The organism is Planctomyces sp. SH-PL62 (assembly GCF_001610895.1).
Taxonomy (GTDB): domain Bacteria; phylum Planctomycetota; class Planctomycetia; order Isosphaerales; family Isosphaeraceae; genus Paludisphaera.
The window spans coordinates 3803100-3860770 of the sequence record NZ_CP011273.1 but is presented as its reverse complement, the minus strand read 5'-3'; the positions used below and the strand labels follow the sequence as shown (position 1 = coordinate 3860770).

General features: G+C 69.8%; 40 protein-coding genes, 4 tRNA genes and 2 pseudogenes (2 of these 46 cut by a window edge). 29 read left to right on the top strand and 17 right to left on the bottom strand.

The genetic code is table 11. The features are described 5' to 3' along the window. The 4 genes from VT85_RS15025 to VT85_RS15010 form a co-directional block, all read left to right on the top strand. Positions 1-232: the 3' end of an alkaline phosphatase family protein gene (locus tag VT85_RS15025; protein WP_197490733.1), read on the top strand. The gene continues 1643 nt to the left of window position 1, outside the view; only the last 232 of its 1875 coding nucleotides appear in the window; the start codon falls outside the window, past its left edge; the stop codon is at positions 230-232. Further along, positions 229-1626, top strand: coding sequence for an alkaline phosphatase family protein (locus tag VT85_RS15020; protein ID WP_068416769.1), 1398 nt, complete (start codon positions 229-231; stop codon positions 1624-1626). The genes VT85_RS15025 and VT85_RS15020 overlap by 4 nt, the downstream gene beginning before the upstream one ends. A 563-nt stretch (positions 1627-2189) precedes the next feature. Next, entirely contained in the window at positions 2190-4277 is a 2088-nt protein-coding gene (locus tag VT85_RS15015) for a molybdopterin-dependent oxidoreductase (RefSeq protein WP_068416766.1), read from the top strand. Between the two features lie 110 nt (positions 4278-4387). Beyond that, positions 4388-4460 (top strand) — tRNA-Phe (locus VT85_RS15010). 340 nt (positions 4461-4800) lie between these two features. Here the strand turns inward: VT85_RS15010 and VT85_RS30030 are convergent. Continuing rightward, positions 4801-5190: pseudogene (locus VT85_RS30030) on the bottom strand (tyrosine-type recombinase/integrase); the annotation flags it as partial. Here VT85_RS30030 and VT85_RS29245 point away from each other — a divergent pair. Continuing rightward, on the top strand, positions 5114-5377 hold the full coding sequence (locus VT85_RS29245; protein ID WP_068416763.1) for a hypothetical protein: 264 nt from the start codon (positions 5114-5116) through the stop codon (positions 5375-5377). The pseudogene VT85_RS30030 and the gene VT85_RS29245 overlap by 77 nt on opposite strands. Positions 5378-5962: 585 nt before the next feature. Here the strand turns inward: VT85_RS29245 and VT85_RS15000 are convergent. The 5 genes from VT85_RS15000 to VT85_RS27700 all read right to left on the bottom strand — a co-directional run bounded on the left by VT85_RS15000 (position 5963) and on the right by VT85_RS27700 (position 10708). Beyond that, positions 5963-6382 carry a hypothetical protein gene (locus VT85_RS15000; protein WP_068416760.1) on the bottom strand — a complete coding sequence of 140 codons (420 nt, stop codon included), beginning with the start codon at positions 6380-6382 and terminating at the stop codon, positions 5963-5965. Continuing rightward, positions 6379-7563: a CHC2 zinc finger domain-containing protein gene (locus VT85_RS14995; RefSeq protein WP_068416757.1), complete on the bottom strand. Its 1185-nt coding sequence runs from the start codon at positions 7561-7563 to the stop codon at positions 6379-6381. The genes VT85_RS15000 and VT85_RS14995 overlap by 4 nt, the downstream gene beginning before the upstream one ends. Positions 7564-7670: 107 nt before the next feature. Then, positions 7671-9341 carry a DUF3987 domain-containing protein gene (locus VT85_RS14990; protein WP_068416755.1) on the bottom strand — a complete coding sequence of 557 codons (1671 nt, stop codon included), beginning with the start codon at positions 9339-9341 and terminating at the stop codon, positions 7671-7673. Further along, positions 9338-9553, bottom strand: a complete 216-nt coding sequence (locus VT85_RS28565) for a helix-turn-helix transcriptional regulator (RefSeq protein WP_068416751.1) — start codon at positions 9551-9553, stop codon at positions 9338-9340. The genes VT85_RS14990 and VT85_RS28565 overlap by 4 nt, the downstream gene beginning before the upstream one ends. Positions 9554-9850: 297 nt before the next feature. After that, on the bottom strand, positions 9851-10708 hold the full coding sequence (locus tag VT85_RS27700) for a hypothetical protein (protein WP_156512882.1): 858 nt from the start codon (positions 10706-10708) through the stop codon (positions 9851-9853). A gap of 1070 nt (positions 10709-11778) precedes the next feature. Here VT85_RS27700 and VT85_RS14975 point away from each other — a divergent pair. From VT85_RS14975 to VT85_RS14965, 3 genes are all read left to right on the top strand, one after another. Further along, on the top strand, positions 11779-14784 hold the full coding sequence (locus tag VT85_RS14975) for a BPTD_3080 family restriction endonuclease (RefSeq protein WP_068416745.1): 3006 nt from the start codon (positions 11779-11781) through the stop codon (positions 14782-14784). A gap of 182 nt (positions 14785-14966) precedes the next feature. Further along, complete coding sequence (locus tag VT85_RS14970) at positions 14967-16055, top strand: Fic family protein (protein WP_197490732.1); 1089 nt, start codon at positions 14967-14969, stop codon at positions 16053-16055. Positions 16056-16065: 10 nt separating this feature from the next. Next, on the top strand, positions 16066-18732 hold the full coding sequence (locus VT85_RS14965; protein ID WP_068416738.1) for a site-specific DNA-methyltransferase: 2667 nt from the start codon (positions 16066-16068) through the stop codon (positions 18730-18732). A 23-nt stretch (positions 18733-18755) separates the two neighbouring features. Here the strand turns inward: VT85_RS14965 and VT85_RS29690 are convergent, their stop codons facing one another. Next, a complete protein-coding gene (locus VT85_RS29690; protein ID WP_255376943.1) occupies positions 18756-18884 on the bottom strand; it encodes a hypothetical protein in 129 nt (42 codons plus the stop codon). Here VT85_RS29690 and VT85_RS27695 point away from each other — a divergent pair. Beyond that, a tRNA-Phe gene (locus VT85_RS27695) sits at positions 18879-19000 on the top strand. The two genes, VT85_RS29690 and VT85_RS27695, sit on opposite strands and share 6 nt — an antisense overlap. A gap of 295 nt (positions 19001-19295) precedes the next feature. On the opposite strand, the gene VT85_RS14955 is transcribed toward VT85_RS27695, so the two are convergent. Beyond that, on the bottom strand, positions 19296-21545 hold the full coding sequence (locus VT85_RS14955; RefSeq protein WP_082858619.1) for an OPT family oligopeptide transporter: 2250 nt from the start codon (positions 21543-21545) through the stop codon (positions 19296-19298). A 90-nt stretch (positions 21546-21635) separates the two neighbouring features. Continuing rightward, complete coding sequence (locus VT85_RS14950) at positions 21636-22322, bottom strand: adenylate kinase family protein (protein ID WP_068416733.1); 687 nt, start codon at positions 22320-22322, stop codon at positions 21636-21638. 178 nt (positions 22323-22500) lie between these two features. Here VT85_RS14950 and VT85_RS14945 point away from each other — a divergent pair, with 178 nt between their 5' ends. Further along, positions 22501-23115, top strand: a complete 615-nt coding sequence (locus VT85_RS14945; protein WP_068416730.1) for a histidine phosphatase family protein — start codon at positions 22501-22503, stop codon at positions 23113-23115. A gap of 18 nt (positions 23116-23133) precedes the next feature. Here the strand turns inward: VT85_RS14945 and VT85_RS14940 are convergent, their stop codons facing one another. Then, on the bottom strand, positions 23134-23448 hold the full coding sequence (locus VT85_RS14940) for a glutaredoxin family protein (RefSeq protein WP_068416726.1): 315 nt from the start codon (positions 23446-23448) through the stop codon (positions 23134-23136). Between the two features lie 156 nt (positions 23449-23604). On the opposite strand from VT85_RS14940, the gene VT85_RS14935 reads away from it, so the two are divergent. Next, positions 23605-23691, top strand: a tRNA-Leu gene (locus VT85_RS14935). Positions 23692-23958: 267 nt separating this feature from the next. Further along, entirely contained in the window at positions 23959-24846 is an 888-nt protein-coding gene (yghX, locus tag VT85_RS14930) for a YghX family hydrolase (RefSeq protein WP_068416723.1), read from the top strand. 490 nt (positions 24847-25336) lie between these two features. Here the strand turns inward: yghX and VT85_RS14920 are convergent, their stop codons facing one another. Further along, positions 25337-26446: a fatty acid desaturase gene (locus VT85_RS14920; RefSeq protein ID WP_068416717.1), complete on the bottom strand. Its 1110-nt coding sequence runs from the start codon at positions 26444-26446 to the stop codon at positions 25337-25339. Between the two features lie 338 nt (positions 26447-26784). On the opposite strand from VT85_RS14920, the gene VT85_RS14915 reads away from it, so the two are divergent. Next, on the top strand, positions 26785-27033 hold the full coding sequence (locus VT85_RS14915; RefSeq protein WP_156512881.1) for a hypothetical protein: 249 nt from the start codon (positions 26785-26787) through the stop codon (positions 27031-27033). Between the two features lie 68 nt (positions 27034-27101). Here VT85_RS14915 and VT85_RS14910 read toward each other — a convergent pair whose 3' ends face one another. Both VT85_RS14910 and VT85_RS14905 read right to left on the bottom strand, forming a co-directional pair. Next, entirely contained in the window at positions 27102-28142 is a 1041-nt protein-coding gene (locus tag VT85_RS14910; RefSeq protein ID WP_068416711.1) for an NAD-dependent epimerase/dehydratase family protein, read from the bottom strand. After that, positions 28139-29236, bottom strand: coding sequence for a S49 family peptidase (locus tag VT85_RS14905; RefSeq protein ID WP_068416707.1), 1098 nt, complete (start codon positions 29234-29236; stop codon positions 28139-28141). The genes VT85_RS14910 and VT85_RS14905 overlap by 4 nt, the downstream gene beginning before the upstream one ends. A gap of 98 nt (positions 29237-29334) precedes the next feature. Between VT85_RS14905 and VT85_RS14900 the strand changes: the two genes are divergently transcribed. The 12 genes from VT85_RS14900 to VT85_RS14845 all read left to right on the top strand — a co-directional run bounded on the left by VT85_RS14900 (position 29335) and on the right by VT85_RS14845 (position 48814). Next, complete coding sequence (locus tag VT85_RS14900; protein ID WP_068416704.1) at positions 29335-30201, top strand: hypothetical protein; 867 nt, start codon at positions 29335-29337, stop codon at positions 30199-30201. A gap of 154 nt (positions 30202-30355) precedes the next feature. Continuing rightward, positions 30356-37597, top strand: coding sequence for a type I polyketide synthase (locus tag VT85_RS14895; RefSeq protein ID WP_082858618.1), 7242 nt, complete (start codon positions 30356-30358; stop codon positions 37595-37597). Beyond that, positions 37594-41304, top strand: a complete 3711-nt coding sequence (locus VT85_RS14890; RefSeq protein WP_068416702.1) for a beta-ketoacyl synthase N-terminal-like domain-containing protein — start codon at positions 37594-37596, stop codon at positions 41302-41304. The genes VT85_RS14895 and VT85_RS14890 overlap by 4 nt, the downstream gene beginning before the upstream one ends. Next, entirely contained in the window at positions 41193-42416 is a 1224-nt protein-coding gene (locus VT85_RS14885) for a 4'-phosphopantetheinyl transferase superfamily protein (RefSeq protein ID WP_068416698.1), read from the top strand. The genes VT85_RS14890 and VT85_RS14885 overlap by 112 nt, the downstream gene beginning before the upstream one ends. Then, positions 42413-42721 carry an acyl carrier protein gene (locus tag VT85_RS14880; RefSeq protein WP_068416695.1) on the top strand — a complete coding sequence of 103 codons (309 nt, stop codon included), beginning with the start codon at positions 42413-42415 and terminating at the stop codon, positions 42719-42721. The genes VT85_RS14885 and VT85_RS14880 overlap by 4 nt, the downstream gene beginning before the upstream one ends. Then, entirely contained in the window at positions 42708-43553 is an 846-nt protein-coding gene (locus VT85_RS14875; protein WP_068416692.1) for an alpha/beta fold hydrolase, read from the top strand. Before VT85_RS14880 ends, VT85_RS14875 begins: the two co-directional genes overlap by 14 nt. Then, a complete protein-coding gene (locus VT85_RS14870) occupies positions 43550-44338 on the top strand; it encodes an SDR family NAD(P)-dependent oxidoreductase (protein WP_068416689.1) in 789 nt (262 codons plus the stop codon). Before VT85_RS14875 ends, VT85_RS14870 begins: the two co-directional genes overlap by 4 nt. Before the next feature lie 18 nt (positions 44339-44356). Next, positions 44357-45100 (top strand): class I SAM-dependent methyltransferase, encoded by a 744-nt coding sequence (locus VT85_RS14865; RefSeq protein WP_082858616.1) that lies wholly within the window; start codon positions 44357-44359, stop codon positions 45098-45100. 33 nt (positions 45101-45133) lie between these two features. Then, positions 45134-45979 (top strand): class I SAM-dependent methyltransferase, encoded by an 846-nt coding sequence (locus VT85_RS14860; RefSeq protein WP_082858986.1) that lies wholly within the window; start codon positions 45134-45136, stop codon positions 45977-45979. A 29-nt stretch (positions 45980-46008) separates the two neighbouring features. Beyond that, on the top strand, positions 46009-47127 hold the full coding sequence (locus VT85_RS14855; protein ID WP_068416681.1) for an ABC transporter permease: 1119 nt from the start codon (positions 46009-46011) through the stop codon (positions 47125-47127). Positions 47128-47217: 90 nt separating this feature from the next. Further along, the gene (locus VT85_RS14850; protein WP_197490729.1) at positions 47218-47802 is read left to right on the top strand and encodes an ABC transporter ATP-binding protein; all 585 of its coding nucleotides are present in this window, start codon (positions 47218-47220) and stop codon (positions 47800-47802) included. 46 nt (positions 47803-47848) lie between these two features. Next, a complete protein-coding gene (locus VT85_RS14845; RefSeq protein ID WP_068416678.1) occupies positions 47849-48814 on the top strand; it encodes an SDR family NAD(P)-dependent oxidoreductase in 966 nt (321 codons plus the stop codon). A gap of 182 nt (positions 48815-48996) precedes the next feature. Here VT85_RS14845 and VT85_RS14840 read toward each other — a convergent pair whose 3' ends face one another. Then, complete coding sequence (locus VT85_RS14840) at positions 48997-50004, bottom strand: endonuclease/exonuclease/phosphatase family protein (protein WP_068416675.1); 1008 nt, start codon at positions 50002-50004, stop codon at positions 48997-48999. Between the two features lie 378 nt (positions 50005-50382). On the opposite strand from VT85_RS14840, the gene VT85_RS14835 reads away from it, so the two are divergent. Further along, entirely contained in the window at positions 50383-53064 is a 2682-nt protein-coding gene (locus tag VT85_RS14835; RefSeq protein ID WP_068422065.1) for a beta-propeller fold lactonase family protein, read from the top strand. Between the two features lie 195 nt (positions 53065-53259). Here the strand turns inward: VT85_RS14835 and VT85_RS30025 are convergent. Next, positions 53260-53472 (bottom strand): annotated as a pseudogene (locus tag VT85_RS30025) (ArsR/SmtB family transcription factor); the annotation flags it as partial. A 190-nt stretch (positions 53473-53662) separates the two neighbouring features. On the opposite strand from VT85_RS30025, the gene VT85_RS14830 reads away from it, so the two are divergent. The 3 genes from VT85_RS14830 to VT85_RS14820 are packed head-to-tail and all read left to right on the top strand — an operon-like array spanning position 53663 to position 56517. Continuing rightward, positions 53663-54220 carry a rhodanese-like domain-containing protein gene (locus VT85_RS14830; protein ID WP_068416672.1) on the top strand — a complete coding sequence of 186 codons (558 nt, stop codon included), beginning with the start codon at positions 53663-53665 and terminating at the stop codon, positions 54218-54220. After that, positions 54208-55089, top strand: a complete 882-nt coding sequence (locus VT85_RS14825) for a sulfite exporter TauE/SafE family protein (protein ID WP_197490728.1) — start codon at positions 54208-54210, stop codon at positions 55087-55089. The genes VT85_RS14830 and VT85_RS14825 overlap by 13 nt, the downstream gene beginning before the upstream one ends. Before the next feature lie 15 nt (positions 55090-55104). Beyond that, entirely contained in the window at positions 55105-56517 is a 1413-nt protein-coding gene (locus tag VT85_RS14820) for an MBL fold metallo-hydrolase (RefSeq protein ID WP_082858614.1), read from the top strand. Positions 56518-56547: 30 nt separating this feature from the next. Here the strand turns inward: VT85_RS14820 and VT85_RS14815 are convergent, their stop codons facing one another. Both VT85_RS14815 and VT85_RS14810 read right to left on the bottom strand, forming a co-directional pair. Continuing rightward, positions 56548-57414, bottom strand: a complete 867-nt coding sequence (locus tag VT85_RS14815; RefSeq protein WP_068416668.1) for a cyanophycinase — start codon at positions 57412-57414, stop codon at positions 56548-56550. 250 nt (positions 57415-57664) lie between these two features. Next, positions 57665-57671 (bottom strand) — tRNA-Cys (locus VT85_RS14810); it runs 64 nt beyond the window's last position.

Here is a 57671-nt window from a genome sequence, read left to right as displayed (position 1 = left end):
CGTCTCCTGGTCCTCCTCGATGGGGGGCGTGGCCGGCTCGCTGCACGAGGACAACGTCAAGAAGTGGTCCGGCGACCATTGCATCGACCCCGCCGCGACGCCGGGCGTCCTGCTGATGAACCGAACCTTCCGCCGCGAAGGCCCGAGCCTGGTCGACCTGGCGCCCACCATCCTCGACGCGTTCGGGGTCGAGAAGGGCCCGCTGATGGAAGGGAGCTCGCTGAAGCCATGAAGATCCTGGTCATCGGCCTCGACGCCGCCGCGCCCGAGATCCTGCTGGGCGACGACCGGCTGGCCACCATCCGGAGCCTGATGGAAGTCGGCTGCTACGGCCGCCTGGAGAGCGTCGTCCCGCCGGCCTCGGAGCCGGCCTGGATGTGCCTGGCGACCGGACAGGACCCCGGCTCGCTGGGCGTCTACGGCTCGCGGAACCGGACCGACCGCTCGTACAAGGCGCCCGGGAGCATCGATGCGCGGTCGATCCAGGCCCCCGCGATCTGGGACCGGGTGGCGGAAAGCGGAGGGCGTTCGATCCTCGTCGGCGTCCCTCCCGACCATCCCCCACGCCCCGTGAACGGCATCGCCGTCGGCGGCCTCTTCACGCCCGACGCGACCGAGGGAGCCTACACCCACCCCCCGGAACTCGCGGCGACGATCGAGAAGCTCGTCGGGACGTATCCGGTCGACGCCGGAGGCCTCCGCAGCGACGACGAGGCCGCCCTGCGCGACCAGATCCTCGACGCAAGCCGGAAGCAGTTCGCGCTCGTCCGGCACCTGATCGAGAACGAGCCCTGGGACTACTTCCAGCTTGTCGAGACCGGCCTGGACCGCATCCAGCGCGCCTTCTGGCGACACCACGACCCGGAGCACGTCCTTCACACGCCCGACAGCCCGTTCGCCGACGTGGTCCGGGATTACTACCTTCATCTGGACGGAGAGCTGGCGACGGTCCTGGACCTGCTGACCGAGGACACGCTCGTCCTGGTCGTCTCGGCCCACGGGGCCCGTCGGCCCGACGGCGGCTTCCGCCTCGACGAATGGCTCGTCCGCGAGGGCCTGCTCGCCCTCAAGCCCGATCCCGAGCAGGCGACGCCGGCGGCGGACCTAGACGTCGACTGGGGCCGGACCAGGGCCTGGAGCGAAGCGGGCGATTCCGCCGCCGTCTTCCTGAACGTGAAGGGCCGCGAGCCGGAGGGGACCATCGACCCGGCCGACTACGAGTCCTTTCACGACGAGTTGAAGGCCAGGCTTGAAGCCGTCGCGGGCCCCGACGGCGAGCCCCTTGGGGCGTTGGTCTTCAAGCCCGAGGAGGTCTATCAGACCGTCCGAAACGTGGCCCCCGACCTGATCGTCGACTTCGGCGGCCTCGACGGCTGCAACCCCGCCCAGCACGGCGCGTTCATCCTGGCGAGCCCCCAGCTTCCGCCGTTCGGCGAGATCGAGGGCGCCCGGCTGCTGGACGTCGCGCCGACCCTCCTGGAACTCGCCGGCCACCCCCCCCTGCCCGACGCGCCGGGCCGCAACCTGCTCCAGGGTCTCAAGCCGGCCGACTCCGACGACGCCCCCCCGATCGACGACGACGAACTGGTCCGCGACCGGCTCCGCGGCCTCGGCTATATCGGCTGAAGCTGGACCGTCGCACCACGTCGGGAGGGTCGAGACGCCTGATCCGCCGGCCGCTTCCACAGGGCCGAAATTAGCTTCCTTCCCGGCCGCCTGAAAACGAACCCATCGGACGCAAACCCTTACACGAATGGGTTTAACGCGGAAATTCCGGGAGTCGAATCGGCTTCGTTCGGTCAATTTCGACCTCTCAAATCGGGGAAACGCTCAGCAGCACCGGTTCAATCCCGTCGCCGGCTCCCTCCCTCGCGTTCGTGCGGTCGATTGGCTTCCTTCGCGGACCGACGAAAACGAACCCATCGAACGCAACACTTACAAATCCATAGAGTTACGCGAGAACTCTGTCGTCCGAATTGGCTTCGATCGGCCATTTTCTCTCCTCAACCAGGTCAAAACCCCCTCGGCGTCCCGGACGGTCGTCCAGTCGCCTTCCCGCAGGGATGCTCGACGCCCTCTCGGCGCGGCTTCCCATGGTGACAGTGCGATCCATTCGTCGATCTGGGAGACGGCGGGACGTTTTTCGATACAATCGGGGGGACCGTCGCCACGTCCCAAGGAGCTTCCGCGTGCCCCCCGAAACGACCGTCTTCAAGAACGTCTGCCCGCTCGACTGTCCGGACACGTGCAGCATGCTGGTCACGGTGCGGAACGGGGTCGCGGTCGAGTTGAAGGGGGACCCGGGCCATCCTTTCACGCGCGGGTTCCTCTGTCGGAAGATGGCCCGATATCTCGATCGGGTGTACAGCGACCATCGGCTGATGCACCCTATGAAGCGGATCGGCCGCAAGGGCGAGGGTCGGTTCGAACGGATCTCCTGGGACGAGGCCCTCGCGACCATCGCCGAGCGCTTCCGGGCCGTCGCCGACTCGCCCGAAGGCCCGCAGGCGATCCTGCCGTACAGCTACTACGGGACGATGGGGAAACTCCAGGCGAGCAGCCTCGATCGGCGGTTCTTCCACCGCCTGGGCGCGTCGAAGCTCGACCGGACGATCTGCGCCTCGGCCGGGTCGCTCGGCTATGAGTACACCCTGGGCCGGGGACGCCTGGGCGCCGATCCCCTCGCGGTCCCGGGCTGCAAGTTCCTTGTGAACTGGGGCTCGAACACGGTCAACACCAACTCGCATCTGTGGAGCCTGATGATCGAGGCCCGGAAGAAGAACGGCGCGACCATCGTCACCGTCGACCCCTACCGAAGCCCGACCGCCGAACGCTCCGACTGGCACATCCAGCCCCGCCCCGGCACCGACGCCGCGCTCGCCCTCGGCCTGATGCACGTCCTCTGGCGCGACGGCCTCGCCGACGAGGACTACCTCGCCCGCGCGACCGTCGGCGCGGACCTTCTCCGCGAGCGCGTGCTGAACGACTATCCTCCCGACCGCACGGCCGCGATCACCGGCCTGGACGTGGAGACGATCACGACGTTCGCGCATCGCCTGGCGCGGGAGCAGCCGTCGCTGATCCGGCTGAACTACGGCATGCAGCGCCACCACGGCGGCGGCATGGCCGTGCGGACGATCGCCTGCCTACCCGCTGTGGTCGGCTCGTGGCGACACGCCGGCGGCGGGGCCTTGCTCTCCACCAGCGGCGCGTACAACTTCGACGACGCCAGGCTCGCCCGCCCCGACCTGTCCCCCGCCGGGACTCGAACCGTCAACATGAACCAGCTCGGCGAGGCCCTGGCCGGCGAACTCCCCGGCCCCCGCGTCGACGCGCTCTACGTCTACAACAGCAACCCGGCGGCCGTCGCCCCCAACCAGGCGAAGGTGCTCCGGGGGCTCGCCCGCGAGGACCTGTTCACCGTCGTCCACGAACTGTTCGCGACCGACACCGTCGACTACGCGGACGTCGTCCTCCCCGCCACGTCGCAGCTCGAACACGTCGACGTCCACGGCTCGTACGGCCACCATGAAGTGATGTACAACCCGCGTTCCATCGAGCCTCGGGGCGAGTGCCGCTCGAACAACGACGTCTTCCGCGCCCTGGCCGCGCGGCTGGGCTTCGAGCCCGAGTCCTTCCCCGACGACGAGACGCTGATGCGCGAGGCTCTCGACGGCGGCCCCACGCTCCACGGCGTGACGCTCGAACGGCTGGAGGCCGAGGGCTCGGTCCGGCTGAACCTCCCCGAAGCCTTCGCGCCGTTCGCCGACGGCGTCTTCCCCACCCCGTCGGGCAAGTGCGAGCTGTATTCCGAACGGATGGCCCGCGACGGCCTCGACCCGCTGCCGACCTACATCCCGCCGCTCGAAGACCCGCAAACGCGGCCCGACCTGGCCGCCCGGTTCCCGATCCAGCTCCTGAGCCCGCCCCGCCCGCAGTTCCTCAACTCCACGTTCGCGAACTCCCCCCGCCACCGCGACGCCGCCGGCGAGCCGACCGTCGAGATGGCCGCCGAGGACGCCCAGGCGCGGGGCGTGGCCGACGGGGACCGAGTGGAGGTCTTCAACGCACGTGGCTCCTTCCAGGCCCGCGTCGCCCTCACCGGCGGCGTCCGCCCCGGCGTCGCCGTCGCCGCCGGGATCTACTGGAGCAAGCTCTCCCCCGGCCGTTCCAACGCCAACGCCACGACCTCCTCCGCCCTCTCCGACATGGGAGGCGGCGCCACCTTCTTCGACAACCTCGTCCAGATCCGCCCGATCGACGAGCCGACTCCCTAACCCGAATCCCCTCGCCCCGCCCGTCGATCCGTCGATTTCCAACCTTCGGCCGGCGGGATGTTGACATCCCCCCTCTGAACCTCTATTCTAAGCCTCTCGCCAACGCGTGCGGGCAGATAGCTCAGCTGGTAGAGCAACGGACTGAAAATCCGTGTGTCGGCGGTTCGATCCCGCCTCTGCCCACTCCCTTTTCCCCCCGAATCGAGCCGACGGGAACCGCCAAATCCCGTCCCCCACCGGCTTTAGGCGTTATGCTCGATCGCTCATCTGATCGAGTCATCACGACAGAATCCAACTGATCCCGCCCCATTCCGTCCCCTGCGGTGGGCAAATGGTGGGCAAGGACATTTTTGATGGGTTGAACGTCCGTTCCCGTCGCGGCCAGATTCGACGCCTCGGAGCGGCCGGAATCCGGTCGCAAGGTGGGCAGCGACAGCGCGGCCCGCTCCACGTCCACGGCGCGGGGCCGGGTGTAGCGGCCTGCCAATCCAGGCGTGCTGTGTCGCATGATGCGTTGGGCGACTCGCGGCGACACTCCGGCGGCGTCGAGCAACGTCGCGGTCTGGCATCGCAGGCTGTGGAAGTCGAACACCAGTCCCCCGGCGTCGCGATAGGGGATGCCCGCGCGTTCCAGGTCGATGCGGAGCATGGTCGCGCCGCGATCGTCCGTCAGGGGGAAGATGGGTTCGCCGGGCGCGGCGGTCGCGACGTAGGGCCGCAAGTCGTCCGCGAGGTCGCCGGGCAGGGGCAACGTCGCCTCATGCCCGTTCTTCGTATAGCCCGCCGCGACGGTGACGGTGGGCGGGTCGGCGCGCCAGTCGAAGGATTCGGGCCGGATGCTCCGAATCTCGCCGTACCGCAGGCCGGTGGCGACGGCCAGCCGATACAGCAGCGCCCGGCTGGGGCCGGACATCTTCCGCCAGGGGGGGCCGGTGCGGGCGGCTTCGACCAGTCGCATCAGTTCATCGAGTCCGATGGTTCGCCGGTCGTGGCGACGGTCTTCCTTCGCGTTGAACCCCGACAGCCCGGTGAGCGGATCGGAAGCCAGCCGGCCCGACTTCCACGCCCACTTCGCGAACGACCGAACCGCCGTCTTGTGATGGTTCACCGATCCGAGCGACATCCCCCCCGACCGCAGCGCGGCCAGGGCGGATTGCACGCGATCGGCCGTCAGGTGTCCGAGCCGTGCGGGGGCCAGCCAGTCCGCCAGCCTGGCTTCGTAGGTGGGCAGGTCGGATCGCTTCGCGGTGCGAGGGCGTTCGACTTCGGACGGCGTAGCGCCGAAGGTAATCGCCGCGAGGCGTCGGACGCGAGAGACGGAGAGGGCGACGTGCTGAGCCGTCGCCCCCTTGGACCGTAGGGAGTCGCCCCACGCCTCGATATGCTCGCCGATCGACCGGGCGGCGTGCTCTTTCCGTGCGAGGTCGCTAGGATCGACCAACCCAGCCCGCACCTTCGCGGCCTCGGACTCGGCGGCGCGGGCCAGGTCTTCGGTCGCCCGCTTGTCGGTGCATCCCTTGTGCTCGCGCTTCACCCCGTCAGCGTCGGTGAATCGGTAGTACCACGTCTTACCGCGTTTTCGTAGACTCGCCATCGGGTTCGCTCCTATCCAGGTAGGGTCGAATCAAGGGGGCGGGGCCGTCGCAAGCGGTCCCGTCCCCCGCCCTCCCCTTGTCTCGCCTGCATCAATCCGCGTCAAGGGCCTCGCGCCCGCCCGCCATCGCCGCAACGGTCGCTTTCACGTCGTATCGATCGCGGTACTTCTCGGGACGGACGGCTTTCAGCAGGAAGATCAGCAGTAGGTCCGAGTATTCACGGAAACTGATGCGTTCGTAGACGGGCCGTCCCGCGTCGTCGGTTCCGGTGCGGACGAATCGGGTCCGCTCGGTCCCTTCGACGGCGCGGCGACGGGCTTCCTGTTCCAGTTCGTCGGCGGCGTCATCGATCGCGTCATCCCAGGCTTCGGCGAACGCGGCGTCTTTCGCCCGGCGTTCGTAGGCGGTCGATCGGTGGATTCCGGCGTCGGCACAGGCGTCGCGGACGTTGCCGCATCGGGCCAGCGCGTCAAGGAATCCAGGTCGCCACTCGCGGAATCGCGTGCTCATTCAAAGCTCCTTTTTAGGAGGTCGGTCTTGTCGGGTTCGTCACCCTCGGCCTGGATCGCCAGTCGTTCGGCGGCTTCGTAGGCGTCGGTATCGGTCGACGCCGGTCCCCAGCGCAGCGGCTCTAGTTCCTCCCAGGGGACAGACATGGGCAGCCATCGCCCCCAGAGGTAGCGAATCCGGCTGAATCCGCCCGCGTGAACCTCGGTCCAATCGTTGCATCCCTCGGGGGGCCGAACCCGCACGGCTCGGGACGGCCAGCCGGTCGCGGCCTTGTCCCCCGCGTCGTCGGCGTCGGTGGCGATGAACCATCGCGGCGCGGCCAGCATCGCCCCGAGGATGCTCGAATCGGGCCGGGCCGACGCCGATCCCAGCGTGACCACGGACGCCACGTCGGGAAGCTGTTGGGCCATCAAGAGGGCGTCGAATTCGCCTTCGACCACGATCAGCGGACGGCCGGATTGAATCGCCTCGGGGCCGGGGTAGATCCTCGGACGGTCGCGGAAGGCTTCGACGTACTTCGGCTTCTCCCCCTCGGGTCGGCGGATCTTGACCAGCGCCAGACGCTCCCCGTCGAACCAGGGCAGGACGATCCCGGACGCTCGATAGGATCGGTCGCCCCCCTTGGTCGGGATCGCCACGGAATCGACGTATCCCAGCCGGGCGGCGCGGATCGCGTCGTCTTCCAGGCCGCGACGGTGCAGGTAGGCCAGCGCGGCGGCCCCCTCGGGCTCCCAGAGTCGACGGGCGGCGTCTTTCACCAGCGCCAGGGCGTCGGCCGGGGGAAGGCCGGACGGCCGCTCCGAGGGCCTCGCGGGGGCCTTGGCGGGCGTCGGTCGGAGCATCGGCCGATGACTCCCCCCCGAGGGCAAGAGTCCGGACAGCTCGGCCACGCGACGGACGGCCTCGGGGAACGTCGATCGGTTCAGCCGCATCGCCAGGGCGGCGGCGTCGCCATGCTCGCCGCATCCGAAGCACTTCCAGCGGCCCCAGTCGGGATCGACGACGAACGACGGGTTGCGGTCGTCGTGGAACGGGCAGGGCCACCACAGGCGGCCTCCTCCCTTCCGGCCGGGGGGGTCCCCGAGTAGATCGACGGCCACGGCCTCCAGGTCGATGCGGTCTTTGATGGCCTCCCAGTTGAGACGCGGCGTCGGAGCGCGGACGGTGAAAGCGGAAGGCATGGTTTCGCCTCCATTCTGGAGTTCCACGGCCTGACATAATTGACGGAATTGCCGAAACCCGGCCCTCAGGCTTCAAGCCGGGGGTTCTGTCAATTGCGTCGATTCCGTCAGGCCAGCAGGTCGGGATTCACGCTGTAGGCGGGGGACGACGGACGGCCGGGTCCGGCGGGGCCTTGCGGGGCCACCTGCGAGCGGATCGCGTTCGTTTTGGCGAGATTGGTCAAGGCTTTGACCAGCGATTCGGCCGTGATCCACGGCCGCGCCCGTCTCACGTCGCGTTCGGTGAACGTCGTGCGGCGGCCGTCGCGAAGCCATTCGATGATCGCATTGACTTCGGCGGCGTGGGGTCCGGCCCCGGTCGGGTCGCTCCCCGAGCGAACCCGCCGCGCGTGGCTCTTGAAGTAGGCCGTGAGTCGCCAGGCGTTCTCGACGTGGCGTTCGGCGATGTCGGGGACGGCCAGGGGATCGGCGGTCGGGTCGCTGGCGTGCTCCATGAGTCCGAGGACCAGGGCCAGCCGATCCGCGTAGGCGGACAGCTTCCCCCACGCGGCTTCCAATGAGGGATTGAAGCCGGGGTGGTTCATCTCGCGGGCGTGGGTCGTGCGAAGCCGCTTTCGGGCCTTCCTGGCGTCAGGCGTCAGGACGGCGACGTGCGGGTGTTCGCCGTTCATCGGGCGATCCCAGAGGCGCCCGACCAAGGCGGCCCACTCGGCAGTCGCGGCCTCGGACACACCGTCCTCGTCCTCGTCTTCCGGCACCCCGAACGGGTCGGGGTAGATGAACAAGAACCGCTCGATGAACCCGTCGCCGGGCCGGGATGGGTCGACGAACCCTGGCAGCGAGGCCGGGACCGTGCCGCCGACGATCGAGAGACAGGGATGGGGCGAACGGAGCGGAACGCCGTTGTCGTCGCCGACGCGATCCTTGATGATCCGCTTACCGGACCACGCCGACAGGATGTCCTCCTTGTCGGTCCCACGCCCCCCCTTGAATTGCCCGAACGATCCCATGAGGGCGGATAGTTCGTCGCGGACCATGAGCAGGCCGCGCGGATTGTCGCTCAAGAGGCCGGGCAGCTTCTCCAGCGTGAGGTTGTCGATGTCGACCCTTCGCGGACGCGGCCGGGGGGGGAGTTCCGACGCCTTGGGCTTCGGCCCCAACGCCTCGCATTCCCGCTTCCACCGAAGTTCGGCGGCGGCGTGCTCGGCGGTCAGCTCGCGGTCGATCGCGTAGATGGGGCTCGCGACGCATTCCACCGCCGGGGACTTGCCGGACGACGCCTTGCCGATGACAGCCACGAACAGGGACGACGACGCGAAGTAGCCCGGCTTCAAGAGCAGCGAGACGGATCGTCCGATCGCCCCGGCGGCGACGGCCAGCGTCGCCCCGGCGGCGAAGTCGACCGGGCAGCCGATCGACCGCGAAGCCTCTTCCGCGAGGTGTCGGGCGGGCGGCGGCAGCATGTCGAGCGGGAAGTCTTCCACGGCCGGCGTCTCGCCGATCCGCAGCGGCCCCCAAGAATCGGCGGCGGCCGGCTCGGGGGGCGGTTGATCTCCCATCGGATCGACGTTCATCAGGGCGGCGACGACGGCTTCCCTGCCGGGCAAGGCGGCCGACAGCAGCTCCCAGGCGGCGCCGCGTCCGTCGATGGGCAGTTCGGCGAGATGTTCGCCGATCGTCTTCCAGGGCTCGGCAAGCGCGGCCAACTCGCCGTTGATGGGTTGGTCGCTCAACAGGCGTCGGAGAAGCCAGGCGACGGAGGCGTCGGGGATGCTCAAGAGCCACCCCCTTCCGCGATCCAGCGCACGAGGGTGGACCGCTTCCAGCGCGGCATCTTGCCGACGCGCAGGTCCGGCGGGGGCATCTTGCCGGCGGCCCGCATGCGCTCCACCAGGCGGCGCGAGCACGCCAGGGCGGCGGCCAGGTCGTCGATCGACAGCGGCGGTTCCAGGCCGGTCGAGGCGGCGTCGGGACGGGGGATGGCGTTCATGAGCCACCTCCATGCCCATCGGCTTCCTGCGAATCGCTCCGGGGGCCTTCCTGATGGCGGTCGCGGGCGGCGGCTTCGGCCAGCCGCAAGAGGCGGCGCAGACGTGCGGCTTCTCGGCAGGTTTGCGCCAGACGCTCGCGGACGATGGGCGGTCGCGGGATCAAGTCGTCATGTTCAGGCATATCCACCTCAGAGTTCGAGCGGACTCGGTTCGACTCTGTAGGCAGTATGTCGGGGAGGCCGGACGCCAAATGGACATCTGGCGGACTTCCGACGGACATCTCGCGGACATCTCGGCTACTCGGGTGAAATCTCCCGGAACACCCGGTCCGACGCCACACGAAACGAAAGTCGAGAGCCGATTCCCACGAGGAAGCCGTTGGTGCGTGCCACATTCTTCCGAATGGCGTCGATGCTCACTCTGGTGTCGTGGACTCGTTCGGCGATGTCGGCGGCCGTCGCCTGCCTCTTGTCGGCCATGTATTCCACCAGCATGGCGGAAGTCCGCTTCCCCGCTTTCCGCAACCGCTCGACGATGTCGGCGCAGTCGATCGCGTTCGATCCGTTTGCAGGCGGGGCGGCGGCCTCGGGAGGAGTGGGAGCGGCGGGCGCGGCCGTGGGATGGGCGTGGGACCGGACCGGGATCGCGGGGGGCGTGAGATTGAAAGCCCGCTCGGTTTCCTCCAAGGCGTCTTTCATCTCGCGCCAGGCTTCGCGCGGCGGCTTCTCGGGGAACAGGCTCCCGAGTTCATTGAGGAATGCGTCATAGGCCGCGCGAAAAAACCGTCGCACGGTGGGAGTCAGATTCCGATCCTCGCATTCGATGTGAGCGATGTACGTCCAAACGGAGGCGTCAGGGGACCATCGCCACCGATTGTCGGTGATCGCGATAACACACTCCGCCATGGCATTATGAGCTAGGCGTTCCAAATTCTCTTCGAGGTCAGGCGAGTGATCCATGCGATTACGGACGATGGTCCCGTCCGGAAGCCTCACCGGCTCCCGGATCTGGGCGTTCCAGGTTCGCAGCCATGTCGCGGCGAGACGGCAGACCGTCCGCACCTGATCGTCTGAAACCCTCGCGGGCTCGCTCGGGACATGGTGTCCGCGCGGGGGGAAATCGGCGGCTCCGCCGTACGAAACGCAATGCGACATGGCGTGATCCCCTGATCGCGGGCCGAACCCGGCCGGGGCGTCAGGGGATGACCGCGCCCGGCCGGGTCCGCTTGGCTTCCCAGGTGGCCACCCGAGGAACCGTCCCGCGACATCACTTTACACGACGCTCACCGTATCTGGCCCCCCCGAGCAACCAATCGGCGTTCGGGCTCGATGGAGCATTCGTCGCAGTCGCGTTCTAAGGCACCCGTCAACATCGCCCGCGTGCGTGCTTCTTTGATGTCAGAGGCACAAAAATTCTAACTAGGCGTCGATTCCAGGCCCTTTATGGAGTCGCGTTCGGTTTCGCGTTTCCGCAGCCTTTCCGGTTCTGCGGAATGGCGGGGGAAGGGGATGCACCAGTTCCGCACCTGATCCTGTGGCTTCCCCGCCCGGTGTGGAGAGCCTTTTAGGGGCTTACAAAACTCTACTTTAGGGGATCGCAGCCCCCCTTTTTTGGGACTAAAGAAACTCACCCGACCGCCCTTTTAGGGGCTGCAAGAAATCAGCCGCGTTTCCACAGGGATCCCCGTTCTGTGGAACTGTTTCCTGCTTCTTTCCTGTTCTCAGGAAACGGTTGCGCGCCGACTCCTGATATCCCCCGCCACCAGGAAGCCAGGTGTGGGCAGACCGCGACCATTGCCCCGCGCGGCGCGGGGCCGTCGGTCCCATAGGGCGCACATACCGAGCGAACCCTTTCGGCCGCTCCCTATGCGCCCTATGATCCCGATCATGCCGGGATCGAGGACATCCCGCAGTTTCGAGCGGCCCAAAACCAGGTTTTGAATATTTCGTTTTTCGCGATGAGGGGGCCGTGGCGGTCGGCGTCGACGAGGACGCCAACATTGCGACCCCGTACGCCTCGCTCGGAATCCTACCGGGGTGGGAATCGCGGGTTCAGCCACGGTCGGAGGCTCATCCGGTCTGAGATGGTCGCCCCGTCGACACGCCTAGTCGGGCGCGAACGCGGCCGATGAATCGGCCCCGATAGTCTGAAGTCTCGGCCGCGTCGAGTACAATGGACGCCTCGCGGGCCGGGCTGGCTGGCCGGAGTTTCGCCGGAGACCTCCATGTCGTCGATCGCCGCCATCACCAACCCCATCCTCAACTCGCCGTACAGGGAGCCCACGAAGCACTTTCGGTTCACCGCCGACAATCAGATCACCAGCATCGTCGATTCCGGGCGGCGGGACAGCAGCTACTTCCTCCCGATCGCGAGCCCGAAGAAGAAAAGCGTGACGCCCCTTTTCGACGCGATCGAGGAGCAGAGGACCGAGAGCGGGCACGTCAACCGCATCCGACAGCTCCTGAAAAGCTGGCGCGACCTGGGACGGCCGGACATCACCCCAGTGACTCGCGCGCTGCTCGACCACTGGCACGCGGAGGATCGGTTCCGGGCGCTGTTCTTCTGCCAGCTCGAGGCGCTCGAGACGCTCATCTACATCACCGAGGTGGCCAAGCAGACGAAGTACGGCGACGTCTGGATCGAGAACTACCTGCGGGAGAAGGCCGAGGAGGCCGGGACGGACCTGTTCCGCGTCGCGTGCAAGATGGCGACGGGCAGCGGCAAGACGGTCGTCATGTCCATGCTCATCGCATGGCAGGTGCTCAACAAGCGCCGCTACCCGCGGGACAACCGGTTCACCGACGCCTTCCTCGTCGTCGCCCCCGGCATCACGATCCGCGACCGGCTCCGCGTGCTGCTGCCGTCCGACCCGAACAACTACTACCGCGAACTCGACGTCGTGCCGGCCGAGTACCGCGGCGACCTCGGTACGGCGCGGATCGTCGTCACGAACTATCACGCCTTCAAGCTCCGCGAGAAGGGCGACGCGGGCGGCCTGACGAAGCGCCTGCTGACCGTCAACACCCCCGGCGCCTTCACCGAGTCGCCCGACGAGATGGTGAACCGGGTCTGCAACGACCTGGGCAAGCACCGCGAGATCATGGTCATCAACGACGAGGCCCACCACTGCTACCGCGGCAGGCCGGTCGCGGTGAAGGAGAAGCTGACGAGGGAGGAGGCGAGCGAGGCCAGGGACCGCGCGGAGGAGGCCCGCTTGTGGATCACCGGGCTGGAGGCGATCCATCGCAAGATCGGCGTGAAGGCCGTGTACGACCTGTCGGCCACGCCGTTCTACCTCAAGGGGTCCGGCTACCCGGAGGGGACGTTGTTCCCCTGGGTGGTCAGCGACTTCTCGCTGATGGACGCGATCGAATCCGGTATCGTCAAGATCCCGCGCGTCCCCGTCGCCGACAACGCGATGACCGGCGACTACCCGAAATATCGCGACCTCTGGGTCTACATCCGCGACGGCCTGAAGGATGTGCGCCGCGGCCCCGCCGACGCGAACACGCCGCCGCTCCTCCCCGGCCTGCTCGAAGGCGCGCTCAAGAGCCTCTACGGACACTACGCGCGGAAGTTCGCGGATTGGGAGGCCGACGAAGAGTCGCGGGCGAACGGCGGCACCCCGCCCGTCTTCATCGTCGTCTGCAACAACACGAACGTCAGCAAGGCCGTGTTCGACTACGTCTCGGGATACGAGACCGGGCACAAGCACCCCGACGGCGAGCCCGTCGTCGCGGGGGGGGACGCCCTGCCCCTGTTCGGCAACGTGAAGGACCAGCGCTGGCTGCACCGGCCGAATACGATCCTGGTGGACAGCCGGCAGCTCGAGTCCGGCGACAGCATGTCCGACGAGTTCAAGCGGCTCGCGAAGCATCAGATCGAGGAATTCAAGGCCGAGTATCGGCGGCGGTTCCCCGGCCGGGACGCCGAAAGCCTGACCGACGAGGACCTGATGCGCGAGGTGCTGAACACCGTCGGGAAGCCGGGCAAGCTCGGAGAGCACGTCCGCTGCGTCGTCTCCGTCTCCATGCTCACCGAGGGGTGGGACTGCAACACCGTCACCCACATCCTCGGCGTCCGGGCGTTCGGCACCCGGCTCTTGTGCGAGCAGGTCATGGGCCGCGGCTTGCGGCGGCGGAGCTACGCCGTCGGCGACGACGGGATGATGGCCCCCGAATACGCCGACATCTTCGGCGTGCCGTTCACAGGGTTCCCGGTCGCCGGACTCCCCGAGGAACGCGCCCCGGCCGCGCCGAAGCCCGGCAAGGCCGTGCGAGCCGTCCCGGAGCGGCTGATCGACGCCCCCTGGCTCGAAGTGACCTTCCCCCGCGTCGTCGGCTACCGGTTCGACGTGCCGGCCGACCGCCTCGCGGCGCGGTTCGACGCGACGCACCGCGAGGTTCTGACCACCCAGGACATCCCGACGAACACCCTGAACGCGCCGATCGTCGGCGAGAAGGCCGAGCTGACGCTGGGCGACGCCAAGGTCCTGCGCCCCCAGGCGGTCACCTTCCGGCTCGCCACCCACCTGCAACAGCGACACTTCCCGGACAAGCCCTGGCTGTTCCCCCAGCTCGTCGGCATCGTCCGCGACTGGCTCGGCGATCCGGACGGCGAGTCGCCGAACGTCGAATACGGCGACGACACGTTCCCCGGCCTGCTGCTGCTCGGCGAGAAGAAGCACGCGGCCTGCGAGAAGATCAACCGGGCCATCATCGCGGCGTCCGGCGGGGCGCAGCGGCTCCGGGCCGAACTCCAGCGCGACGACGCCGTGGGCACCACGGCCGGCGTCTCCTTCGACACCGTGAAGACCTGCTGGACGACCGAGCCGACGAAGTGCCACGTCAACCTCGTCCCGCAAGACAGCGACTGGGAGACGATCGTCTGCCAGAAGCTCGAGGAGATGGACGAGGTGCGGGCCTACGCCAAGAACCAGGGGATCGGCTTCCGCATCCCCTACACCCTGGACGGCCGCCCCGGCAACTACTTCCCCGACCTCGTCGTGAAGCTCGACGACGGCCGCGGCCCCGACGACCTCCTGAACCTGGTCCTGGAAGTCTCCGGCCAGAAGAAGAAGGAGAAGGACGCGAAGGTCCAGACCGCGAAGACCATGTGGGTGCCGGGCGTGAACAACCTCGGGACTTTCGGCCGCTGGGCCTTCCTCGAGATCGACGGCTCCAACCTGCACAAGACCAAACAGGAGATTCGTAGCCTTCTCGAAGGCTGAGGGACCACGTTGTTTACCCGAACCGGCCGTTTAGGTAAATTGCTTTTTCCATATGGGCGTTCGGGTAAACAAGCCCTTTGTACTGGCGGTCTAAGATTTTGCGACCCGACGAGTATACACCTCAGGCTCCTGGTCAAATCGTCCGGTCCGTGCTGGGACACTGGACGTTCAGACCGGAGCCGTTGCCTCCTCGGATCGAACCCGACCTGCGGCTGATGTCGCTCCTGTCGACCGCCGATCGGGCGCTCGGCGAGTTGGCGGGGATCGGTCGGCGGCTGAGGAATCCCCACCTGCTGATCCGGCCGTTCATCCGCCGCGAGGCCGTGCTCTCCAGCCGGATCGAGGGGACGATCACCCGGCTCGACCAGTTGTTCCTCTTCGAAGCCCAGCCGGAAGAGCCGTCCCACCCCTCGGACGCGGGCGAGGTCCGGAATTACGTCCGGGCGCTCGAGCATGGGCTCGAGTACATCCGCGGCGGGGAACCCTTCTCGCTCCGGATGCTGCGCGAGATCCACCACCTGCTCCTGGACGGCGTCCGGGGCGCGGAGAAGCGGCCCGGCGAACTCCGAGACCGAGCCGTCCTGATCGGCCGCTCGTCCGAATTCGACGAGGCGCGATTCATCCCGCCGTGCCATACCACCATCGGCCCCATGCTCGACGACTTCGTCGCCTTCCTGCGCGACGAGCGTTCGCTCCCGGTGGCGATCCAGCTCGCGCTGGCGCACTACCAGTTCGAGACGATCCACCCGTTCAACGACGGCAACGGCCGCGTCGGCCGGCTGCTCATCACGCTGATGCTCTGCGAACGGCAGATCCTGCCGCAGCCGCTGCTGTACCTGTCCGCGTTCTTCGAGCAGCATCGCGAGGAATACTACGACCACCTGCTGAACGTCAGCCGGCGGGCGGCCTGGAACGACTGGTTCGGCTTCTTCGCGAGGGCGATCGCCGAACAGGCCCGAGACGCCGTGATCCGCGTGCAACGGCTCCAGGACCTCCAGGAGACCTTGCGGCAACGCACCTCCCGCCTGATCCGCACGGCCGCTCCCCAGATCCTCGTCGATGAGCTGTTCGCGTCACCCTTCATCACGATGAACCGGGCGGCCGACGTGATGGGCGTAGCCTTCAAGTCGGCCGCCCGCACGATCATCACGCTGGAAGAGGCCGGCATCCTCCGCGAAATCACCGGTCAGCAGCGCAACCGGGTCTACTGCGCCGACGAGATCCTCCGACTGCTCGACGAGCCGCTCACCGACGACCCTCCCACGCCTTGAAGGTGCCACGATGGCCAAGAAGAAGCCCGCCGCCGCGTCCGTCGCGGTCGATTCGCACAAGCACGTCGCCGACAGGCGGCCCAACATCCCCACCCGCGAGACCGCGGCGTTCTCCGACGACGGCGTCGGCAGGGCCGTGTACGAGCGCGACCGCTCGCTCGACCCCCAGCTCGTCTGGAAGGGGAAGGACGAGCAGGACGCCAGGCCCCTGGAAGTCCCCGCGGTGCCGCTGCACGTCCAGGAGAAGATCCACCCCCAGGCGATCGTCGAGGACCTGAAGCGCCGGGCCGCCGCCCCCCGGCCCGCCGCCGACGTCCAGCTCGACCTGTTCGCCGACTTCAACGGCCTGGACGACTTCGCCAAGAAGCTGGAGTTCTACCAGCACGACCAGCACTGGACCAACCGCCTCATCCTCGGCGACAGCCTGCTCGTCATGGCCAGCCTCGCCGAGAAGGAACGCCTCCGCGGCCAGGTCCAGTGCATCTTCTTCGACCCCCCCTACGGCATCAAGTTCGGCAGCAACTGGCAGGTGAGCACCCGTAAGCGGGACGTCAAAGACGCGAAGGCCGAGGACTTGACCCGCCAGCCCGAGCAGATCAGGGCTTTTCGAGACACCTGGCAGCTGGGGATTCACAGCTATCTGACGTACATGCGGGATCGGCTTACCGCGGCGAGGAGCTTGTTGACCGATTCAGGAAGCATCTTTGTCCAGATCGGCGACGAAAATGTCCACCTGATTCGTTCGCTAATGGACGAGATATTCGGGAGCGAGAATTTTTGTGCGCTCATTACTTTCAAGAAGACGAGCAGCGCGTCGAGCGAAATCCTTAGTGGCGTCTCCGATTATCTATTGTGGTACGCGAAAACTCATGACCAAGTCAAAATGCGATCACTGTACGCGTTGAAGAACTTAAGCGATTCGACGGATGGCAGTTACGACTGCATAGAGTCCCCTGATGCAAAGTCTTGGCGGCGCATGAGATCAACAGAAAAGTCAGATGTCGCTTCCATTCCTCCCGGCTGGCGGGTCTTTATGGCAGGTGCGATTACCTCGTCTCGCCCGCCTGGTTCATTTCCCGTTCAGTATGAGGGGAAAACCTACGTGCCGAGTTCAGGCTACTGGAAGACGGGTGAGGCAGGGTTTAAACAGCTTGTAAATGCCAAACGACTGGTCAACGTTAATGGCAACCTACGATATCGGCGATACTTCAACGACTTTCCGGTTTCGCCAATCAATAACCTCTGGACAGACACGACAACTGGAACCTACACGGAAGCGAAGGTTTACGTCGTCCAGACCAATACGAAGGTTGTTGAACGCTGCATCCTGATGACCACCGACCCCGGCGACCTTGTGATCGATCCGACGTGTGGGAGCGGGACGACGGCCCATGTCGCTGAGCAATGGGGACGACGATGGATCACCATCGACACGTCCCGCGTCGCGCTGGCGCTGGCTCGCACTCGGCTGATGGCTGCGCGCTTCCCATATTACCTGCTCGCCGATTCGCCCGAGGGCCGCAAGAAGCAGGCCGAGCTGACCGGCGCACCGTCCGACCCCAACGGCCCCGCCTTGCGGCGCGACATCCACAAGGGGTTCGTATATCGCACCGTGCCGCACGTCACGCTCAAGAGCATCGCCAACAACCCCGACATCAAGGAGGGGATGACTCGCGAGCAGATCGACCAGGCGATCGCCCGCCACGCCGACACGGAGACGCTCTACGACCAGCCGTATGAGGACAAGAATGTGGTGCGGCTGACCGGGCCGTTCACCGTGGAGAGCCTGTCGCCCCACCGCAGCCTGCCGATCGCGCCGGCAGACGACGAGCCCGCGGCCCCCGAGCCGGCGTCGGCCCCCGTCGCGAACCCGAGCTTCGGCCAGATGATCCTGGACAACCTCAGCACGGCCGGCGTGAAGGGGACGGACAAGGCGCAGCGGATCACGCTCGCCCGGCTCGACCCGTTCCCCGGCGAGTACATCCACGCCGAGGGCGAGACCGACGCCGGCGCGGCCGTCCGCGTCTGCATCGGCCCGGAGTTCGGCACGCTCGGCGACGCCGACATCAAGAAGGCAGCGCTGGAGGCGATCAAGGGGAGCCGCTGCGATTTGCTGCTGGTCTGCGCCTTCGCGTTCGAGGCGAGCGTCCACGAGCAGACCGCCGAGCTGACCAAGGAGATCAAGTTCGGCAAGCTGGCGATCCTGCCGGTTCGGATGAACCCCGACCTGGCGATGGGCGACGAGCTGCTGAAGAAGACCGGGGCCGGCAACCTGTTCACCGTCTTCGGCGAGCCCGACGTCAAGCTGACCGCGGCCGACGGCAAGCTGACGGTCGAGATCCGCGGCGTCGACGTCTTCGACCCCGGCACCGGCGCCGTCCGCACCGGCGACGTCGACGACATCGCCTGCTGGTTCCTCGACACCGACTACGACGGCCAGTCCTTCTTCGTCCGCCACGCCTACTTCCTCTACGGCGGCAAGGACACCAAGGAAGGCCCCTACGACAAGCTCAAGAAGGCCCTCCGCGCCGAGATCGACGAGGGCGAATGGTCCAAGCTCTACAGCGCCGTCAGCCAGCCCTTCCCCGTCCCGACCACCGGCAAGATCGCCGTGAAGGTCATCAACCACTTCGGCGACGAGGTCCTCAAGGTCTACACCGTGCCGCCCGCCCGTTAGGGCTCCCCCGTCGGATCGAACCGTCAACGCTTGCACGCGCCGACCATCGCCAGGATGGCGGCGCGGATCGCTTCCGGCAGGTCGGGCCAGGCGTCGACCACGGCGGCCAGCGCGGCGTCGGCGGGTTCGCTCTGACGGGTGTCAGTGGGCAAATGGTGGGCAACGGTCGCGGGAGAGAGACGCAAGCCCTTGGCTGATTTGGGCTTTACGGAATCGGGGCGACGGACTGAAAATCCGTGTGTCGGCGGTTCGATCCCGCCTCTGCCCACTCTCACCTTTTCTTTTCTCATCCGTGCGACGTCTCTCGTCGATCTCGGATGATGGACGATCGGATGATCTTGCGGAACCGTCCGAATCGGGTCGGTTGATTCCTTTCGGGACGGCGAGGCCGTCGTGCGCTCGCGATTTCCCGTAGCTGGGGCGATGGGCGAGCCGCCGAGACGCGATCGGGCGGACGTGGCGCATGGGAAGCCGTCCGGCTTCTACGGTGCGGCCGTGGCGCATTCGGCGGGGTGGGAGAGGATGCAGCTCCCTCCCACCCCGGAGTTCGACTCGGCTCGTCGTCAGGCGTCGGGGCCCTCGACCGGTGCGGAATGGTCCTCGCTCACTTCGATCATCGCCTGTCGTTTGCTGGTCATCGCGACGAGCACGAGGGCGATGGTGAGGACCGAGAAGGCGCCCAGCGCCGGGAGGAGGTACTGGACCTCGCCGCCGGGGAGGGTGGTCGAGAAGTCGACGGCCTTACCGAGGTCTTCGTAGACCTTCAGCACGGCGATGAGGATGCCGGCCAGCGAACCGCCGGCGATCAGGCCGGTGGCCATCATGGTGCCGGGGCTGGTCTCGGAGTCGGCGGCGGAGAAGTTCCGGGCGCGGTCGACCAGCAGGCGGACGAGGCCGCCGACGAAGATCGGCAGGGTCGTGGAGAGCGGCAGGTACACCCCCACCGCGAACGCCAGCGACGAGACCCCCGCGAGCTGGACGACGATCGCCAGGACGGCGCCCAGGATCACGAGGCCCCAGGGGAGGTCGCCGGACATGATGCCGTCGATGATCGTCGCGAACAGCCGGGGCTGGGGTGGGTTGAACTTCTTGACCGGCTCGCCGCTCGTGGAGTGGTCCAGCCGGCCGCCGATCCCCGCGTCCCTGATCCACTGCGCCTTGCCGGCTTCGTCGACGAGGTAGGTCCCGGGGAGGGCGCCCTCGATGGGGGCGGTGAGGCGCAAGACCTTGAACTCGCGGCCCTCGTGGGTGTCCGTCTCCGTGAGCTTCGAGACGTCGAAGACGGCGGTCGGGAGGTCCTCGGGGCGGTTCGAGACGGTGGTGTAGGCGTCGTTCAGCCAGAGCAGCGTACCGCCCATGACGACGGCGGAGAGCAAGGCGCCGATCAAGATCGCCACCTGCTGCCGCCAGGGGGTCGCGCCGACGAGATAGCCCGTCTTGAGGTCCTGGGAGATCGTGCCGCCGTTGGACGAGGCGATGCAGACGATGGCGGCGATGGAGAGCGCGATCAGCCGGTATTCGCCCCCCACCCAGCCGAGCATCACGAAGATGAGGCAGGTCAGCAGCAGCGTGGCGATCGTCATCCCGGAGATCGGGTTCGACGACGAGCCGATGACGCCGGTGATCCGCGAACTGACCGTGACGAACAGGAAGCCGAACAGCACGATCAGGAATGCGCCGGCGATCCGGCCCGAGGCGTCGGCCGGGATGAGGTTCGACGACGCGATCAGAGCGACCAGGCCGAGCGTCCCCAGGAGCACCAGGGGCATCGGGATGTCGCGGTCGGTACGGGGAGTCCCCTGCACGCCGTTCTCGGTCGAGCGCTCGGCGGACTTCAATGCTCGCAGGCTGCCGGCGATCGACGAGAAGATCAGCGGCAGGGCGTTGAGCATGCTCAGGATGCCGCCGGTGGCCACGGCCCCCGCGCCGATGTAGCGGACGTATTGCCCGGCGATGGCCCCCGGGCCCATCTCGGCGATCCGGGCCTGGCCGGGAGGGAGGACGCCCGGCAGTTCCTCGCCGAAGTAGGCGATCATCGGCACGAGCATCAAGGAGGTCAGCAGGCCGCCGCCGACCATGACCGCGGCGATCCGGGGGCCGATGATATAGCCGACGCCCAGGAGCGTCGGGTCGGGCTCGATCGCCACGACGGCCTTGTTATAGCCCTTGATCCCGGTGATCGCCCGATCCCATCCCTCCGGCCAGAGCTTCAGACCCTGCATCAAGACCTTGTAGATCGCCCCCAGTCCGAAGCCCAGGAAGACCGTACGGGCGTTCGAGCCGCCGTGCTCGCCGACGATCAGCACCTTGGCGCAGGCGGTCCCCTCGGGGTACGGCAAGGTCCCGTGCTGCTTGACGATGAACGCCTTGCGCAGGGGGATCATCATCAGGATGCCCAGCAGGCCGCCGAGCACCGAGACGAGCATCACCCGCGACCACTCCAGGTCGTATCCCAGGAGCATCAAGGCCGGCATCGTGGCCCCGACGCCGAACGCGATCGACTCCCCCGCCGAGCCGGCCGTCTGCACGACGTTGTTCTCGAGGATCGTCGCCCGGCGCAGGCCGAAGGCGTAGGAGAGACCCCGGAAGATCGTGATCGCCAGCACGGCGACCGGGATCGACGCCGAGACGGTCATGCCCACCTTGAGGAACAGGTAGAGCGACGAGGCCCCGAAGACCACCCCCAGCAACGACCCGAGCGCGACCGCCCGGAACGTCAGCTCGGCGGGCTCCTGATCGGCGGGGACGTAGGGTCGGAAGGACTTCGACGGATCGGCGTCGGCCGGCGAAGATGGGGCGTGCGCCATGGGCATCGGCTCTCCTGCGAGGGGGCGTCGTGGCGGAGGAAGGACGGCCGCGGTGAAGGCCGACGGCCGGGGGGCCGTCGGTCGAGGGGCCGGCGATCAGGACGAGGTGGTGGTCGAGGTGGCGTCCCGCACGGCGGCGGCCGGAGGCTTCGCGAATCGCTTGATCTCGGAGAGCCGGTCGACGACGTCCTTGAGAACGTCGATCATGTCCTGACCGGCATCGACCTCGTAGACCAGTTCGGGCGGGTAGAAGCTGAGCGTCCTGACGGTTTCTTCATAGTACGTGTTCAAGCGTCGATTGATGACCTCCTCGTTCATATCGTCGAGGCGGTTCTCCAGCATGGCGCGGGACCGAAGCCGCTTCATCGCGAGCTTCTTGTCCTGGATCTTCAGGTGGAAGATCTGGACCACGTTAAGTAGGAAATCGAGCCGCTCGGCCTGGGCGTAGCTGCGGGGGAGGCCGTCGAGGATCAGGGTGTGGTGGTCGGGGATGAAGAATTCCTGCAATTCCAGGATCTTGACGTGGCGCTCGAAGATGCGGACCGTCAGGTCGTCGGGGACCATCTTCCCGACCGACGTGTAGCTCTCGATCTCCGCGCCGATCTTCCCCAGCTTGGGGATCTTGCGGAAGACGTCCCCCATCGAGATGTGGACCAGGTCGGGGAGCTGGCCGAGCACCGATCCCTGGGTCCCTTTGCCGCTGCCTGGCATGCCGAACAACAGGATCGTGCGATATTTGCCCGGGTGGTGGGCGAGGTCGAGGGTGTTCCCGTCGGCGGTCATGGCGTTACCTTGAGTGAAGGATTGACGACCGGCCCGAGCGGTCGGCCGGCGTCGATGCGGACGTCGCCCGGCACGCCCGACTCGATCGTCGAGCCCGGCGCGCGGCGAGGGGGGCCTGGGCCCCTCCTCATTGTTTCTCGCTGGTCCGTCTGGGAGCAAGACAGTGCAGGAAAGCGGTATGTTCCTGATTCGACACGCCGAGACCTCGGCGCCGAACATCTTTCACGGAGCCGAATCCGATATCGGCCTGAGCCCCTGGGGCGAGCGCCAGTCCCGGATGCTGGCCGACCACCTCGCCACGAGCGGCGCCGAGGCCGTCTACTGCTCCGGGATGAGCCGGGCGATCGCCACCGCGACGCCGATCGCCGAGGCGCTCGGCCTGACGCCCGTCGTCGTCCCCGAGCTCCACGAGCGCCGGATCGGACCGCTGAGCGGCCAAGGCCGCGAGGAAGGCTGGGGCGTGTACGAGGAGTCGAAGCGACGCTGGATCGCGGGCGACCTCGAATTCACCCACCCCGGCGGCGAGTCGTTCGCCGCGATGGGCCGCCGCGTCCTGCCGATCTTCGCCGATCTCCAGGCGCGACATCCCAACGGCCGGTTCATCGTGGTCGTCCACGGGATCGTGATCCGCGTCGCCCTGCTCGGACTCCTCCCCGGCCACACTCCGGCCGATTTCGACCGGATCGCCATCGACTTCGCCTCGATCAACGAACTCGTCCACGACGAGGACGGGTGGAGGGCCGAGGCCCTCAACGTGGTCGTGGCCCCCTCCCCCGCGCGGCCCGTGGCCTGACCGACTAAGGGAACGGCTTCATCGCTCCGGCCCGGCCGCCTTCGGCGCCTCGGCCCGCAACAGCCGCTCCAGCATCGCCGGGTTGACCACCCCCCGGAATCGGACCCGGCCGTCGACCGCGACGACCGGGACCTCCATCCCGTATCGGGCCTTCAGCTCCGGCGACTCGTCGACATCGACCTCCTCGATCCGGAGGCGATAACGCCCCCGAAAGCCCTCCAGCAGGCCGATCGCCTTGTGACAGCAACCGCACCCCTGGCGGGAATAGACCGTGATCGCCAGGGGCTCGGTCGCGGGCTTCCGAAACCCGAGCCGGCTCCACAACGTCGTCATGAGCGATCTCCTCCGCCAATCAGGACCAGCAGCCCCCGATCGTATCGCAGCCGACCGCCGCAAGTCGAGCGATCCTAGGTTCTTCCGGTTCCTTGTTGACAATCAGGCCGCGCCGCCGCACAATAAGTCCTCACTCGACGAGTGAAACACTCCAAAGCCGGAGTGGTGGAATTGGCAGACACGCTAGCTTGAGGGGCTAGTGGGCTAACCATGCCCGTGCAGGTTCAAGTCCTGTCTCCGGCACTCTTTAGGGACAATCGACGTAACTCCTTGGCGGATCAGTTGTGCGTAGGTTGTACGCACGTCGCCGTCATGTGGATTCCACGCCGTCGTCCAACTATCGACCCAGACGCCCCGGCCGGCTCCCGGCACGGGGCGTCTTCGTTTTCGAAGTCGGACCGATCCTGACCGAGCGGACGTGCAACCGGCGTCGAGCCCGGCCGCTTGCCGCTTCCTCCTGCATCGGCGACAATCCCTGGCTGACCACGCCGCCCTGCAGGAGCGATTCCCATGGCCAGAGAACGAGCCCAGGATTTCGACCAGGAACTGCTCGACCTTTACGACGATTATGCCCATGGACGCATGGACCGCCGCGAGTTCGCCCGGCGGGCGGCGACCTTCGCCGTCGCGGGGTTCACCGCCGAGGCGCTGATCGAGCGGCTCAGCCCGAATTACGCCCTTGCGCAGCAGGTCGCGCCCGGCGACGAGCGGATCCACGCCGAGTACGTCACCTACGAGTCGCCCAAAGGCGGCGGCAAGATCAAGGGGCTGCTCGCCCGCCCGAAGGCCGAAGCGAGGTATCCGGCCGTCCTCGTCATCCACGAGAATCGCGGCCTGAACCCGTACATCGAGGACGTCGCGAGGCGGCTAGCCGTCGCAGGCTTCCTGGCGCTGGCCCCCGACGCGCTGACGCCGCTCGGCGGATACCCCGGCAATGACGACCAGGGCCGCGCCATGCAGGCGAAGCGCAATTCCGAGGAGATGACGGAGGACTTCATCGCGGGTGCCGAGTTCCTCAAAGCCCACCCGAATTCGACCGGCAAGGTCGGCGCGGTCGGCTTCTGCTTCGGCGGCGGCATGGTCAACGCGCTCGCCGTGCGCATCCCGGCGACGATCGCGGCGGCGGTACCTTTCTACGGCCGCCAGCCTCGGGCCGAGGACGTGCCCAGGATCGAGGCTCCGCTCCTGATCCACTACGCCGGCCTGGACGCCCGGGTCAACGAGGGCTGGCCCGGCTTCGAGACGGCGCTCAAGGCCTCGGGCAAGAAGTACGAGACGCACATCTACCCGAATGTCAACCACGGGTTCCACAACGACACGACCCCGCGCTACGACAAGCAGGCGGCCGAGCTCGCCTGGGAGCGGACGATCGCGTTCTTCAAGCAGCATCTGGGGTGATGGCGGATTTCGTCGGCCAGAACCATTGGGGGCGACACGCTGCCAGGGCGTGAAACGACCGACGAGGGGACGAAGCGTAGGCCCGCGTTCAACGAGGCGATGCCGATCGGGATCGTGGCGCGGGACCTCGACGGGAAGATGAAGTCGGACGCGAGATGAGCCGTGGCGTCCCTGGCAGGGGCGAGTTCGCCTGGCCGCCGTACCCGGACCATAGGCCTGATCGTGGCGCCGCCGGAGATCGCCCCGAGGCTGATCGTCCGGTGGGCGTGAGACTTGCGAAATGGTCCTCGAGGCGGATGGAAGGGGGCGAAGGATCGGGCTCGAGCGTCGGCATGATCGAGGATCTCGGCCGACCCGCCCGCTCCCGGCCCTGCTCCTCGTCGAACTCGAACTTGTTCCGGCTGGCCCTGGGCCTGTCGACGACGACGTCCACGTCGCCCGCTTCGAAGTCGGAAGCTCGGAGCGCGAGCGGATGCGGGGCGCCTTGACGTCAGGAACGGCCGATCGCCCCCAGGGCCGTGGGCCGCATGGCTTCGCTGGTCGGCGTGCCGTCGTAATCGAGCCACCGCCGCCGCTCGTAGTCGTAGAGCCTGCACGTCCGGAAGAGCCACAGCGTGTATCCCAGGGTCAGGTGCTCGACGTGGATGTCCTCGGGGTAGGCGGCCTCCAGGCGGCCCTGGGCCTCCGGGAGGTTGTGCAGCGGCACGCGCGGATCGACGTGGTGGGCGTTGTGCTCCAGGATGTTGTTCGCCAGCCAGTGGAGCCCGAACGGCAGGATCACGTGCACGGTGCTCCTCACGGCGGCGTCGTAATAGTCCCACTCGGACGAGTCAGCGAAGCAGATGGATCGCGGGTGCGTGTGGTGCACCAGGTCGACCAGGCCCACCAGCCACGTCCAGCAGAGGTAGGGCGCGACAAGGGCGAGGAGGACGACTCCCGCAGAGCCCACGGGCTCGGCCCAGGGCCACGCCTCGGCGGCGTGGGCCACCAGGCTCAAGGCGCCGAACAGGACGCCGGCGAAGCCGAGGACGAGGGCCCTGTCCAGGTGGAACTGCTTCAACCGAGGGCCGAGCGCGGTGCCGGGCGGGAATAGCAGGTAGGGGAACCAGTTGCCCAGCGTCCAGTAGAAGGACAGTCCCGGCAGCGTCCGCAGAAAACGATACCAGCCCCGCCTCCAGATCGACGCCGCGTGATAATCCTCGAGCGACCAGGGCATCCACACCATGTCCTTGCCGCGCACGCGGAGGAAGTTGTGGTGCAGGAGCACATGGGCGCGGTGCCAGGATGAGAGCGGGGCGTAGGCCGGCAGGAACGCCAGGCGGGCGAGCCATCGGTTCAGGCGGTAGCCCGGAACCAGACTGCCGTGGCCCGCGTCGTGGCCGAGGACGTAGAGGCCCGCGATGGTCAGCGACGCAGCCACGACGCAGAAGGCCTTGACCGGCCACCCCGGCAAGACGACGGCCCCGATGACGAGCGCGAGGTAGGCGGCGTAATAGGCGATGAACTTGCCCAACCCCGGCAGATAGCGGTGTCGACGCAGGACGTACGGGATCTGCTTCATCATCTCGGTCGGTGAGGGGCTGGCCGGCTCGGCGCTCATGTCGGGGACCCATAGGAGACGAGTTACGCAGAGCGACCCCCGACGCGTCCGACCCAGGTCTTAAACTGGGATGCGAATCCGCGAGCACCGCCCAGCCTCTCGCGTGTGAGGCTTAAGCTGGGCAATGCAAAAGCGCAGCCAATCGCCCAGAATTCCGAGACTACCTGTTTGACGGCGCGATCAGCCCTCAAGAACTCGGAGTCGATTCTCGTACCCTCGGGCGTGTCTGGACGCCCTCCACGAAATAGGGACTACGAGCGCCCCCGGACGCGCCCAAACCGCCGGAACAGCTCGGGCCACTCGACGTCGCCCCAGCCCGTCAACGGCCGCCGACGGCCGTGCGCCAGTCGCAAGACGAGCACCCTCGGGTGATCGCCGCCTGCCCGGCGGCCGGGGCGATGCCCGAGGTCATCACGCCCGGACTGGACGCCCAGGCGATCGAGGTCTTCCTCGCCGAGTTCTCGCGTCGACTCGCCCCGGAGGTCCACGCGGCGTCGATCCGGGACGGGGGCCCCCTCGTCGCCAGGGCGTCGGAGCGCTCGGCGAAGGTCTTGCCATCCGCCTGCCGCCGGACTCGCCCGAGCTGAACCTGATCGTGAAGCTGTGGCGCGGCTTCCGCACGCGCGGGCGGCGTCAAAACCAAATCGAGGCCGTATCAGTCCGGCGGCGGGGCCTCGGGATCGCGGAGGTGGAGCCAGGGGGCTCGGCCGGATCGCCGGGCGTCTTCGAGGGCGCCGTAGATTGATCGGATCGGCGGCGGATGCGTCAGTCCGAAGGTGCGGTCGGCCCGGGCGCCGCTGACGTGGAGACGCAGGAAGCCGCCGGCCACCGCGGCGGCCGAGAATCCGTCTCCCGCCTTGCCGCGCCCCAGCGCGCGGGCCAGGGCGACCAGCGGGCGTTCGAATGCGTCGGGGACGGGGCCGACCAGCCGGGGCCGGCCGGCGAGGCGCGCCACCAGCCGGGCCATCTCTCGGTAGCTCAGGTACGGCCCGACGACCGCGTAGCGGGAGCCGGCCTCGCCCTCCGTGAGTGCCATGCGATGGGCCCTCGCGACGACCTCCGCGTCGACGACCGGTATGCCCCCGCCGGGCAGGAAGACGCAGCGGGCCGCGGCCATCATGAGGAGGACCCGAGTCGAGGTCGGCTTGAGGTCCCGCGGCCCGATCGCCATTCCGGGGCAGACGACCACTCCGGCGGTCCCCTTGAAGCCGTCGAGCGTCAGCCTTTCGGCCTCGCGCTTGGTCCGCGAGTACGGGGCGTCGACCGTCCGGAGATTCCACGGGGTCGCCTCGTCGGCTGGCTCCTCGGCGGTCCCTGCGGCAAGGGTGTGGAGGGTCGAGGTGTAGACGAACCGCTCGACGCCGGCCGCGGCGGCGTCGGCGAGCAGGCCGCGCGTGGCCTCGACGTTGACGACGCGCGACTCCCCGGTCGGGTCCGCGCCGAGGCTGACCCAGCCCGCCGCGTGGACCACCCCCCTGACGCCGCGGAGCGCCCCGCGGCGGACGTCCGGCTCGCGCAGGTCGCCGATCCGCCAATCGATCGCCGGGTCGGCCGGCTCGACCCGAGGCGGCCTCCGAGCCAGCCCGACGACCCGGTGGCCGGCCGCCGCCAGCCCGCGGGCGACGTGTCCGCCGATGAAGCCGCCGGCGCCCGTCACCAGGACGGGCCATTCTCCCGGCTCGGCCCCGGCCGTCAACGCCCGCCGAGCCTCAGCATGGTCGGGTCGGGCTGCCAGAGGTACAGGAAGGTCGGCAGCTTGGCCCGGTCGAGCCCGGGGAGACTGAAGGGGACGAGCCCGCCGTCGACCGGGGCCGGCGTGATCGCGTAGAGCGAATGGGCCGGATACCCCCGCCGCTGGAAGATCACCACCTCGCAGCCCTGGATCCCGACGAGCGACTCGGCCTCGTCGAGGGCGTCGTGGACGTAGCCGAGGCGGTCGACCATGTGGAGCTTCAGGGCCTTCTCGGCGGCGACGACCCGGCCGTCGTCGATCGCCTCGAAGTCGGCCGGCGTCATCCACTTTCGATGATGGGCGACGCGCTCGCGGAACCGGCCTCGGAAGCCGTCGACCATCTCCTGCAGCAGCTCCACGTCGTCGTCCGGCAAGGGGCCGTTGTAGGATCCCATCTCGATCTTCGGCCCGGCCTTCACCGCCCCGGAGCGTGCGTTGAGCTGGGCGGAGGCGTCCTGGAGGTTGAAATGATTGATGAGCGCCCCCATGCCGCCGGTGACGGTGGTGGGGTGGGCGATGATGCGGTCGCCGCCCACGGCGACGTAATAGGCTCCGGAGGTCGCCAGGTCCATCAGGGAGACGACCACCGGGCGGCCGGTCGCCTCGCGAAACCGTCGCAGCTCCTCGGCGAGGATGTCGGAGGCGGTCACGCTGCCGCCGGGGCTGTTGATCCGCAGCACGACCGCCCGGAGCGAGGGGTCGGCCGCGGCGGCCTCCAGCTTCTCGCGGAAGGCGGCGACCGGGTTCTCGCCGACCGAGTACAGGCCGGCGAGGTTCTGGTTCAGGATCAGGCCGTCCACGTCGACGATCCCGATGCGTTCCGCCGACCGTCCCGCCCTCACGGGCACGGCGACCATCGGTCCGGGATCGGTGGCCGGCGGGATCTCCACCTTGATCGGCCCCTCTACGGTCGCGGCGACCCGGCCGTCGAACGCCGTTCGCGTCTCGACGAGGCCCTGGATTGGGATCGTCGCGCAGCCGACGGTCCCGCCGGCCAGGCCGATCAGCGCGATCAGCGCGATGGCCGCCGCACGATGTTCGCCGACCGTCTCCCGCATGCTCCCCTCCGTTCGCGTAGGATACCTTCAACGAGGATTATCGGCTCCCCGCCGATCGGACTTTCCCCGAGAACCCTCCCGCCGGGAGAAATCGCGCGATGTATCACGTCCTACTGCTGGCCGCGCTGGGGCAGGCCGCGCCCGAGCTGCCTTCTCACGACCGCAACGCCGTCCTCCGCGCCTCGATCGAGGAGGGCCTGGCGGTGGAGGGTCGCGAGAGGCTCCCCGAGCCGACCTTCCGCGACGGGGATTCGGCCGAGGCCCAGCGGGCCGCGCTCGTCGAGGTCGCCGGGTCGAAGCGGGGGGCCGACGAGATGCTCCAGGCTTCCGTCTCGGCCCCGCACAGGCTCCGGCTGCGGGATCGGAAGGTCGAGGGCGCCGTCGTCCGCTCGGGCGATCTGTACTTCGTCCTCCGCGGGGTCGATCTCGACGCCATCGACCCCGCGGAGGCCCTTCGCGGGTCCCGCGGCGAATCCGTGGAGGCGGCCAACATGCGGTTCCAGGTCCGCCTCCTCACTCCCGAGGAAGCCCCGGAAATCTCACCTCCGCCGGCCGAGGGCCGCGAGTGGCTCTCCCATTCCAGCGGGAGGCTCCTCGATCGGATCGCCGTCGAGTCGACCGACCGAGTCGTCGCTTCCCGATCGGCCGACTCGCTGATCCTGGCCTCCCGGACCGACCCGGCTTTCGGCATCGACCCACCTCTGGGGAACCGCTGGTCCACGATCAAGCTGACGGCGACCGGGGACGTAACGGGTCCTCCCTCCCCTTACTTGGGGGGCCTGGGCTACGTCAAGCTGACTCGGCTCGAGGGGGAAAAGGACGCCGTCCTGGTGGAAGCCCACTTCGCTTTCGCCGAGCCGACCGCCTGGTTCGACGGCGCCCCGATTCTGCGATCCAAGCTCGGTCTGATCGCCCAGGATCAGGTCCGCCGGATGCGCCGCGAGCTCCTCAAGCCTCGGCCTTGAACCTCTCCCCGAGCCCGATCGCCGCTCGCCGGAGCCGGCACGGACTTTGCTGGACGTTCAATTCTTCAAGCCTGCATCTCCACCCAGTCGACAACGTAAGGAGGAGCAGCCGAAACGCGCGTCTCGCGACGTCCCAGAGGAATCGACTTCGACAATGAGCCGACCCCTGCCACGTATCCTGGCGACGGCCCCGAGCGGGACGGACGGGGCGGCGATCGCGATCGCCGCCTCGCGTGCCGGAGCCCTGGGAATCCTCGACCTCGAGGGCGTCGAGCCCGGGTCGGCGAAGACCGCCGTCGAGCGGGCCGCGGCGCTGGGAGGCCGGGTCGGGATTCGCATCGATCCGACCGCGGTGGACGACGCGTGGCTCGCCTCGCTCCCGCCGCAGGCCGACGTCGTCTGCGTCGTCGGCGGCGACGACGCGAGGTGGGAAGCCGCGTCCAGGCGGATCGCCGCGGCGGGCCGGGCCGCCCTGTTCGAGGCGACCGACCGCACGCAGGCGAGGCGAGCCAGCGAGGCCGGGGCGGCGGGGGTGATCCTCGTCGGCAACGAGGCCGGCGGTCGATGTGGCGTCGAATCCTCGTTCGTCCTGCTGCAGGCCGTACTCGCCGACGGCGGGGCGCCCGCCTGGGTCCGTGGCGGGATCGGCCCGTTCTCGGCGGCCGGCTGCGTGGCCGCGGGCGCCGCGGGCGTCGTCCTCGACGGCGGGCTGTTGCTGGCGAAGGAAAGCCCGCTGGACGAGACGACGCGCGAGGCGATCGCGCGGCTCGACGGCTCCGAAACCTCGCTCGTCCGGCTCGCGGACGGCGCGGAGGCCCGCGTGCACGCGCGGCCGGGTCCCCTCGTCCCCGGCCGGGCCGAATCCCTGGGGCGAGACGCGATCGGCTGGGCGTCGGGGCGACTCTGGCCGATCGGCCAGGACGCGGCGTTCGCCGCCCGCCTCGCGCGGCGCCACGTGACGACCGGCGGGATCGTCCGGGCCGTCGCCGAGGCGATCGAGACCGGCCTCGAGCAGTCGCGATCGCTGCGCCCGATGGCCGCCGGCTCGCCCCTGGCGGAGGCGCATGGCACGACCTACCCGATCGTGCAGGGGCCGATGACGCGGGTCAGCGATCGCGCCGCCTTTGCGGACGCGGTGGCCGCCGGCGGGGCCCTGCCCTTCCTCGCGCTGGCGATGCTCCGCGGGGCCGAGGTGCGTGACCTGCTGGAAGACGTCCGGGCGCGTCTCGATGGTCGCCCCTGGGGCGTGGGCGTGCTCGGCTTCATCGGGCCCGAGCTGCGGCGCGAGCAGATCGAAGCGGTCCGCGAGGCCCGCCCGCCGTTCGCCCTCATCGCCGGCGGCCGGCCCGACCAGGCCCGCGAGCTGGAAGACGCGGGGATCCGCACGTACCTGCACGCCCCCTCGCCCGGCCTGCTCGCGCAGCAGTTGCAGGCCGGCGCGCGGCGGTTCGTCCTCGAAGGCCGCGAGTGCGGGGGCCACGTCGGGCCCAGGTCGAGCCTGGTCCTCTGGGAGCAGGCCGTCGCCGCGCTCCTGGAAGCCGTCGACCGGGGTACCCCGGCCGAGGAACTCTACATCCTGTTCGCCGGCGGCGTCCACGACGCCCGATCGTCGGCGGCCGTTGCGGCGATCGCCGCCCCGCTCGCAGCCCTGGGCGCGAAGGTGGGCGTCCTGCTGGGCACGGCCTATCTCTTCACCGAGGAGGCCGTGAGGACCGGCGCGATCGTGCCCAAGTTCCAGGCCGAGGCGATCCGCTGCCGGGGGACGGTCCTGCTGGAGACCGGCCCGGGCCACGAGATCCGCGTAGGCCCCTCGCCGTTCGCCGACGCCTTCGCGGACGCACGACGCCGGCTCGCCGCCGAGGGCCGGACGGCCGAGGAGATCCGCTCTCGACTCGAGAACCTCAACGCGGGGCGGCTGCGGATCGCCACCAAGGGGATGGAGCGCGTCGGCGACGCCGCGTCGCCGCTCGTCCCCGTCGACGAGGCCGGCCAGTACGATCGCGGGGCCTACATGCTCGGCCAGGTCGCCTCCCTGCGCGAGAGCGTCACGACGATCGCCGACCTGCACGGCGCGATCGCGGATGGCTGCGACGTCGTGCTCGCCGAGGCCGTCGCGGAAGCCGCATCGACTCCCCCGCCCGCCACGCCTTCAGACGTTGCGATCGTCGGCCTCTCCGCCGTGATGCCGGGCGCCGGCGACGCCCGCACGTTCTGGGAGCGGACGCTCCAGAAGGTGGACTCGATCGCCGAGATCCCCCCCGATCGGTGGGACTGGCGGATTTATTACGACCCCGACCCGAAGGCCCCGGACAAGGTCGTTTCCAGGTGGGGCGGCTTCGTGCCGGACGTCCCCTTCGACCCGCTCCGCTACGGGATGCCGCCGTCGAGCCTGCCTTCGGTGGAGCCGGTCCAGCTGCTCGTCCTGGAGGCCGTCCGCGAAGCCCTGGAAGACGCCGGGTACGCCGACCGTCCCTTCCCCCGCGATCGGACGGCCGTGGTCCTGGGGATGGGGGGCGGGGCGGCCCAATTGGCGATGGGGTATGCGTTCCGCTCCTACCTCCCGATGCTCGAATCCGTGGCCCCGGAGGCGGCGAGGGCGGTCCGCGAGGCGGCCGCGCCCCTGCTGCCCGAGTGGACCGAGGACTCGTTCCCCGGCTTCCTGCTGAACGTCGCCGCCGGCCGGGTGGCGAACCGGTTCGACCTCGGAGGTTCGAACTACACCGTCGACGCCGCCTGCGGGTCGTCGCTGGCCGCGGCCGCGCTGGCCGTCCGCGAGCTGGAGACCGGCGCGGCGGACATGGTCATCCTCGGCGGGGCCGACACGGTCCAGAACCCGCACACCTACCTGGCCTTCAGCAAGACCCATGCGTTCTCCCCGCGCGGCCGCTGCCGCCCGTTCGATGCGACGGCCGACGGGATCGTCATCAGCGAGGGGGTCGGCGTCGTGGTGCTCAAGCGGCTGGCCGACGCCGAGCGCGACGGCGACCGGATCTACGCCGTGATCAAAGGGGTCGGCTCGTCGAGCGACGGCCGCGCCCGCGGGCTGACGGCACCAAACGTGGATGGCCAGACCCGGGCCCTGCGCCGCGCCTATGCGAAGTCGGGCGTGGACCCCGCGACGATCGGCTACGTGGAGGCCCACGGCACCGGGACGGCCGTGGGGGACGTCGTCGAGATGAACGCCCTCGCCGGGCTGCTCCGCGAGGCGGGCGCCGCGGCGGCGTCCTGCGCCGTGGGCTCGGTGAAGTCGATGATCGGGCACACGAAGTGCGCGGCGGGGATCGCGGGTCTGATCAACGCTTCGCTGGCGCTCCACCACAAGATCCTGCCCCCCACGGCCGGGGTCGACGTGGTCAACCCGAGGGCTGACCTCGCCGACGGCCCCCTGCGCGTCAGCACCGAGCTGCGCCCGTGGTTCCACGACGACGCGACGGGACCGCGGAGGGCGGGCGTCAGCGCCTTCGGGTTCGGCGGGACGAACTTCCACGCCGTGCTGGAGGCGTACGATCGCAATCTGACGCCCGCGCCGGCGGCCTCGCGCGAATGGCCCGCCGAGCTGCTCCTCTGGCGTTCCGAGACGTCCGCGACCCTGGCCGCATCGCTCGAACGGCTGGAGCGGTCGCTGGCCGAGGGCGCCGCCCCGAGGCTCCGCGACCTCGCGCGGTCGCTGGCCGACCGCTTCGATCCGGCCGCCACGTCGCGGCCGACGCTGGCGATCGTCGCCTCCTCGCTCGACGACCTCAAGGCCAAGCTCGCGGCCGCCCGCGAGGCGGTTTCCTCCGGGCGCGACTCCCTGAGCGACCCCCGAGGGATCGAGTACGCGGCGTGCCCGGCCTTCAACGACGCTGGGGTGGCGTTCCTCTTCCCCGGCCAGGGCTCGCAGTCGCTGGAGATGCTCGGCGACCTCGCCGCGACCTTCCCGGAGGTGCGCGAGGCCTACGAGGCGTTCGACGCCGCCCTGCGGGCCGAGGGGCGCATGCCGGTCACGCCCCGGATCTTCCCTCCCCCGGCGCTCGACGCCGCCGCCTGCGATCGGGCCCGTCGCGAGCTGACCGCGACCGACGCGGCCCAGCCCTCCATCGGCGCGGCCTGCGTCGGGATGCTTCGGCTCCTGGACGCCCTGGGGGTGGAGGCGGACGTCCTCGGGGGGCACAGCTTCGGCGAGCTCGTCGCGCTGCACGCGGCCGGCGCGATGGGGGCCGAAGGCCTCGCGACGCTCGCCGAGGCCCGGGGCCGGCTCATGGCCGAGGCCGCGGTCGCGAGCCCCGGCGCGATGGCCGCCATCGCCGGCGGTCCCGAGGCCGTCGCCGCTTTGCTCGACCCCGACGATCGCGTCGTGATCGCCAACCTCAACGGGCCGAAGCAGACCGTCGTCTCGGGCCCTCGCGAGGGCATCGACCGGGTCGCCGGGCGCGCCCGCTCGCACGGGCTCCGCGTCGCCGAGCTGCCGGTCGCCTGCGCCTTCCACTCCGAGGCCGTCGCCCCCGCCGGGAGGCCTTTGGCCGAGTCGGCCCGACTGCACCTCTCCGCCTCGCCCGAACTCCCGGTCTATTCGAACCTCGACGCCGCCCCCCACCCGGCCGACCCGCTCGCCGTCGCCGACCGCCTCGGCGAGCATCTCGCGTCGCCGGTCCGCTTCGCCGAGATGGTGGAGGCCATGCACGCGGCGGGCGCACGCGTCTTCGTCGAGGTCGGGCCCGGAGCGGCTCTCGGCGCGATGGTGGGGTCGATCCTCGGCGACCGACCGCATCGCGCGGTCTCGACGGACGCCCCGGGGCGCCCTGGCGTCCCTGCCCTCCTGAAGGCGCTTGCAAAGCTCGCCGCCGCGGGCGTCGTCTTCCGTCCCGCGCGACTCACGGCCGGGCGGGACGCGCGGCGCATCGACCCCGAGCGCCCGCCGATCGGCGACGGCTCGCCGGCGCCGTCCCCTTCCACCTGGCTCGTCAACGGCAGTCGGTCCCGGCCCCTCGGCGCGCCGGAGCCGAGGCGGCTCGGCCAGTCCGCCGACTTCTTCGACACCGCCCCTCCACGCGACGGTCGCCGGGCGACTGGGCCCGCGAACGGGCGGCACGGCCCCGAGGCGCTCATGGACCAGTACCGGACCGACGGGCCCAGGCCTTCCGCAAACGGCCGGGGGAATGGTCACGACGCGCCCCTTCCGGTCGAAGCCCCGAACGGCACACCTCGCCCCGAGGCGGCGGCCCCCGCCACCCCACTGGATCCGGGCGCGGCCCGCGTCATGGAAGCGTTCCAGCAGACGATGCGAGCCTTCCTGGCGACGCAAGAGGCGACGATGCTCGCCTACCTGGGCCGGAGGCCGACGCGGGCGGTCGACGCCCCCCACCCCGTGCAGGCGACGCCCCCGCCGGCCGGACGCGGCCTCGAAGCGTACGACCGGACGCCCGCCAGGCCGACGCCCGTCGTCCAGGCCGCCCGGGCGGCGGCGGTCCCCGAAACGCCGGCGGCGACGGCCATGGGGCCCGAGGCGATTTCCGAACGCCTGGTGGCGATCGTGCGCGAACGGACGGGCTACCCGGCCGAGATGCTCAAGCTCGACCTGGACCTGGAAGCCGACCTCGGCATCGATTCGATCAAGCGGATCGAGATCCTCGGGACGCTCCGCGAGTCGGTCGCCGGCCTCGAATCGGCCGACGACGCCTCGTTGATGGACTCCCTCTCGCGAGCCCGGACGCTCCGAGAGATCGTCGACCGCGCCTCGGCGGCGGTCGAGGTCCGCCGCCCCGCCCCTCGGGAGCCGCAGCCCTCGGGGGAGACGCCTGCGCCCGCCGGCGGGTCGGCCTCGGCCGTGCGACGGTCCACCCTGGAGGCCGTCGACGCCGCGCTCGACGGCGAGCCGGACGGCCTGATGCGCGGCGGCGTCGTCGTGCTGACCGACGACGGCCGCGGCGTGGCCCAGGCCCTGGGGAAGACCATCCGCGCCGGGGGGCGGGCCGTGAAGATCCTCTCGACCGAGGGGGTCGATTTTACGTCGCCGGTGTCCATCGCCGCCGCGCTCGACGCGGCCCGCGAGACGGGTCCGATCGCCGGCGTCGTCCACGCCCTGCCGCTCCGGGCCGGGAAGCCCCCGGGCCTGGACCCCGGCGAGTGGGGACGCCGCATGGGGGCCGATGTGAAGAGCCTCTTCCTGCTGGCCCGCGCCGCGTCGGACGACCTCGAACGGGCCGCTCTCAACGGCGGGGCTTGTCTGATCGCGGCGACCGCAATGGGCGGCGCATTCGCGGCGACCGGGTCGGCCCCCGACGATTTCTTCCCCGGCCAGGGAGGCGTCGCCGGCCTGCTGAAGACCCTGGCTCGCGAGCTGCCCGCGGTGCGCACCCGCGTGGTCGACCTCGACCCCGGCGAGGCCGTCGCCCGCCTCGCCGAGATCCTGGCGGCCGAGGCCCTCTCGGACGACGGCTGGCCGGAGGTGGGCTACCGCGACGGCCGCCGCATCCGGCTGCGGACCATCCCGGCCGCGCTCGACAGGTCGGCGTCGTTGCTTTCGCTCGCGCCCGGCGAGCCGGTCCTCGTCACCGGCGGTGCCCGGGGAATCACGGCGGGCGTCTGCGAGGAGTTGGCCCTCCGCTGGCGTCCGACGCTCCTGCTCGTCGGCTCGAGCCCGCCGCCGGCCGACGCCGAGGACCCGCTCACGCGGGGTCTGGAGACGGCCGCCGAGATCAAGGCGGCGCTCCTCCAGGGCGGTCGCCTCGCGGGCCGCGAGGCTCCCGCCGAGCTGGAGCGAGCCTACCGCGGGCTCCTCAACGAGCGGGAGATCCGCGACAGCCTGAGGACCTTGCGAGCGGCCGGCTCCGTCGTCGAATACGCCCGCGCCGACGTACGCGACGCCGGGGCCCTCGCCCGCGTCGTGGACCGTTGGCGCGGCCGGTACGGCGACCCCGTCGGCCTCATCCACGGGGCGGGCGTGATCCATGACAAGCTGCTCCGCGACAAGACGCCGGATTCGTTCGACCGGGTCCTGGGGACGAAGCTCGACGGCGCGTTGAACCTGGCGAGGCTGCTCCGACCGGAGGCGCTCCGCTTCTCCGTCTTCTTCTCCTCGGTGGCGGGCCGGTTCGGCAACAAGGGCCAGGTCGACTATGCGGCCGCGAACGAGTCGCTCAACAAGCTGGCCGTCTGGCTCGACCGCCGCTGGCCGGGTCGGGTGGTCTCCATCAACTGGGGTCCCTGGTCCGGCCTAGGGATGGTCTCCGACCTTGAAGGGCATCTCGGTCGGCGGGGCCTCGGGATGATCCCGCCGGACGTCGGCCGGGCCGCGCTGATCGACGAGCTGATGCACGGGCGCAAGGGGGACGTCGAGGTCGTGGTCGCGGGCGCCCTCGGCTCGCTCGACGAGCCGATCCGGCGTCCGCAGGCCGTCGCAGGGGCGACCCGATGAGCCGGAGGCCTCGTCCGCTGGACGTCGCGATCGTCGGCATGGCCTGCCGGTTCCCCGGCGCGGGGGACCTGTGCGCCTACTGGGCAAATGCGCTCGCCGGCCGCTCGGCCATCTCCGAGGCGCCCGCAAGCCGCTGGGACGCCGCCACCTTTCATGACCCGGATTCGACCTCCCCGGGGCGAGTCGCGGGGTGTTGCGGCGGCTACCTCGACGAGCCGATCGCATTCGACGCGGCGTCATTCGGGATCATGCCGAGGACCGTCGCGGGGGGGGAGCCGGAACAGTTCCTCATGCTCGACGCGGCTCGCTCCGCGCTGGCAGACGCGGGCCTCCTGGATCGCCTGCCCGACCGCCGCCGCATCGAGGTCGTCGTCGGCCGGGGCAATTATTTCAACCGCGGCAACCTCGCGCGCCTCCAGCACGGCCGGATCCTGGAGCAGACGCTCGGCATCCTTCGATCCTTGCATCCCGAATGGTCCGAGGCCGAGGTTGAAGCCGCCCGCGAGGACCTGCGGGCCGGCCTCCCCCCGTTCGAGGCCTCCACGATCCCCGGCCAGCTCACCAACGCCACTGCGGGCCGGATCGCCGATCAATTCAACCTTGCGGGCGCGAGCTTCGTAGTCGACGCCGCCAGCGCTTCGGCCCTGGTCGCGCTGGACCTGGGGGCGCGGGCCGTGGTCGGCCGGCGGGCGGAGCTCGCCCTCGTCGGCGGCGTGTATTTGGAGGCCGACGTCGATTTCCGGCTCGTCTTCTCGCGCCTCGGCGGCCTCTCGCCATCGGGCCGGTCGCGGCCTTTCTCCGAGGACGCCGACGGCCTGGTGCCTGGCGAGGGGGTCGGCGTCGTGGTGCTCAAGCGGCTGGCCGACGCCGAGCGCGACGGCGACCGCGTCTACGCGGTGCTGAAGGGCGTGGGCGTCGCCAGCGACGGCCGCGGCGCCGGCCTCGCCGCGCCGGACGCGCGCGGCCACCTGCGGTCGATGCGACGGGCCTACCAGACGTCGGGGGTCGACCCCGCCACGGTGGGCTATGTGGAGGGGCACGGGATCGGCGTCCCCGCGGCCGATCGGGCCGAGTTGCGGGCCCTGCGCGCAGCCTTCCCTACGGGCGGGCGTAGAGGTCGCCGGGTCCTGGGCGCGGCCTCGGCTTTCATCGGCCACGCGATGCCGGCGGCCGGGATGGCCGGCCTCATCAAGGCGGCGCTCGGCCTGCACCACCGAATGCTCCCCCCGAGCGCAGGCGCCGACCGGCCCCACCGTCTCCTGCGCGGGAGCGGGCTGACGCTCAACCCCGCGGCCAGGCCGTGGATCAACGGCGAAGCCTCGCCCCGGCGGGCCGGCGTGAACGCCTTCGGATTCGCGGGGATCAACGCGCACGCCATCCTGGAGGAGCATGCCGCCTCGGCGGACTCCGCGACGCCCGGGGCCATGCTGACCTGGCCGTCCGAGGCGATCCTGCTCGCGGCCGAAGATCGTACGGCCCTGGCCGCCGCGGCGAGACGGCTCGCGAGCCGGCTCCGCGCCCGGCCGGACGTGGTCCTGAAGGATCTGGCCGCGACGCTCGCGCGGGAGGCGACGGCGGACCGTGCGGGGTCGCGCCTCGGCCTCGTGGTCGAGTCGACGGCGGATCTCGTCGATCGGCTGGAGTCCTTGACCAGCAGGCTGGAAGACCCGGCGCGGACGTCGATCCGGGACTCGCGCGGCGCCTACTTCTGGGAGGCTCCCGCTGGGCGCGACGGGGGCGTCGGATTGCTGTTCCCCGGCGAGGGGTCGCAATACCCGGGGATGCTCGCCGACCTCTGCCCCCACTTCCCGGAGGTCCGGGCCCGGTTCGACGCGGCGGACCGGCTCGCGATCGAATCCGGGGCGATCGAGCCGCCGAGCGATGGCCTGTTCGGGACGACCGACGAGTCCGAGCTGTGGCGGATGGGGACGGCGATCAACGTCGTGCTCACGGCTCAGTGGGCGCTCCATGGGCTGCTCCGCAATCTGGGCGTGCGGCCGACGGCCGTGGTGGGCCATTCCAGCGGGGAGTTCCTCGCCCTGGCCGCCGCGGGGGCCGTCCAGGTCGATCGGGATTTCGAGATTCATCTCAACGAGATGGCCGCGGTGTTCGCCCGACTCGACTCCTCGGGCGGCGTGGCCTCGGCGCGCCTGGTGGGGGCGGCGACCAGCCGGGAACGGGCCGAAGCTGCGATCGGGGAGCTTAACGGCGTCGTCTCGGTCGCGGTCGACAACTGCCCTCGTCAGGTCGTCCTCGCGGGCGTCCCCGAGGCCGTCGAAACCGTGGTCAGCCGCCTCCGTCACGCGGGAGTGATGACGGAGGAGCTGCCGTTCTCGCGGGCCTACCACACGCCGGCGTTCGCCCCCGCGGTCGGCCCGATTCGGGAGTTCTTCGACAGGCTCGACGTCAAGTCGCCGGCGACGCCCCTGTATTCCTGCTGCTCGGCGGGACGGTTCGACGAGGACCCAGAGGCGGTCCGTCGGCTGGCCGTCGCCCAATGGACCCGCCCGGTGGAATTCCGGAGGACGGTCGAGGCGATGCACGCCGACGGCGTGCGCGTCTTCATCGACGTGGGCGCCCGCGGCAACCTCGCAAATTTCGCCGAGGACGTCCTGCGCGGGCGGCCCGCGTTCGCCGTCGCCGCGAACGTGCCGAGGAGGTCGGGACTGACCCAGCTCAACCACCTCGTCGCCTCGTTGTTCGCCCAGGGCCTGCCGATCACCCCCGAACACCTTTACATGCGTCGCCGGCCCGAGCCGGTCGACCTCGACGCCCCGCCCCCCGCGCCGGGGCCGGTCGTCGCGCTCCAGGTCGGCTTCCCGGAAATCCGGCTGACGGAGGCCGTGGCGAGCCGACTCCGAGCCCGGACGGAGGCCCGGCCCGTCCCGACGCCTCCGGCGTCGCCGCGGGAAGAAGCCCCGCTCGAAGCGGACGCGGCCGCCGACGAGGCGATGCTGGCACGCCTCGGCACGATGGAGCAGTTCCTCCGGACGCAGCGACGGGTGATGGAGGAGTACCTCAACTCCGCAGCCATCGAGGAGCCGGCCGGCCCGTCCTCGCCGCCGGAGTTCGGCCCGGGACCGTGGGCCGGCGAGGTCCGCCGCATCGAGCCGGGCGTCTCGGTCGAGGCCGTGATCAACCTGGACGCGGCCGGTGATCCGGTGGCGGAACATCACACGTTCGGGGGTCGTCGCGTGTCGGCCGTCGACCCGACGATGAGGGGGCTGCCGGTCCTGCCGTTCACCGTGATGGCCGAGATGCTCGCGCAGGTGGCCGCGAGGCTCATGCCGGGGCGGACCATCGTCGGGCTCCGGGAGGTCCGCGCACGGCGATGGATCCGCTATGAGGACGCTCCGATCCCGCTCGAGGTGGTCGCGCAGGTCGACCCGGAACGGCCGGGGGAGGTCCGGGCGTCGCTGTTCAACCGGGGGCCGGCCGGACTCGGCGAGGACCCCGAAGTCGAGGGCGTCGTGATCTTCGGCCACGGCCGGGAGGCCGCCCCGAGGCGACGTCTCGGCCGCTCGCCGCACCAGAGGCGAGCCAGTTCGACGCTCATTCGATGTACGCCGACCAGTGGCTCTTCCACGGCCCGGCTTTGCAGGCCGTCTCCGAGGTCGGCCCCGTCGATGGGGGGGGGATCGACGGCGTCCTCCGAGTGCTACCGCGCCGCGGCCTCTATCGCGGGGGGTCGGCCCCGAGGCCGCTGACGGACCCGATCGTCCTCGATTCGTTCACGCACCTCATGGGCCTCTGGGGCCTGGATCGGCTCTCCGAGGGGGACGTGGTCTTCCCGCTCCGCCTCGGCGGGCTCGAGATCTACGGCGAGGACCCTCCCGAGGGGGCCGATTGCCGCTGCTGCGTCCGCGTGACGTCGCTTGAGAGGTTCAAGCTGCGCGCCGACGCCGAGATCCTCCACCCCGACGGCCGCGTCTGGATGCGGCTGCTCGACTGGGAGGACTGGCGGTTCCACTGGCCGGCTCGCTATCGCGACGTCTTCCGCGCACCCGAGCAGGTCTTCCTGGGCGAGCCGATGGGGCTGCCGGGGATCGAGCCGGGCGAGGCCGTCGCCGTCTGGCTGGAGCCGCCGGCCGACATGGGCCGGCCCGTCTGGCGCGACGTCCTGGAGAAGACCCAGCTCTCGCCCGAGGAACGGGCGGGGCCGCTCCGTCCCGCCGGGGCCGAGGGCCGGCGAACGCTCCGACTCTGGGGGCGGATCGCCGCCAAGGAGGCCGCCCGCCGGCTCTGGGACCATGAGGGTGCGCCGCCGACCTTCCCAGCCGACCTCTCGATCTTGCCCGACGCCGACGGCCGGCCCGTGCTGCGATCCCTCGACGACCGGGCGCGCGGCGGCCTGCCCGCCGTGTCGATCGCCCATGCGGGGGGGGTGGCCGTCGCGGTCGCCTCCGCGATCCCGGGAGCTCGCGTCGGGATCGATGTCGAGACGGTCGCCGAACGGCCGTCGTCCTTCGAGAGGGCGGCGTTCTCGGAGCCCGAGCGGGCGCTGCTGGACGACCTGGGCGGAGACCGCGCGGAGTGGATCGCGCGATTCTGGACGGCCAAGGAGGCGGCGGCCAAGGCGACCGGGATGGCGTCGTCGGCGACCCCGTCGAGCGTGGCGGTCGTCGCGGCCGACGCGGCCGGGGCGATCGAGGTCCGATTGGGGCCCTCGCTGTCCGCGGCCTGCCCGGACCAGGGCCCCGGCCCCTTCCTCGTCCACGCGGCGCGTCGGGGCGATTACGTCTGGGCGTGGACCCGGCTAGGCCTCGCGACGTCCCGGCCGCACGCACGCCCCCCCCGATATTCGGAGGCCGAAAGATGACCCAGCCCGCGACCGAACCGGCGATCCTCGCCGACCTCGCCCGCGTCTTCGACGATTTCCAGGGGCGCGAGTATTCCGGGCCGCTGGGGTCGGACACGCGGTTCTTCGCCGACCTCGGCCTGGCGTCGATCGACGCCGTGGTCCTCGGCGAGGCGCTCCAGGAACGCTACGGCCGGCCGCTCCCCTTCGTCGACCTGATGGCCGACCTGGGGCGTCGAGAAGACCGCGACCTGACCCTGGGCGAGTTGGCCGCGTTCCTCGCCGCCCACATCCATCACGAGGATCTGCCCCGTGCCGAAGCTTGACATCGACGGCCGTCGGTTCCACGTCCAGCAGGCGGGCGAGGGGCCGGACGTGGTGCTGATCCACGGCGTGACGGGGGACCTCTCGATCTGGTACCTCTGCAAGGCGATGACCGAGCTGGCCTCGGAGCATCGGGTGACGGCGTACGACCTGCGCGGCCACGGCTACAGCGACGTCCCCGCCGAGGGCTACACCTCGGCCGACCACGCCGCCGACCTCTTCGCCCTGATGGACCGCGTCGGGGCGAGCCGGGCGCGGCTCGTCGGCCACAGCTTCGGAGCGGTGATCGCCGCGCACGCCGCGGCGATCGCCCCCGATCGAGTCGAGGCGGTGGTGCTCTCCGATCCCTACTTCCCCGCGCTCCGCCATCTGGAAGACGCGAGCAAATGGGGCCATTGGCAATCGTTCCGGGCCGAGGCCGAGGGGGCGGGCGTCACGCTCTCCGACGAGTTCTGGTACGACCTCGACAAGTTTTTCGACCAGGTTCTTCACCTCGACGAGAACAAGATGCTGAAGTTCCGCCAGGCGGTCGGCCTCCCCGCGATGGGCCGGCTGCTCCGATTGGGCCGGACCACGTGCGGCCCCGACGCGAAGGCCGTCGCGGGCCTGACCGAGGAGGTCCTCCGGGGGATCGCCGCGCCGACGCTGGCGGTCTACGGCCAGGGCTCGCCGTTCCTCGCCACGATGCACTATCTCGTCGACAATCTGCCGAACTGCCAGGCCTCGGTCATCCCCGGCGCGAAGCATCGGGCGCCCGAGGAGAACCCGGAGGCGTTCGTCGCCGTCGTCCGGACGTTCCTGGAATCGCTCCGCCCCGCCGAGGCGGCCCGATGACGCCGGGGCGCGGGCGGGTCGCGATCGTGACCGGCGCCGCCAACGGCATCGGCCGGGCGACCGCCCTGGAGATGGCCGCTCGCGGCTACCGGCTCGGGCTCATCGACCGCGACCCCGCACGCCTGGCCGAGGTCGCCGGGCGGGTCGAGACGGCGGGCGTGGAGGCTTGCGCGGCCGAGGCCGACGTGGTGGACCCGGCGGCGATCCAGGCGGCCGTAGACGCGGTCGAGGCCGTGCTCGGCCCCTGCGACGTGCTCGTCGCCTGCGCCGGCGTCGGCCGGATGACCCACGTGCCGGACCTCGACACGGCGGGGCTCCGCGCCATGCTGGAAGTCAACGTGCTGGGCATGGCGCAATCCTTCGAGGCGGTGCTGCCGGGCATGATCGGCCGCGGTCGAGGCCACCTCGTGGGGATCTCCAGCGTCGCCGGGCTCCGGGGGATGCCGTGGATGGCGTCCTACTCGGCGTCGAAGGCCGCGGTCTGGACCTACCTGGAGGGCTTGCGCCCCGCCCTGAAGCGGCGGGGGGTGCGGATCACGACCGTCTTCCCCGGGTTCGTCCGCACGGGCATGACGCTGGACGTCCCCTTCGCCCGCCCGGTGACGATGCTGGAACCCGAGCAGGCGGCGGTCCACATCGTCAGGGCGATCGAGAAAGGTTCGCGCGATTACATGTTCCCCTGGCTCACCGCGCTGGGGATGGGGTTCCTGCGACGTTCGCCGAACCGTCTCTACGACTGGATGATGGACCGGGCCGGGCCGAAGGCCCTGACCACCGATTTCTGACCGAGGCGAGGAGGCCCGATGCACATGCCTGCGCCGCAGATCGAGGCGTCCGTCTGGCGCGAGGACTTCCCCGCACGCGACGGGATCGTCGAGGCGATCGGCCCGCTCTCGGGCCGCAACCGAGTCGCGGCCGCATTCTACGACGGTCCGGAGTGGGCGCGGTTCCGCCCCTGGGAGCACGCCTTCCTCTCCCTCCAGGGGGGCCAGGAGCGGGCGAGGAGGCCGATCCTGGCGCACTTGCCGAAGGTCTCGGGCCGGCTCCTGGAGGTCGGCGTCGGCGACGGCGACAACCTGCCGTTCCTCGGCCCCGGCTGGGACGTTTACGCCGTCGACATCGCCCGATCGCGGCTGGAGGGCTGCCTCCGGCGGTTCCCCGCGCTCGCCGGCCGGCTCGCCTGGGCGGAGGCGGAACGACTCCCCTTCGCCGACGCTTCCTTCGACGCCTGCCTCTGCGTGGGCGGGTTCAACTATTTCGGGGAGCATGAGGCGGCGATCGGCGAGTTGCGGCGCGTGACTCGGCCGGGAGGCGTGATGGTCGTGGCCGACGAGGCCCCGTGGCTCCACCGCTGCGGCATCGGCCACCTGATCGGCCTGCCGAGCATCGACGCGGCCTGGCTCCGGCTCCTCGGGCTCGGTCCGGACTTCGTGGCCATGGTCCTCGCCCAGCGGATCGACCTCGGCTCGCTGTTCCCCGAACGGGGGGGCTGGCGGCGGACGACGATCTGGCGAGGGCTGGGATATTGCATGACGGGACGCTCATGATCGGTTCCAAAGGCTCCGCCCGGGAGGATGAAGATGGCCGTGGCCGCCAAGAATGAGACGGACGCCTGGCGAGGAGGACTCTGGCGGTGCGTGGCCTGCGGCGGGCCCGCCGAGATGGACGACGCGGCCGACGCCCTGCGCTGCCCCTCCTGCGGCGCGTCCTACCCGGTCGCCGACGACGTCCTGGTCGTCCGAGACCGGGTCGACGCCAACAACGAGGTCGCGAGGGCGTTCTACGACGGCCCGCTCTGGCCCAAATTCCGGTTCTGGGAGTGGTACACGTTCCTCTGCAACGGCGGCGAGCGGCGATCCCGGAACAAGGTGCTCCGCCATCTCCCGGCCGGGGAGGGTCTCAAGCTCCTGGACGTGGCCGTCGGCGACGGCGTCTACCTCCCGTGGCTCCCGGCGAGTTGGTCGGTGGTCGGGATCGACGTCTCGAAGGTCCAGCTCGCCAACTGCCGAAAGCGGGCCGAGGGCCGCGACGTGCGGCTCGTGCTCGGCGAGGCCGAGGATCTCCCGGTGCGAGACGGTGCCTTCGACGCCTGCCTGAGCATCGGCGCCTTCAACTACTTCAACGACCCCGAGAAGGCCCTGCGCGAGATGGCCCGGGCCGTGAAGCCGGGCGGGACGATCGTGATCTCCGACGAGATCCCGAACCTGACCGATCGCCTCTGGTTCCACAAGATCGGCCTCCCCGGCCTCGACCGCTACTTCGAGCGGTTGGTCACCAAGAACCTCGGCCCCGAGTTCACCGAGATGGTCGAGCGGCACAAAGCCCTGGACGTCCCGGCGATCGGCCGGAAGGTCCTGGCCGATTTCCGATATGAGCTGATCTGGATGAAGATGGGTTACGTCATGCACGGCACGGTGCCGCGCTGAGGCGACTCCGGCAACGAGGGCACGTCCCGATGGGACTCTCCATCTTCGTCCTGCGCAACATCCTCGGCCGCCCGTCGCGCACGATCCTGACCGTGGTCGGCCTCGGGGTCGGGATCGCGGCGGTCGTCATGCTGACCGGGATCTCCCGGGGATTCGAGCGCGCGATGACGGCGATCTACGACGCCCGGGGCATCGACCTGATCGTCGTCCGCGCGGGCATCAGCGACCAACTCTCCAGCAACCTCGACGAGAATCTCGGGGAGGTGATCCGCGAGATCCCCGGCGTGGGGGGCGTGGCCCGGTCCCTGATGGACTCCGTTTCGTTCGAGGAGTCGAATCTCGCCAGCGTCCTCGCCAACGGCTGGGAGCCGGGGGGGCTCCTGATGCGCGGGCTGCGGGTCGTGGACGGCCGGCTCCTGGAAGAGGGCGACGCTCGGTCGGTCCTCCTCGGCCGGGTCCTGGCCCTGAACCTGGGCAAGAAGGTCGGGGATTCGGCCTCGATCGCGGGGGAGCCGTTCCGGGTGGTCGGCGTCTACGAGAGCGACAGCCTGTTCGAGAACGGCGGGCTGGTGGTCCCCCTCCGCGAGTTGCAGCGGATGATGGGACGCGAGGGAATGGTGACCGGCCTGGTCGTGGCCGCGAAGCCGGGCGTCGATCCGAAGTCGCTCGGCGAGGCGATCGAGGGCCAGCTGGACGGCGTGGCCGCGGTGCCGGCGCGAGACTACGTCCAGGGCAACGTGCAACTCCGGCTGGCGAGGGCGATGGCCGTGGCGACGACCGGCGTGGCCGTCGCCCTGGGGTCGATCGGGCTCCTGAATACGATGGCGATGGCGGTCTTCGAACGGACCTCGGAGATCGGCCTGCTCCGGGCCCTGGGTTGGCGACGCCGGCGCATCATCCAGCTCCTGATGGGCGAGGCGGCGGCCATCGTCGGGCTTGGGGTCCTCGCCGGCTGGGCGATGGCGACGCTGGGGATGCGGGCGCTGATGCTCTCTCCGACGTCGCGCGGCTTCATCGACCCGAACTTGCCCGCGTACGCGTACGTGGCCGGTCTGGCGATGGGGGCCGTGCTAGGCCTGATGGGCGGCCTGTACCCGGCGATCCGGGCGTCCCGGCTGGAGCCCACGGAGGCCCTCCGTCATGAGTGAAATCGCCGCGGCCACGCCCCCCCTGCTCCGGGCCGAGGGCCTGAAGAAGACCTACCCCGACGGCGACGTGCGGGCCGTTCGCGGGTCTCGTTGTCGATCTCCGAGGGAGAGTTCGTCGCCGTCACCGGCCCTTCCGGCTGCGGCAAGAGCACCCTGCTTCACCTGCTCGGCGGGCTCGACAGGCCGGACGAGGGGGAAGTCTTCTTCCGCGGCGAGCCTCTCTCCCGGATCGACCTCGACGCCTTCCGGGCCCGCCGGCTGGGTTTCGTCTTCCAGTCGTTCCATCTCGTCCCCACGCTGACCGCCCTTGAGAACGTGCAGGTGCCCATGTTCGAGTCCGACCGCCCGCGCGGCGAGCGAGCAGCCCGCGCCCGGGCGCTGCTGGACGAGGTCGGATTGTCGCCGCGTGCGAAACACCTGCCCCGCCGGCTGTCGGTGGGCGAACGACAGCGCGTCGCGATCGCCCGGGCGCTGGCCAACGAGCCGACCTTGCTCCTGGCGGACGAGCCGACGGGCAATCTGGACTCGGCGACGCAGGCGGAGGTCCTCGAACTCCTGGCTCGGCTCCGCCGCGACCGGCGGCTCACGCTCCTGATCGTCACCCACGGGACCGACGTCGCCCGGGCCGCCGATCGCGTGATCGCGATGAAGGACGGCCGGATCGTGGAGGCGTGAGCGATCTCGCGGGGGCCTGATGAAGCACGGACGCGGGAGCCGAACCATGCCGTCGACGCGCGAGGGTCGAAAGACCATCCTGATCACCGGGGCCTCCTCGGGGCTCGGCGCCGCGATCGCGCGGACGGCCGCCCCGAGGGGCCATCGAATCGCCCTGGTCGCCCGCCGCGAGGGCTTGCTCGGCGACGTGGCCGAGGACGTGCGGGCGCTCGGCGGCGAGCCGCTCGTGCTGGCCGAGGACCTCGCGGCCCCGGATGCTCCCGAGAAGGTGGTCGCGGCGGTCGTCGACCGATTCGGCGGACTCGACGTCCTGGTGAATAACGCGGGGATCGGCCTGCCCCGCTACTATTCCGAGTGCGATCCCGAGGATCTCCGTGAACAGGCCGCGGTCAACTTCGTCGCGCCCATCGTCCTGACCCGGCACGCCCTGCCGTTCCTGATCGCCTCGCGTGGCTCCGTGATCAACATCGGCTCGGCGATCGCCGCCGTGGCGAATCCCATCCTCGGGGTCTACGGGGCCACCAAGGCGGGGCTCGCCTACTGGAACGACGCCCTGCGTCGCGAGCTGCGCGACCAGGGAGTCTCGGTCAGCCTCGTCGACCTGGGCCCTGTCTCGACGGAGTTTTTCGACGCGGTCCGACGCAGGACCGGTCCACGAGGGACGGCCCGCCCCCTTGGGGTGGCCCCCGCGCCGGACGCCCTCTACAACGCCATGCGCGACAGGCCCCCGGCGTTCATGACGACCGACGTCGATGCCGCCGCGCATCAGATCGTCGGTCTTCTGGACCGCCCCCGGAGTCGTCTCCGGACACCCCGCCGTATCGTGTGGCCTTTCCGGGCCCTGGGGGCGATGCTGCAATTCGCCCCCGCCCTCGCGGACATGGGCGTCGCCGCGATGATCCGCCGCGTACACCGCGAGGAGGCCCGCGCCGGAGTGCCACCCGACGCCGTCGACGCCACCTGCTCCCTGCCCCCCCATGAGCGACGGAGGGAAGGAGCCCACGAAAGTTGAGCGCGGAGAGAACTGTCTTGCATGGCTGCGATCGGCCAGGCCCCGGACGATCGACGGCCTGATCGGGGCGATGGGCGACGCCTTGCGCGCCGTCCGCCTGGCCGACGCGCCGGGCTGGTTCCCCCAATAGCGGATATCCAGCCCGCCGATCAACCGACACACGCTCGACGAGGCCTTCCTTTTCAGGGAGTGGTCGTCGATTCGCCGGCTGGCAGCTCCAGTTCCGCAACGACGGCCCGATGGTCGGAGGGGTACGGGCTGACGACGACATCGGCGGCCTCCTGCGATTCGCCGATGATCTGGGCGGCTTTCACCGCCGTGTTCGGCCGGTCAAAGCCGCCCACGAACACGAAGTCGATGCGATCGTGATGGTCCTTGGGGTCGCCGACCTTGGTCGTCGGCGTCCACGTCAAGCCGCGCGACTCGACCGGGTCGGGGTGGACGCTCCGGTAGGCGTCGACGAATCCCGCGTCCTCAACCGCCCTGGTCGACGGCCATTCCACTTTCAGAGGGCAAAGCTTGGCCTTCGTGGAGGCCTCCGTCCAATCCCTGTGGGACGGCTCGTTGAAATCGCCGGTGAGCACCATCGGCGCCCCTTCCTCGGCGACGGCCTTCACTTCCGCGAGCATCTCGGCGACCTGGCTCCCTCGCGATTCCCGGGCGAACCGGACCGCTTCGGCCTCCGTCGCAATGAATGGGGCGTCGCCGTAGGGAATTCCCAGCAGCTGGTAGGGCTGATAAGGGCTGTGGGCCAGGTGGACGTTGAAGGCGTACATCCACCGCCCCGAGGGCAACGCCAGCTTGACGCCCCACTTCTTCGGCGTGGAGGCGACGATCTCGAAACGGCTGATGATCCCCATCCTGCCGCCCTGGTCGAGATAGTGCCATCCCAGGCGCTCGGCGATCTCGGCGGCGCGATCGGGACGCGGCTGGCCTTCGGGTGCAAGCCCACCCGTCTCCTGGAGGCCGACGACGTCGGCTTGCGACCGCTTGATGACCTCGACCGTGCGGTCGAGAGGTTGCTTGCCCGTGTCGCCCCCATTCCAGAGGTTGAAGGTCAGCACGCGAACAGTCTCCGGCGCGTCCTCCGCGCCCTCGGCCTCGGTGGAGAGCCCAACCAGGCCGAAGCAGCAGGCCAGGGCGATCGCCAGAATTGATCCACGGAATTTGCGATGGTTTGCGACCTTCATCGTGCGGCTCCAAATCCAGCGTTTTCTGCAACGGGGCGTTCGATCGAAGCGAAGCACGAACGCCCGAGACGTCATCATGGCTGATTCGAGCACCGATTATCAGTCCTCGACGGGGCCTTCTCATCGACGGTTTGCCGTTCGCCGCGTCCCGGAAGGGATCACGGCGATCGCGCCGTCCTGAAAGCAGTCGAATCCTCGACCGCCGAGAAGGTTGGCGATGTGCAGCCGGACGGAACAAGCGACCGGAGGGTGGAAGTTCCTTCCTCGTTCCCGCATGATGAGGATGGCTTCGGTCGTCGCCGGATGACGAGCGACGCCGATTCCCCCCAGAGCGCCGCCGGGTTTTCCCGAAGCCAGGCCGCGATTTTCGAGGAAGACATGAGACGTGCCTTGATGCTCACGTGCTGGATGACGGCGGCGTCCGCGGCCTTCGGCCAGGAACCCGCGGTCGAGACGTCGACGGACCTCGTCGGTCGATGGCGGGACGACGTGATCGTCACGCCCGTGAATCAGATCCTCACGCCCTACGGCCGTCAGGTGGATCTGCCCGGGCTGCGTCCCCAGGCGCTCGCCCTGTCGCCGGACGGCAAGCGGCTGGTGGTCTCGGGGAAGACGAGCGAATTGCTCGTGATCGACGTCGACGAGGCGAAGGTCTTGCAACGGGTCGCCCTCCCGAGCGAGGAGCAGCAGGAACCGCCGACCGTGGTCTCGCCGAACATCCTCAAGCCGGACCGCTCCGGGCAGGTCAGCTACACCGGATTGAAGTTCTCGCACGACGGGAAGCGGATCTATCTGAGCAACGTGGACGGATCGATCAAGGTCTTCGCCGTGGCGGACGACGGCGCGATCCAGCCCACGCACGTCCTCCCCCTGCCAGCGGCGAACGCACCTCGACGCAAGGCGGAGATCCCCAGCGGACTGGCGCTTTCGGAAGACGACGCCCGGATCTACGTCTGCGGCAATCTTTCCAACAAGCTCCTGGAGATCAACACCGCCGACGGCGCCCTGCTCCGCTCCTGGGACGTGGGAGTCGCCCCGTACGACGTCGTCCTGGCGGGCGGCAAGGCGTTCGTCAGCAACTGGGGGGGCCGACGTCCCGGCCCCGGCGACCTGACCGGACCGGCCGGGCGGGGGACGGAGGTACGGGTCGATCCGGTGCGGCACATCGCCAGCGAAGGCTCGGTGAGCATCATCGACCTGGGAGCGAACCGCGTCTCGAACGAGCTGGCCACCGGCCTCCACGCCTCGGCGCTGGCCGTCTCGCCGGATCGCCGGTACGTCGTGTGCGCCAACGCGGGGAGCGACCACCTCAGCCTGATCGACGTGGCCGGGGAAGCGGTCGTCGAGACGGTCTGGACGAAGATCAAGCCGTCCGACCTGTTCGGGGCGTCGCCCAACGCGCTGGCGTTCGAGGACTCCGGCCGCAGGCTGTTCGTCGCCAACGGGACGCAGAACGCCGTCGCCGTCTTCCACTTCGATCCCGATGAGAAGGGGGACACGAAGCTCGAAGGTCTCATCCCCGCCGGGTGGTTCCCGGGCGCGATCGCTTACGACGCGAGCCGGAAGGCCCTTTGCGTGGCCAACATCAAGGGCCTGCCGTCCGTGCCGAAGACGCAGAAGGACGGGACCAAGGGGTTCAACTCGCACCATTACCAGGGTTCGGTGTCCCTGATGCCGCTCCCCTCGGCGGAAGACCTGCCCAAGCTCTCGGAGCGGGCCGCCAGGAACCTCCGGCGCGGCTCCATCGACCAGGCCGCACTGCCCCCCCGCGAGGGCCAGGCGCCGCGAGCCGTCCCCGAGCGGATCGGCGAGCCCAGCTTGATCGAGCACGTCGTCTACGTCATCAAGGAGAACCGGACCTACGACCAGGTCCTCGGGTCGCACCAGCGGGGCCGGGGCCGGGCCGATCTCTGCATCTTCGGACCGGACGTCACGCCGAACCAGTTCAAGCTGGTCGACGAGTTCGTCCTCCTGGACAACACGTACTGCGCCGGGATCTTGAGCGCGGACGGCCACCAGTGGAGCACGACGGCCTTCGGCACGGACTACATGGAGAAGAGCTTCGCCGGCTTCCCGCGGAGCTATCCCGACGGCATGGGGGAGGACGACAAGGACGCCCTCGCCTATTCTCCGGCCGGGTTCCTGTGGGACAACGCCGTCGCCCACAAGAAGACCATCCGAAACTACGGCGAGTTCATGGTTCCGAAGGTCCGCTGGCGTGACGAGGCGCGGAAGGGGACCCCCGACTACCTCGCCTGCTATCGCACCTGGAAGGGCGAATCCCAGGAAGTCGTCTTCGAGAGCGAGCCGGCGATCGAGTCCATCCGACCCTACTCCCCGACGGACTACGTCGGCTGGGAGATGGCGGTCCCCGACCAGTACCGCGCGGACTTTATCATCCGCGAACTCAAGGAATTCGAGGAGAAGGGCGAGTACCCGAGCCTGGTGATCATCTGCCTGCCCAACGACCACACCAGCGGCACGAGCGTCGGCAGCCCCACCCCGGCGTCCTGCATGGCGGACAACGACCTGGCGTTCGGTCGGATCGTCGAGGCGCTGAGCCATTCCCGGTTCTGGAACAAGATGGCCGTCTTCGCCATCGAGGACGACCCGCAGGCCGGCTGGGATCACGTCAGCGGCTATCGCACGACGGCCTACTGCGCCAGCCCCTACGCGAAGCGCAACGCGGTGGTCAGCACCCAGTACAACACGACGAGCATGATCCGCACGATCGAGCAGATCCTCGGCCTGCCGCCGATGAACCAGTTCGACGCCAGCGCGACGCCGATGTTCGACTGCTTCACCGACGAGCCCGACCCCACGCCGTTCGTCTCGGTCGCCAACCGCGTCCCCCTGGATCAGATGAATCCCGATCCCAAGGCGATCCGGGACCCCCACCTCCGTGAAGACGCCCTCCTCTCGGCCCAGCTCAATTTCCGAGAGGTCGACAAGGCGCCGGAGGACGTCCTCAATCGCATCCTCTGGCGGGCCCTCCGAGGCTCGGCGATCCCCTATCCGGAATGGGCGATCACGGCGGTCGTCGACGACGACGATGATTGAGCGCGTCGGGCGGGCGCACGGCCTTCCAGCCGAGCGCCCGCCCCCCCGCCTCCCCTTTGAATTGAACCGAAGCCGCCCGTCACCGCCCCTCCCGCCTCCCCCTTCCCAACCGTCGAGCAGGGCCTTCCCACGCTCCATCCCCTCGCGGGCCTCCTCGACGATCGTCTCGCAGACCAGGCGGCAGAGCCGCTCCACCAGCGGGTCGTCGAGCTTGTAGAAGACCTGCAACCCCTCCTTGCGGCGGGCGACGAAACCCGCGTCGGCCAGCATCTTGAGATGCTTCGAGACGTTGGCCTGATTCCTGGCGGTCTCCTCGACCACCTGAGAGACGTTCCGCTCCCCCGCCATCAGGGCGCGGAGGATCGCCAGCCGGGTCGGGTCCGCCAGCATGCGGAACTTCTCGGACATCAGGTCCAGGAACTCGTCGGGAATCGTGGCGGCCATGTCTTGACTAATCAACTGCAACGGAATATAGTTTCGTTGTCGACCGAGAATATTGTAGCACGGCGGCGGGCGAGGAAAAGCCGTCGCCGGCCGAATTTCGGCAGGGGGGTCGTGGCCGGTCAGCCATGCAGCCCGAGGCCGGAGGGAGAGGTTCATGAGCGTCGCGACGATCACGCCCGGGGAGCTTGAAGAACTGCGACGGCAGGGGCGGGCCGTCGATCTGATCGATGTGCGGACTCCGGTCGAGTTTCGGGAGGTGCACGCGGAAGCCGCGCGATCCGTCCCCCTGGACGGGCTCGACCCCGGCGCCGTGATGGGGGCCCGGAACGGATCGAAGAAGGGGCCGCTCTATGTGATCTGCCGCTCGGGGAGCCGGGCGAGGCGGGCGTGCGAGGCGTTTCACGCCGCCGGATACCCCGACGTCGTGAATGTGGAGGGGGGGACGTTGGCCTGGGAGCAGGCCGGACTCCCCGTGGTCCGCGGGGCGAAGGCGATGTCGCTGGAGCGTCAGGTGCGGATCGCGGCCGGTTCCCTGGTCGTGCTGGGCACGGCGCTGGGGGCCTTCGTGCATCCGGCGTTCCTTGGGCTTTCCGGGTTCGTCGGGGCGGGGCTGGTCTTCGCCGGGATCACGGACACCTGCGGCATGGGGATGATGCTGGCCCGAATGCCCTGGAACCGGGGCGGCCCGGAGGCCCCGACGTGCACCCGCTGATCGGCGGACTGCTCCTATTCGCCGCGTCGGAGCCGACCGGAGGGATCCGCGCCGCGATGGGGCTTGCCTTCGGCGCCGTCGTGGGCTTCTCGCTGGGCCTGACCGGCGGCGGCGGGTCGATCTTCGCCGTACCGCTCCTGGTTTACGGCCTGTCGACCCGGCCCCGAGAAGCGATCGGCGTCTCGCTGGCGGCGGTCGGCGCGACGGCCCTGGTGGGCGGCCTGAGGCGGCTGTCTCGGGGCGAGGTCGAAGTCCGGACCGGATTGCTCGTCGCCGGAATGGCCGGGGCGCCGGTGGGCTCCTGGCTCGGCGGGCTCGTGCCCGAGGGGGTGCTCCTGGTCCTGTTCGCCGCGTTGATGCTGGCCGTCGCCGCGCGGATGTGGCGGCAGGCGTCGCGGCGGCCGGAAGAGACGCGAGCGGTCCGCGCCCCCTCCTCCGGGCCGGCCGACGACCGTGGGCCGTCGTGTCGCCGCGACCCGGAAGGTCGGCTGACCCTGACGTCTCGGTGCTTCGTCGTGCTGGCGGCCGCCGGGCTGACGACGGGGGCGCTGTCGGGCCTGTTCGGCGTCGGCGGCGGATTCGTGATCGTCCCCGCGCTCGTGCTCGTCGCCGGGATGGGCATCCATCGAGCCGTCGCGACTTCCTTGCTGGTCATCGCGCTGGTGAGCGCCTCGGCCGTGGCGTCTTACGTCGCCGCGGGCCGACCGCTGCCTCCGACCCTGACGGCCCTTTTCGTGGCGGGGGGGATCGCCGGGATGGAGATCGGGACTCTGGCGGGCCGCCGCCTGGCCGGTCCGGGCCTCCAAAAGCTCTTCGCCTCGGCGATGGTCGCCGTGGCCGCATTCATCATCCTCAAGAGCCTCGTCTGAGGCTGGAGGCTCGCCTTGTTCTTCCACCAGCGGTTCGTGCCCGGCCTGGCGATCTACAGCTACATGGTCGGCGACGAGAAGACCAAGCAGTGCGCCGTCATTGACCCGACCCGGGACGTCGACGATTTCCTGGAGATCGCCAAGCGGGAGGGGCTGAGGATCACCCACGTCCTGGAGACGCACGTCCACGCCGATTTCGTCAGCGGCTCCGTCGAGCTGAAGGCCCGGCTGGGGGACGAGGTGCAGGTCGTGGTCTCCGGCATGGGGGGCGCGGAATGGACCCCGCCGTACGCCGATCGGGTCGTGAGCGACGGCGACGAGATCGCCCTGGGCTCGCTGCGGCTCAAGGCGGTTCACACGCCGGGGCATACCTATGAGCACGTTTCCTGGATGCTCTTCGACGACGCCCGCAGCCGGGAGGTCCCCTGGCTGATCTTCACCGGGGATTTCCTCTTCGTCGGCGACGTGGGCCGTCCCGATCTGCTGGGCGAGGAGGCCCGCAAGCAGCTGGCCCATCAACTCTACGAGAGCGTCTTCGGCGTCCTGCCGGGGCTCGACGACTTCACCGAGATCTTCCCCGGCCACGGAGCCGGGTCGCTCTGCGGCAAGGCCATCGGCTCGCGCGGGAGTTCCAGCATGGGCTACGAGCGACGGTTCAGCGACGCGCTCCAGCCGAGCGACGAGCCCGCGTGGGTCGCGTCGCTCCTCAAGGGGATGCCGATCGCGCCGCCGTACTTCCGCCGCATGAAGAAGGTCAACGCCGAGGGCCCCAAGGTCCTCGGCCCCGAACTCCCCGGCCGCAGGCGATTCACGGCGAAGGAGGTCCACGAGCGGATTTGCGAGCATTGCCTGGTCCTGGACGTCCGCACCAAGGAGGCGTTCGCCGCCGCCCACATCCCCGGCTCGGTCAACATCCCGCTGGGCCGCAACCTCCCCACCTGGGCGGGCTGGGTCCTGCCGTACGACCGCCCGATCCTGATCGTGACGGACGACCCCGGCGAAGTCCCCGAGGTGGTCAAGCACCTGTTGCGCGTCGGCTTCGACGACGTGCAGGGCTACCTCGAAGGCGGGCTGGCCGACTGGGAGTCGCACGGCTTCGAGCTGGGCCGCCTGGCGACGGCCTCCGTCCACGACCTCGCCGCCCAGCTGGAGGGCGGCTCGGAACGGCCGTTCGTGCTCGACGTCCGCACCGACTCCGAGTGGGACGCCGGGCGCATCGAGGGGGCCCACCACATCCACGGCGGGACGCTGGAAGAGCGGTACGCCGAGGTCCCGCGCGATCGACGGGTGGCGGTGGTCTGCGGCACCGGCTACCGGGCGTCGATCGCGTCGTCCTTCCTCAAGCGCGAGGGCTATGAGGACGTCACCAACATCCTGGGCGGGATGTCCGCCTGGAAGGCCGCCGGATTGCCGACGACGAAGGCTTGAGGCGTGAAATCGCCAGGAGCGCCCCGGCCCTCAGCGATCGCCCTCGGCGTCGCGCGGGCCGGCCTCCAGGGAGCCGAGTTCGCCCCGTTGGCCGTCGTGGAAGACGTCGATCTGGAGCGCGACCGAGGGGGCCTCGGCGGATCGGGCCGGGCGGCAGACCACGACGTAAGACTCGCCGGCGACCCGAAACGTCTTCCCCGCCAGATCGACGATCAGGGCCGTCCCCTCGTCGATCGCCACCCCGGCCGTCAGGTCGGGGCGCTCGCCCAGGACGCCGAGGAGTCGGTTGATGCGGCTGCGACGCAGCGCGTGCTGGTCGACGACGACGGGAATGGGAAGGAACCCGAAGCCGGTCCCGAGGGTCGCCTTCTCGGCCCCGCCGGTGATCATCACCCGGGACATGACGGCCGCCCCCGCCGAGGTCCCGCCGATCACGCCCCCGCGATCGAGCAAGCGGCGGAACGCGGCCTCGGTCGCCGTTCCCAGGTAGGCGTCCGTGATCCGGGACTGATCGCCGCCGCTGAACCAGACGCCGTCGGCCTGGTCGACCTGGCCCACGAACCCTGCTTCCTCGGCCATGGTCCGCGAACGGGTGTGGAGCAGCTTCACCGAAGCCACGCCCTGCTTCCGCCAGGGCTCCAGGAACTCGTCCAGCTCCGGGCCGGTGGCGTCGGCATCCTCGCTCGCGGTGGGGACGACGACGATCCGCGCCTGGGCCCCGCCCGCCAGTTCGACGAATCGGGCGCGGACCGAATCAGGCAGCCCACCGCCGCCGCAGATGACAAGCGAGCCCGCCCTGGGAGCTTCCTCCGCGCCAACACCCCCGATCGGTAGGAAGGCGGTCAGCAAGACGGCCAGGAGGCTCCGCCACCGAACGACGTTGCGAATCCAGGCCATGCGCGGGTCCTTGACATCCGAGGGTCCACGATGAGGTCAAAGGCCGCCGTCTCACGGCGAGTCCGACCCTGGCCGTTGGGAGGCGCGGCGGGTCCGGAGATTCGATCAGGGCGCCTGTCCTGCGGTTATATCGCCTGGCGGACGGCCCCGCAAGAATGCGAGAAGCCTTCGGAGGGATGGGCGCATGAAGAAAGGCCGCCGAACTTGTCGGCGACCCCTTCATGATGAACGATCGCGAATCGCGTCGAAAAGGCGCC

Bases quoted from the DNA above. Each gene is read 5' to 3' on its own strand.
- VT85_RS15000 (WP_068416760.1), bottom strand. From the start codon at position 6,382: ATGAGCACGCGATTCCGCGAGTGGCGACCTGGATTCCTTGACGCGCTG.
- VT85_RS14975 (WP_068416745.1), top strand. From the start codon at position 11,779: ATGTCGTCGATCGCCGCCATCACCAACCCCATCCTCAACTCGCCGTAC.
- VT85_RS14815 (WP_068416668.1), bottom strand. From the start codon at position 57,414: ATGGCCTGGATTCGCAACGTCGTTCGGTGGCGGAGCCTCCTGGCCGTC.
- VT85_RS14900 (WP_068416704.1), top strand. From the start codon at position 29,335: ATGTATCACGTCCTACTGCTGGCCGCGCTGGGGCAGGCCGCGCCCGAG.
- VT85_RS14995 (WP_068416757.1), bottom strand. From the start codon at position 7,563: ATGCCTTCCGCTTTCACCGTCCGCGCTCCGACGCCGCGTCTCAACTGG.
- VT85_RS14920 (WP_068416717.1), bottom strand. From the start codon at position 26,446: ATGAGCGCCGAGCCGGCCAGCCCCTCACCGACCGAGATGATGAAGCAG.
- VT85_RS14865 (WP_082858616.1), top strand. From the start codon at position 44,357: ATGCACATGCCTGCGCCGCAGATCGAGGCGTCCGTCTGGCGCGAGGAC.
- yghX (WP_068416723.1), top strand. From the start codon at position 23,959: ATGGCCAGAGAACGAGCCCAGGATTTCGACCAGGAACTGCTCGACCTT.
- VT85_RS14880 (WP_068416695.1), top strand. From the start codon at position 42,413: ATGACCCAGCCCGCGACCGAACCGGCGATCCTCGCCGACCTCGCCCGC.
- VT85_RS14840 (WP_068416675.1), bottom strand. From the start codon at position 50,004: ATGAAGGTCGCAAACCATCGCAAATTCCGTGGATCAATTCTGGCGATC.
- VT85_RS14835 (WP_068422065.1), top strand. From the start codon at position 50,383: ATGAGACGTGCCTTGATGCTCACGTGCTGGATGACGGCGGCGTCCGCG.
- VT85_RS14955 (WP_082858619.1), bottom strand. From the start codon at position 21,545: ATGCCCATGGCGCACGCCCCATCTTCGCCGGCCGACGCCGATCCGTCG.
- VT85_RS14945 (WP_068416730.1), top strand. From the start codon at position 22,501: ATGTTCCTGATTCGACACGCCGAGACCTCGGCGCCGAACATCTTTCAC.
- VT85_RS15020 (WP_068416769.1), top strand. From the start codon at position 229: ATGAAGATCCTGGTCATCGGCCTCGACGCCGCCGCGCCCGAGATCCTG.
- VT85_RS27700 (WP_156512882.1), bottom strand. From the start codon at position 10,708: ATGTCGCATTGCGTTTCGTACGGCGGAGCCGCCGATTTCCCCCCGCGC.
- VT85_RS29245 (WP_068416763.1), top strand. From the start codon at position 5,114: ATGCTCCGAATCTCGCCGTACCGCAGGCCGGTGGCGACGGCCAGCCGA.
- VT85_RS14845 (WP_068416678.1), top strand. From the start codon at position 47,849: ATGCCGTCGACGCGCGAGGGTCGAAAGACCATCCTGATCACCGGGGCC.
- VT85_RS14860 (WP_082858986.1), top strand. From the start codon at position 45,134: ATGGCCGTGGCCGCCAAGAATGAGACGGACGCCTGGCGAGGAGGACTC.
- VT85_RS14855 (WP_068416681.1), top strand. From the start codon at position 46,009: ATGGGACTCTCCATCTTCGTCCTGCGCAACATCCTCGGCCGCCCGTCG.
- VT85_RS14870 (WP_068416689.1), top strand. From the start codon at position 43,550: ATGACGCCGGGGCGCGGGCGGGTCGCGATCGTGACCGGCGCCGCCAAC.
- VT85_RS14940 (WP_068416726.1), bottom strand. From the start codon at position 23,448: ATGACGACGTTGTGGAGCCGGCTCGGGTTTCGGAAGCCCGCGACCGAG.
- VT85_RS14965 (WP_068416738.1), top strand. From the start codon at position 16,066: ATGGCCAAGAAGAAGCCCGCCGCCGCGTCCGTCGCGGTCGATTCGCAC.
- VT85_RS14950 (WP_068416733.1), bottom strand. From the start codon at position 22,322: ATGACCGCCGACGGGAACACCCTCGACCTCGCCCACCACCCGGGCAAA.
- VT85_RS28565 (WP_068416751.1), bottom strand. From the start codon at position 9,553: ATGAACGCCATCCCCCGTCCCGACGCCGCCTCGACCGGCCTGGAACCG.
- VT85_RS14830 (WP_068416672.1), top strand. From the start codon at position 53,663: ATGAGCGTCGCGACGATCACGCCCGGGGAGCTTGAAGAACTGCGACGG.
- VT85_RS14895 (WP_082858618.1), top strand. From the start codon at position 30,356: ATGAGCCGACCCCTGCCACGTATCCTGGCGACGGCCCCGAGCGGGACG.
- VT85_RS14905 (WP_068416707.1), bottom strand. From the start codon at position 29,236: ATGCGGGAGACGGTCGGCGAACATCGTGCGGCGGCCATCGCGCTGATC.
- VT85_RS14890 (WP_068416702.1), top strand. From the start codon at position 37,594: ATGAGCCGGAGGCCTCGTCCGCTGGACGTCGCGATCGTCGGCATGGCC.